The organism is Nitratiruptor sp. YY09-18 (assembly GCF_016593235.1).
Classification (GTDB): domain Bacteria; phylum Campylobacterota; class Campylobacteria; order Campylobacterales; family Nitratiruptoraceae; genus Nitratiruptor.
On record NZ_AP023065.1, the window covers coordinates 1,666,739 to 1,724,409 of the forward strand.

60 protein-coding genes, 2 tRNA genes and 3 rRNA genes (2 of these 65 running past the window's edge) are annotated in these 57,671 nt (G+C 41.5%); 14 read left to right on the plus strand and 51 right to left on the minus strand.

Features of this window, described 5'->3' with window-relative positions:
* The 10 genes from nosZ to JG734_RS08950 form a co-directional block, all read right to left on the minus strand.
* Window positions 1-1,627, minus strand: the 5' portion of a protein-coding gene (nosZ, locus tag JG734_RS08905; protein WP_201332941.1) for a Sec-dependent nitrous-oxide reductase. The gene continues 977 nt to the left of window position 1, outside the view; 1,627 of the gene's 2,604 nt are visible here — the first part of the coding sequence; the start codon lies at window positions 1,625-1,627; the stop codon falls past the left edge of the window.
* A gap of 327 nt (window positions 1,628-1,954) precedes the next feature.
* Entirely contained in the window at window positions 1,955-2,722 is a 768-nt protein-coding gene (gene cobA / locus JG734_RS08910) for a uroporphyrinogen-III C-methyltransferase (RefSeq protein WP_201332942.1), read from the minus strand.
* Between the two features lie 58 nt (window positions 2,723-2,780).
* Window positions 2,781-3,878 carry a cytochrome D1 domain-containing protein gene (locus JG734_RS08915; RefSeq protein WP_201332943.1) on the minus strand — a complete coding sequence of 366 codons (1,098 nt, stop codon included), beginning with the start codon at window positions 3,876-3,878 and terminating at the stop codon, window positions 2,781-2,783.
* Window positions 3,879-3,887: 9 nt separating this feature from the next.
* On the minus strand, window positions 3,888-4,991 hold the full coding sequence (locus JG734_RS08920) for a radical SAM/SPASM domain-containing protein (RefSeq protein WP_201332944.1): 1,104 nt from the start codon (window positions 4,989-4,991) through the stop codon (window positions 3,888-3,890).
* Entirely contained in the window at window positions 4,991-6,670 is a 1,680-nt protein-coding gene (locus JG734_RS08925; RefSeq protein WP_201332945.1) for a cytochrome D1 domain-containing protein, read from the minus strand. Before JG734_RS08925 ends, JG734_RS08920 begins: the two co-directional genes overlap by 1 nt.
* A 111-nt stretch (window positions 6,671-6,781) precedes the next feature.
* On the minus strand, window positions 6,782-8,443 hold the full coding sequence (locus tag JG734_RS08930) for a nitrite reductase (RefSeq protein ID WP_201332946.1): 1,662 nt from the start codon (window positions 8,441-8,443) through the stop codon (window positions 6,782-6,784).
* Window positions 8,444-8,483: 40 nt separating this feature from the next.
* Window positions 8,484-8,648 (minus strand): hypothetical protein, encoded by a 165-nt coding sequence (locus JG734_RS08935; RefSeq protein ID WP_201332947.1) that lies wholly within the window; start codon window positions 8,646-8,648, stop codon window positions 8,484-8,486.
* A gap of 20 nt (window positions 8,649-8,668) precedes the next feature.
* A complete protein-coding gene (locus tag JG734_RS08940; protein ID WP_236586928.1) occupies window positions 8,669-10,105 on the minus strand; it encodes a cbb3-type cytochrome c oxidase subunit I in 1,437 nt (478 codons plus the stop codon).
* Window positions 10,092-10,769 carry a cytochrome c gene (locus JG734_RS08945; RefSeq protein WP_201332949.1) on the minus strand — a complete coding sequence of 226 codons (678 nt, stop codon included), beginning with the start codon at window positions 10,767-10,769 and terminating at the stop codon, window positions 10,092-10,094. The genes JG734_RS08940 and JG734_RS08945 overlap by 14 nt, the downstream gene beginning before the upstream one ends.
* A gap of 11 nt (window positions 10,770-10,780) precedes the next feature.
* Window positions 10,781-11,113 (minus strand): hypothetical protein, encoded by a 333-nt coding sequence (locus JG734_RS08950; protein WP_201332950.1) that lies wholly within the window; start codon window positions 11,111-11,113, stop codon window positions 10,781-10,783.
* 113 nt (window positions 11,114-11,226) lie between these two features.
* Here JG734_RS08950 and JG734_RS08955 point away from each other — a divergent pair, with 113 nt between their 5' ends.
* From JG734_RS08955 to JG734_RS08965, 3 genes are read left to right on the plus strand one after another with little or no spacing between them, the layout of a single operon-like run.
* Window positions 11,227-11,892, plus strand: a complete 666-nt coding sequence (locus JG734_RS08955; protein WP_236586930.1) for a Crp/Fnr family transcriptional regulator — start codon at window positions 11,227-11,229, stop codon at window positions 11,890-11,892.
* A gap of 26 nt (window positions 11,893-11,918) precedes the next feature.
* On the plus strand, window positions 11,919-12,089 hold the full coding sequence (locus tag JG734_RS08960) for a hypothetical protein (protein WP_201332951.1): 171 nt from the start codon (window positions 11,919-11,921) through the stop codon (window positions 12,087-12,089).
* A 44-nt stretch (window positions 12,090-12,133) separates the two neighbouring features.
* Window positions 12,134-12,481, plus strand: a complete 348-nt coding sequence (locus tag JG734_RS08965; protein ID WP_236587036.1) for an outer membrane beta-barrel protein — start codon at window positions 12,134-12,136, stop codon at window positions 12,479-12,481.
* Between the two features lie 73 nt (window positions 12,482-12,554).
* Here JG734_RS08965 and JG734_RS08970 read toward each other — a convergent pair whose 3' ends face one another.
* The 9 genes from JG734_RS08970 to napA form a co-directional block, all read right to left on the minus strand.
* On the minus strand, window positions 12,555-13,811 hold the full coding sequence (locus JG734_RS08970; RefSeq protein WP_201332952.1) for a porin: 1,257 nt from the start codon (window positions 13,809-13,811) through the stop codon (window positions 12,555-12,557).
* A gap of 110 nt (window positions 13,812-13,921) precedes the next feature.
* Window positions 13,922-14,449, minus strand: a complete 528-nt coding sequence (locus JG734_RS08975) for a PAS domain-containing protein (protein ID WP_201332953.1) — start codon at window positions 14,447-14,449, stop codon at window positions 13,922-13,924.
* Between the two features lie 9 nt (window positions 14,450-14,458).
* Window positions 14,459-14,806 carry a chaperone NapD gene (locus JG734_RS08980; RefSeq protein WP_201332954.1) on the minus strand — a complete coding sequence of 116 codons (348 nt, stop codon included), beginning with the start codon at window positions 14,804-14,806 and terminating at the stop codon, window positions 14,459-14,461.
* On the minus strand, window positions 14,803-15,750 hold the full coding sequence (locus JG734_RS08985; RefSeq protein ID WP_201332955.1) for a WD40 repeat domain-containing protein: 948 nt from the start codon (window positions 15,748-15,750) through the stop codon (window positions 14,803-14,805). The genes JG734_RS08980 and JG734_RS08985 overlap by 4 nt, the downstream gene beginning before the upstream one ends.
* On the minus strand, window positions 15,747-16,223 hold the full coding sequence (locus tag JG734_RS08990) for a 4Fe-4S dicluster domain-containing protein (RefSeq protein WP_201332956.1): 477 nt from the start codon (window positions 16,221-16,223) through the stop codon (window positions 15,747-15,749). The genes JG734_RS08985 and JG734_RS08990 overlap by 4 nt, the downstream gene beginning before the upstream one ends.
* The gene (locus JG734_RS08995; RefSeq protein ID WP_201332957.1) at window positions 16,223-16,801 is read right to left on the minus strand and encodes a nitrate reductase cytochrome c-type subunit; all 579 of its coding nucleotides are present in this window, start codon (window positions 16,799-16,801) and stop codon (window positions 16,223-16,225) included. The genes JG734_RS08990 and JG734_RS08995 overlap by 1 nt, the downstream gene beginning before the upstream one ends.
* Complete coding sequence (gene napH / locus JG734_RS09000) at window positions 16,791-17,621, minus strand: quinol dehydrogenase ferredoxin subunit NapH (protein ID WP_201332958.1); 831 nt, start codon at window positions 17,619-17,621, stop codon at window positions 16,791-16,793. The genes JG734_RS08995 and napH overlap by 11 nt, the downstream gene beginning before the upstream one ends.
* On the minus strand, window positions 17,614-18,405 hold the full coding sequence (napG, locus tag JG734_RS09005) for a ferredoxin-type protein NapG (RefSeq protein ID WP_201332959.1): 792 nt from the start codon (window positions 18,403-18,405) through the stop codon (window positions 17,614-17,616). The genes napH and napG overlap by 8 nt, the downstream gene beginning before the upstream one ends.
* 20 nt (window positions 18,406-18,425) lie before the next feature.
* Complete coding sequence (gene napA, locus JG734_RS09010) at window positions 18,426-21,236, minus strand: nitrate reductase catalytic subunit NapA (RefSeq protein ID WP_201332960.1); 2,811 nt, start codon at window positions 21,234-21,236, stop codon at window positions 18,426-18,428.
* A 203-nt stretch (window positions 21,237-21,439) separates the two neighbouring features.
* Between napA and JG734_RS09015 the strand changes: the two genes are divergently transcribed.
* A complete protein-coding gene (locus tag JG734_RS09015) occupies window positions 21,440-22,042 on the plus strand; it encodes an FmdE family protein (RefSeq protein WP_201332961.1) in 603 nt (200 codons plus the stop codon).
* Here the strand turns inward: JG734_RS09015 and JG734_RS09020 are convergent.
* The 19 genes from JG734_RS09020 to JG734_RS09110 form a co-directional block, all read right to left on the minus strand.
* Window positions 22,039-22,536, minus strand: coding sequence for a DUF1858 domain-containing protein (locus JG734_RS09020; RefSeq protein ID WP_201332962.1), 498 nt, complete (start codon window positions 22,534-22,536; stop codon window positions 22,039-22,041). The genes JG734_RS09015 and JG734_RS09020 overlap by 4 nt on opposite strands.
* Window positions 22,527-22,754: a hypothetical protein gene (locus JG734_RS09025; protein ID WP_201332963.1), complete on the minus strand. Its 228-nt coding sequence runs from the start codon at window positions 22,752-22,754 to the stop codon at window positions 22,527-22,529. The genes JG734_RS09020 and JG734_RS09025 overlap by 10 nt, the downstream gene beginning before the upstream one ends.
* Window positions 22,751-23,059 carry a metal-sulfur cluster assembly factor gene (locus tag JG734_RS09030; RefSeq protein ID WP_201332964.1) on the minus strand — a complete coding sequence of 103 codons (309 nt, stop codon included), beginning with the start codon at window positions 23,057-23,059 and terminating at the stop codon, window positions 22,751-22,753. The genes JG734_RS09025 and JG734_RS09030 overlap by 4 nt, the downstream gene beginning before the upstream one ends.
* Window positions 23,052-24,299 (minus strand): hypothetical protein, encoded by a 1,248-nt coding sequence (locus JG734_RS09035; RefSeq protein WP_201332965.1) that lies wholly within the window; start codon window positions 24,297-24,299, stop codon window positions 23,052-23,054. Before JG734_RS09035 ends, JG734_RS09030 begins: the two co-directional genes overlap by 8 nt.
* Before the next feature lie 16 nt (window positions 24,300-24,315).
* Window positions 24,316-24,660, minus strand: coding sequence for a hypothetical protein (locus tag JG734_RS09040; RefSeq protein WP_201332966.1), 345 nt, complete (start codon window positions 24,658-24,660; stop codon window positions 24,316-24,318).
* On the minus strand, window positions 24,630-25,031 hold the full coding sequence (locus JG734_RS09045) for a hypothetical protein (protein ID WP_201332967.1): 402 nt from the start codon (window positions 25,029-25,031) through the stop codon (window positions 24,630-24,632). The genes JG734_RS09040 and JG734_RS09045 overlap by 31 nt, the downstream gene beginning before the upstream one ends.
* Window positions 25,031-25,831, minus strand: coding sequence for a DUF58 domain-containing protein (locus tag JG734_RS09050; protein WP_201332968.1), 801 nt, complete (start codon window positions 25,829-25,831; stop codon window positions 25,031-25,033). The genes JG734_RS09045 and JG734_RS09050 overlap by 1 nt, the downstream gene beginning before the upstream one ends.
* Entirely contained in the window at window positions 25,828-26,745 is a 918-nt protein-coding gene (locus tag JG734_RS09055) for a MoxR family ATPase (RefSeq protein WP_201332969.1), read from the minus strand. The genes JG734_RS09050 and JG734_RS09055 overlap by 4 nt, the downstream gene beginning before the upstream one ends.
* A complete protein-coding gene (locus JG734_RS09060; protein ID WP_201332970.1) occupies window positions 26,736-27,791 on the minus strand; it encodes a hypothetical protein in 1,056 nt (351 codons plus the stop codon). The genes JG734_RS09055 and JG734_RS09060 overlap by 10 nt, the downstream gene beginning before the upstream one ends.
* Window positions 27,772-29,274 (minus strand): VWA domain-containing protein, encoded by a 1,503-nt coding sequence (locus JG734_RS09065; RefSeq protein WP_201332971.1) that lies wholly within the window; start codon window positions 29,272-29,274, stop codon window positions 27,772-27,774. The genes JG734_RS09060 and JG734_RS09065 overlap by 20 nt, the downstream gene beginning before the upstream one ends.
* Window positions 29,271-30,137: a VWA domain-containing protein gene (locus JG734_RS09070; RefSeq protein ID WP_201332972.1), complete on the minus strand. Its 867-nt coding sequence runs from the start codon at window positions 30,135-30,137 to the stop codon at window positions 29,271-29,273. Before JG734_RS09070 ends, JG734_RS09065 begins: the two co-directional genes overlap by 4 nt.
* The gene (locus tag JG734_RS09075; protein WP_201332973.1) at window positions 30,137-31,168 is read right to left on the minus strand and encodes a 4Fe-4S binding protein; all 1,032 of its coding nucleotides are present in this window, start codon (window positions 31,166-31,168) and stop codon (window positions 30,137-30,139) included. Before JG734_RS09075 ends, JG734_RS09070 begins: the two co-directional genes overlap by 1 nt.
* Complete coding sequence (locus JG734_RS09080) at window positions 31,158-31,730, minus strand: molecular chaperone (protein ID WP_201332974.1); 573 nt, start codon at window positions 31,728-31,730, stop codon at window positions 31,158-31,160. Before JG734_RS09080 ends, JG734_RS09075 begins: the two co-directional genes overlap by 11 nt.
* Window positions 31,731-31,818: 88 nt before the next feature.
* The gene (locus JG734_RS09085) at window positions 31,819-32,232 is read right to left on the minus strand and encodes a hypothetical protein (RefSeq protein ID WP_201332975.1); all 414 of its coding nucleotides are present in this window, start codon (window positions 32,230-32,232) and stop codon (window positions 31,819-31,821) included.
* Entirely contained in the window at window positions 32,229-33,443 is a 1,215-nt protein-coding gene (locus tag JG734_RS09090; RefSeq protein ID WP_201332976.1) for an ethylbenzene dehydrogenase-related protein, read from the minus strand. Before JG734_RS09090 ends, JG734_RS09085 begins: the two co-directional genes overlap by 4 nt.
* Window positions 33,440-34,567 (minus strand): 4Fe-4S dicluster domain-containing protein, encoded by a 1,128-nt coding sequence (locus JG734_RS09095; protein WP_201332977.1) that lies wholly within the window; start codon window positions 34,565-34,567, stop codon window positions 33,440-33,442. The genes JG734_RS09090 and JG734_RS09095 overlap by 4 nt, the downstream gene beginning before the upstream one ends.
* 12 nt (window positions 34,568-34,579) lie before the next feature.
* The gene (locus JG734_RS09500) at window positions 34,580-36,583 is read right to left on the minus strand and encodes a molybdopterin dinucleotide binding domain-containing protein (protein WP_201332978.1); all 2,004 of its coding nucleotides are present in this window, start codon (window positions 36,581-36,583) and stop codon (window positions 34,580-34,582) included.
* A 34-nt stretch (window positions 36,584-36,617) separates the two neighbouring features.
* Window positions 36,618-37,478 carry a molybdopterin-dependent oxidoreductase gene (locus tag JG734_RS09505; RefSeq protein ID WP_201332979.1) on the minus strand — a complete coding sequence of 287 codons (861 nt, stop codon included), beginning with the start codon at window positions 37,476-37,478 and terminating at the stop codon, window positions 36,618-36,620.
* 11 nt (window positions 37,479-37,489) lie between these two features.
* On the minus strand, window positions 37,490-38,614 hold the full coding sequence (locus JG734_RS09110) for a sulfurtransferase (protein ID WP_201332980.1): 1,125 nt from the start codon (window positions 38,612-38,614) through the stop codon (window positions 37,490-37,492).
* Between the two features lie 261 nt (window positions 38,615-38,875).
* Between JG734_RS09110 and JG734_RS09115 the strand changes: the two genes are divergently transcribed.
* The 3 genes from JG734_RS09115 to JG734_RS09125 are packed head-to-tail and all read left to right on the plus strand — an operon-like array spanning window position 38,876 to window position 40,813.
* Window positions 38,876-39,442 (plus strand): hypothetical protein, encoded by a 567-nt coding sequence (locus JG734_RS09115; protein WP_201332981.1) that lies wholly within the window; start codon window positions 38,876-38,878, stop codon window positions 39,440-39,442.
* Complete coding sequence (locus tag JG734_RS09120) at window positions 39,439-39,789, plus strand: hypothetical protein (RefSeq protein WP_201332982.1); 351 nt, start codon at window positions 39,439-39,441, stop codon at window positions 39,787-39,789. Before JG734_RS09115 ends, JG734_RS09120 begins: the two co-directional genes overlap by 4 nt.
* Complete coding sequence (locus tag JG734_RS09125; protein WP_236586932.1) at window positions 39,782-40,813, plus strand: Mrp/NBP35 family ATP-binding protein; 1,032 nt, start codon at window positions 39,782-39,784, stop codon at window positions 40,811-40,813. Before JG734_RS09120 ends, JG734_RS09125 begins: the two co-directional genes overlap by 8 nt.
* Here JG734_RS09125 and JG734_RS09130 read toward each other — a convergent pair.
* The 8 genes from JG734_RS09130 to JG734_RS09165 form a co-directional block, all read right to left on the minus strand.
* On the minus strand, window positions 40,808-42,220 hold the full coding sequence (locus JG734_RS09130; protein WP_201332983.1) for a hypothetical protein: 1,413 nt from the start codon (window positions 42,218-42,220) through the stop codon (window positions 40,808-40,810). The two genes, JG734_RS09125 and JG734_RS09130, sit on opposite strands and share 6 nt — an antisense overlap.
* Before the next feature lie 57 nt (window positions 42,221-42,277).
* The gene (locus JG734_RS09135; protein WP_201332984.1) at window positions 42,278-43,801 is read right to left on the minus strand and encodes a DUF3373 family protein; all 1,524 of its coding nucleotides are present in this window, start codon (window positions 43,799-43,801) and stop codon (window positions 42,278-42,280) included.
* Between the two features lie 156 nt (window positions 43,802-43,957).
* On the minus strand, window positions 43,958-44,281 hold the full coding sequence (locus tag JG734_RS09140; RefSeq protein ID WP_201332985.1) for a cytochrome C: 324 nt from the start codon (window positions 44,279-44,281) through the stop codon (window positions 43,958-43,960).
* Window positions 44,282-44,462: 181 nt separating this feature from the next.
* A 5S ribosomal RNA gene (gene rrf, locus JG734_RS09145) occupies window positions 44,463-44,578 on the minus strand.
* Between the two features lie 138 nt (window positions 44,579-44,716).
* A 23S ribosomal RNA gene (locus JG734_RS09150) occupies window positions 44,717-47,623 on the minus strand.
* Window positions 47,624-47,974: 351 nt separating this feature from the next.
* A tRNA-Ala gene (locus tag JG734_RS09155) sits at window positions 47,975-48,050 on the minus strand.
* A 93-nt stretch (window positions 48,051-48,143) separates the two neighbouring features.
* Window positions 48,144-48,220, minus strand: a tRNA-Ile gene (locus tag JG734_RS09160).
* A gap of 179 nt (window positions 48,221-48,399) precedes the next feature.
* Window positions 48,400-49,941: ribosomal RNA gene (locus JG734_RS09165) — 16S ribosomal RNA — on the minus strand.
* The 16S, 23S and 5S rRNA genes sit together here with 2 tRNA genes alongside, the layout of an rRNA operon.
* 494 nt (window positions 49,942-50,435) lie before the next feature.
* On the opposite strand from JG734_RS09165, the gene JG734_RS09170 reads away from it, so the two are divergent.
* Window positions 50,436-51,137 (plus strand): Bax inhibitor-1/YccA family protein, encoded by a 702-nt coding sequence (locus JG734_RS09170; RefSeq protein WP_236586934.1) that lies wholly within the window; start codon window positions 50,436-50,438, stop codon window positions 51,135-51,137.
* Entirely contained in the window at window positions 51,127-51,525 is a 399-nt protein-coding gene (locus JG734_RS09175) for a thiamine-phosphate pyrophosphorylase (RefSeq protein WP_201332987.1), read from the plus strand. The genes JG734_RS09170 and JG734_RS09175 overlap by 11 nt, the downstream gene beginning before the upstream one ends.
* Here JG734_RS09175 and JG734_RS09180 read toward each other — a convergent pair.
* On the minus strand, window positions 51,508-51,852 hold the full coding sequence (locus JG734_RS09180; RefSeq protein WP_201332988.1) for a hypothetical protein: 345 nt from the start codon (window positions 51,850-51,852) through the stop codon (window positions 51,508-51,510). The two genes, JG734_RS09175 and JG734_RS09180, sit on opposite strands and share 18 nt — an antisense overlap.
* Window positions 51,834-52,523, minus strand: a complete 690-nt coding sequence (locus JG734_RS09185) for a methyltransferase domain-containing protein (protein ID WP_201332989.1) — start codon at window positions 52,521-52,523, stop codon at window positions 51,834-51,836. Before JG734_RS09185 ends, JG734_RS09180 begins: the two co-directional genes overlap by 19 nt.
* Window positions 52,524-52,579: 56 nt before the next feature.
* Between JG734_RS09185 and secG the strand changes: the two genes are divergently transcribed.
* The 5 genes from secG (at window position 52,580) to JG734_RS09210 (ending at window position 55,903) form a co-directional block, all read left to right on the plus strand.
* On the plus strand, window positions 52,580-52,915 hold the full coding sequence (gene secG / locus JG734_RS09190) for a preprotein translocase subunit SecG (protein WP_201332990.1): 336 nt from the start codon (window positions 52,580-52,582) through the stop codon (window positions 52,913-52,915).
* 14 nt (window positions 52,916-52,929) lie between these two features.
* Window positions 52,930-53,490 carry a ribosome recycling factor gene (gene frr, locus JG734_RS09195; RefSeq protein ID WP_201332991.1) on the plus strand — a complete coding sequence of 187 codons (561 nt, stop codon included), beginning with the start codon at window positions 52,930-52,932 and terminating at the stop codon, window positions 53,488-53,490.
* Window positions 53,491-53,719: 229 nt separating this feature from the next.
* Window positions 53,720-54,331 (plus strand): orotate phosphoribosyltransferase, encoded by a 612-nt coding sequence (gene pyrE, locus JG734_RS09200; RefSeq protein ID WP_201332992.1) that lies wholly within the window; start codon window positions 53,720-53,722, stop codon window positions 54,329-54,331.
* Window positions 54,331-54,813 (plus strand): RDD family protein, encoded by a 483-nt coding sequence (locus JG734_RS09205; protein WP_201332993.1) that lies wholly within the window; start codon window positions 54,331-54,333, stop codon window positions 54,811-54,813. The genes pyrE and JG734_RS09205 overlap by 1 nt, the downstream gene beginning before the upstream one ends.
* The gene (locus tag JG734_RS09210; protein WP_201332994.1) at window positions 54,800-55,903 is read left to right on the plus strand and encodes an MFS transporter; all 1,104 of its coding nucleotides are present in this window, start codon (window positions 54,800-54,802) and stop codon (window positions 55,901-55,903) included. Before JG734_RS09205 ends, JG734_RS09210 begins: the two co-directional genes overlap by 14 nt.
* On the opposite strand, the gene JG734_RS09215 is transcribed toward JG734_RS09210, so the two are convergent.
* The 3 genes in view from JG734_RS09215 to typA are tightly spaced (at most 8 nt apart) and all read right to left on the minus strand, a layout consistent with a single transcriptional unit that may run on beyond the window.
* Window positions 55,898-56,500, minus strand: coding sequence for an NAD(P)H-dependent oxidoreductase (locus tag JG734_RS09215; protein ID WP_201332995.1), 603 nt, complete (start codon window positions 56,498-56,500; stop codon window positions 55,898-55,900). The two genes, JG734_RS09210 and JG734_RS09215, sit on opposite strands and share 6 nt — an antisense overlap.
* Window positions 56,493-57,434: a hypothetical protein gene (locus JG734_RS09220; RefSeq protein ID WP_201332996.1), complete on the minus strand. Its 942-nt coding sequence runs from the start codon at window positions 57,432-57,434 to the stop codon at window positions 56,493-56,495. The genes JG734_RS09215 and JG734_RS09220 overlap by 8 nt, the downstream gene beginning before the upstream one ends.
* 8 nt (window positions 57,435-57,442) lie before the next feature.
* Window positions 57,443-57,671: the 3' portion of a translational GTPase TypA gene (typA, locus tag JG734_RS09225; RefSeq protein WP_201332997.1), read on the minus strand. Its footprint extends 1,580 nt past the window's final position; only the last 229 of its 1,809 coding nucleotides appear in the window; its start codon lies off the right edge, out of view — the gene reads right to left on this strand; the stop codon is at window positions 57,443-57,445.

Below are 57,671 nucleotides of genomic sequence, written 5' to 3' on the forward strand. Positions count from 1 at the left end.
CTTGTCCAGCAAGAGTTTTTCCTTTATGGGTTTTTCCGGTAAATGGGTTGATTCCCATTGGATAACGCACTTCTGGATGGAGCTTGCTTGCGCGAATAGCAACTGCTTGGTGTGGTTCACCAAGTGGCACCGGCATATCGTAAAGGAGTTTCATCTTTTTCCCGCTTACATCGATTAACTGGTGGTTTTGTGGATGGAGTGGTCCGATCGGGTTGAATCTATCGATTGCCAATTTGTTAAGGGCAATAATATACTCGCCTTGCGGATCTTCAGTTTTTCCTTCCATACCACAGAGGTGTCCAATGTTATAGTTTACATTTACCCTATCTTTTACTTCACAAGTGAGATAGTTCCATTTAACTACTTGTGAGTCAACATAGAGTGAAGTATAGATTTCCCCCTCTGTTTTCCATTTTGGTCCAAACTGATTGTGAAGTGGTCCAAGGCCAAGCTCTGCTTGACAATGCATAGCTTTTTTCATATCAATAATAGGAATACCATATGGATCTTTACCCGCAAAATCGTGATTTTTCACCGCATTCATAATCTTTTTGAAGTCATACACAGTTGCATGGGTATCAAGCTTACCACATACTACAATGTAGCGTCCATCTGGGCTTACATCAACACCATGTGGTGATTTTGGCTCTGGAATGAGGAAGAGACAATCATTTTTTACTGCAACCTCTATAGGAATAACTTTTATTCCATTAATAATTTTCACATTTTTAGGATCTTTTGCAAGTTCAGCAAGTTTTCTCCAATTGTACACATGCAGATAGTCAGTGTCATTACGGCTCATCCCCGCTTCAAATGGAGGAAGACCTTTTTCAATACCACCTGTATACATTTCTGAGTTGAATGAGTTAGTAAATCCCCAGCCATAACTCATCTCTTTACCCGCATCACTCAAATCTTGCATATATGGCGGCATCTCAATGACGAATGATTCATCTTTAATGATGCGACCATTTTTATGATCAAATTTCCAACATGTCACCCCACCACGATAGACATCAGCATACTCTTCCATCGGATGGTACTCATTATCAAAAGGTGCACCATATTGACACGCTTCTAGGATATATTCACTATTTGGTGTAAAGAATGCTCCACCATGATCAGATTTGAAAACAGGGTTTACAACTATTTGCTTTGTCACAAAGTCTTTGAGATCGATAATAGCAATTCTTGGGTTTGCTTTATCGTTGATTGCTAGCCATTTTCCATCATACACACCATTAGTTTCAGAAAGTGCTGGATGGTGCGTATCACCCCATGTTATCTGCTTACCTCTGTATTTCCCTTCAGCCAAAACTTTTTTTGTATCATCATCATATCCCCAACCTTGCCAAGGTTCTGGAGTAAAAACACCAATGAACTTTAATATACGCATCGATGGTACACCATAGACCATAATCTGCCCAGACTGCCCTCCGGAACTAAATACAATATATTTATCCCTTCCTCCAGATGGGGTATAGGTTTTTGCTGCCGCAAGAATATCGTCTTGCGTCAACCCACGCTCTTTCATAATTTTTTCTAACTCACCTTGTGCAAATGAAACAGTAGAAACCAGTCCCGCCGCCGCCATAAGGCTTATCAGCCTTTTCATGACTTGATACATCGTTTCCTCCTTTTATAAGCGATTAACGCTGGGTTAACATTTACCAATTATAGAAGTAATTACTTAAAAAGAATCTTAATTTTTTAAAATTTTTATAAATAAATGAAGGGATCCTTATAAATCAAACCTTCGTTTAAGCTTGGAATAGCATGTTTATAACCTTTTGAAACATCCAAGAAATGCGGTAGTAGCGCTAGCTTAAAAACAAGAATACACAGGAATATTTTAAACTTATAGTAATTTTAATAATTGATATTATATATACAGATAGTATTGATTCGCTTTTATCTCCTTCTTTTCCGCATTCCTAGGGATTTTTATTAATCTTCATAAAATTTGAAACTCTATTTCATAATCTAAATTTTTTTCAAACCAGTTAAGCGTATCGCGAAGTTCAACTACTTTTCCGACTACTATGAGTGCAGGAGTAGGAAGGTCTTTTGCTTTTTCGTAGATATCTTCTAATGTACCGACAACAGTTTTTTGCTCAGGTGTTGTTCCTTTGGAGATAACTGCAATTGGATAGTCTTTAGGTTTTCCAATTTCGATAAGCTTCTTTGCTATTTCGTCAAGATTGTGCAACCCCATCAAAAAAACGATAGTATCATCACTTTTGAAATTTTGCCATGGGATTTGGCTTACCTCTTTATTGGGAGCCTCATGACCCGTAACTACACGAAAGCCAACACTTACACCTCTATGCGTTACAGGAATTCCTGCATATGCAGGGACACTGATAGCTGAAGAAATTCCAGGAATTACCTCAAACTCAATTCCACGTTCACGCAAATATTTCCCTTCCTCACCACCTCGTCCAAAGACAAAAGGGTCACCTCCTTTAAGACGCACCACAACATCTGCTTCTAAAGCCGCTTCATAGATAACTTGATTGATTTGCTCTTGGGGAAGAATGTGTTTGCCATCCTCTTTGCCAACATAGATAAATTTACAACCATCTTTTGCCATTTTGAGGATTTGGGGATTAGCAAGCCTATCGTAGATAATTATATCTGCCTCTTTAATTACACGTGCTGCTTTAAGTGTTAAAAGCTCGATATCACCAGGTCCTGCTCCGGTGAGATAGACTTTCCCCATTACGCATCCTTTTTTCATAAATTATGATATTTTCTCCAGCAAAAAGGAATGATTCGTATCAATTTCTATAGATGAATATTCCTGAAGGCTTAGGGACTGCAATACTAAAAATTGGCTTCCACTCTTTTATATCTACTCCAATCACTTCACTATTGCCATTATTGGAGACGTACAAAAGTGGCTCTTCATTGCTCCATCGCACATGCAAAACCATCCCACCAAAATCAAATCTCTTGACTACTTGAAGTGTACTCGTATCTACAATCTGGACTATTGGAAACTTTTTACCACTAAATGTTACTGCAAGATATTTTCTATCCGGACTCAAAGAGGTAAAGACAGGATTGCCTTCTACTTCTATCGCTTTTATGAAATGGAAATCCTTATCAAAAACAAAAACTTTATTATCTCCAACTGCTGGGATGAAGAATTTGTCTTTCATGATCGACCAAAAACCAAAATGAGGCACTTTCAACACAATAGTTCTCTTTTCTAATCTCAAAGGGACACGCTTGTACTCAAAAGTATCAAGATTTAAAACTCCAACAAATGGAGAATTAAAAAAACCTACTACATAGAGATTTTTATTAATCATTGCATCAAAAGGCATCTCACCAGCATTTTTTACAATTTTGACTTTTGAAAAGAGAATTTTTTTATGGGGTATACCAAATTTATCAAAAGTGGTCTTGGTCTTTCTTTTCATTATCCATATAGCATCACTATCCATTGCTGCAAAAACAAGGTAGTCTTTGTATGTTTTGATTCCTACATTCCTTGACCCTGTTTTAATAGTTTGAAGATGGTGGAGATTTCTATCATAAATCTCTACAGTTTTATTAGCATAGTTTGCAACCGCTACAAAATCTTTTGCAAGAGTAAATCCGATAGCACTTTCGCTCGCCTTTACTTCAGCTACCTTTTTTTCACGAACTGGATCAAACTTGATCAAATACCCGTCACGTGTAATCACATAACCATCACGCTCTATAAACTTTACTACCGCATGGTTGCAATTGTGCATATTGGGTATCTCATTTTTTAATTTATGATTTTCTATTACTGCCAACGCACTATTTTCTCTCTCCACCACAAAAACTTTCTCATGCGCAAAAAGTGTACTTATCACAAATACAAAAAGCAAGACTCTCTTCATACCAATCCTTTAATCTATATAGCAGCTTGGATCTTCAGACCAAAGATCACCATGTATTGCCCAGGCTCTTGGTCGACTACCACCATTGCAGATACTTATCCACTCGCAATTTTCACACTTTCCACTGATTTTCCTCGGAAACTGCCGCAGTTTTTGCAAAAGAGGGTTTGTCTCGTCTAACCATATCTCGTCAAAATCTCTCTCAAAAATATTACCGATTGTACGTGGGAAAAATGGGTCGGGTTTTACATTGCCTTCACTATCGATATTGACAAGATTCCTCCCAGCACTATTGCCACCCCACCGTAAAAGCCTTTGCACGAGCCTCTTTGCAGCCTCTTTATCTCTTCGCTCCATCTCTTGCAAAAGCATCACACCATCCATCTCCATATTTCCCGTAACAATATCTATTTCTTTGCCCTCTTCATAGTATGCAAAGGCTTTTTGTATGATGTAAGCAACTGCATCTTTTCGCTGCTCTTTTGTAAGATCCATCTTGAGATTGTCTAAGCCTCTTCCGCTATAGACAAGGTGAGAGATGTAAATCTTATCAATTCCCTTATCTTCTGCCAAAGCAAATATATGCTCGAGTGCAGCAATAGTCTCTTTTGTGATAGTGAAGCGAATTCCCACCTTTGCTCCATGCTCATGAATAAGATCGATCGCTTTGAGACTCATTGCATAACTGCCCTCTAAACCTCTAAATCTGTCATGAATCTCCTTCGTTCCATCAATACTGATTCCAATATACGAAAAGGTATCGATAATGCGTTTGACATTGGCATGGTGTATATAGAGACCATTTGTCGAAAGATAAGTAGCAATTCCCTCTTCGCGCATTGCTTCAGCAATTTCAAAGATATCTTTTCGTGTCAGCGGCTCGCCCCCACTAAATATCACAAACTTCACACCTGCTCGTTTGAGCTGGGGAATAGTTTGGAGAATTTTTTGCGTAGTGAGGGTATCAGTAGCTTCAAGTCCAGCTTTGGAATAGCAGTGTAGACAGCTGAGATTGCATCTATTAGTAAAGTTCCAGATGGCTATTGCTCCACCAAGTCTGCGCGTTGGTAGATCTTCGATACTCGATTTTATCATTTGACTGAGACGAAACACTACTTATCCTTAAAACTTTTGATATAGTCCACGATCGATCGCAACTCTTTTGGACCAAGATCAAACGCTGGCATCGCGTTCCTTTTGTATCCAAGCTCTTTGTACGTATGCTCTGGATCTACAATCTGTGCCATTATCTGCGCATCACTTCTTTTTTTGGCAATTTGCGCAAATGGCGGTCCAAAAGCCATAGCTGTTTGATGGTGGCATCCCCAACACTTCTCTTTAAAAATAGAGTATCCAAAAAGTCTAGGATAAAACTTTCTATTTTTATTAATGAAGTTATATTTGCCCACCGGAACATTTGCTGGATAATCTTTTAATTCTCTAAATGTATCTGTCTGCCATACAAGAAGATCGCCATCTGGCTCATAAAGACTTAAATATGCAAACCTTCCGTCTCCACTAAATTCGGTATGAATATAGCGTTTGCCTTTTCTTGGGATAAGCTTTTTGATAGTATATTTATCCTTATCTACAAGCACCAATGCATCACTGCCGTTATCTACCCATAGATACCTGCTTGCTGGATGTGTTTTGACAAAAAAGCCATCTCCTCCCACATCGATTTTTTTTACAAGCTTCCAATCATACATCTGCCACACAGTGATGAAAGATTTACGAAGATGCGGGGTGGCAAAATAGAATTTGCCATCTTTATACCAATAGGTAGCACTAAAGAGATGCGGCATTCCCTCTATAGGCGCACTAAAGACCTCTTTGCGTGTTTGTATGTTATAGACTCTCAAGTCTCTACCATGTCGTGTCGTACCAATAATATACTTTTCAAAAGGATCGATGAAAAAATCCTCTATCGGTTTATCCAGATCATATGCACTAAATTGCAGATTTTTTGTATCTACTTTGTAGAGTTTCGGCTTGTTTCTTAGAGTAAAAATAGCCTCATCTTTACTATAGAGTTCATAAAGAGCACTAATTTTTCCATCGACATCATAGAGTTTAACAGGTTCAAGACTCTCTCGCTCAAGTACTACTACCCTCTCAGGCAAAAGGCATGTAGCAAAGAGATACTTCCCATCACGGCTAAGCGAAATGTTGCGTAGATTCACACATGCGCGGATTTTTGCCTCAAGCCTTCCATTCTCAAGGCTATAATGACCTATCCATCCATCTCTTGTAGGAACATAAAAATTCTTCCCATCAAGAGTATATTTGAGTCCACCATGGACATTGGCAAACGCAAATCTATCTAAAACCTTCTCATCCTCCATCACCCATACACGATTGGCTCCCCTCTCTACAACAAGTGTGACATTATCTATACTCTTTATCCCTAAATTTTTCTTAGGATTATGAAAGATCTTTTTACTTCTTTGTATATCCTCTTTACTCCATGTTATATTTTTAGCAGGAGTACGCAGATAGCCTATTATTGCATCTATCTCTTTATCACAGAGAAATGAAAATTTTGGCATGAGAGTTTGTGGGAGAGAGTTTTTAATAATATTGTGAAGTTTTTCATCATTTAGATGTTTGATAAATTGTGGGAGAAGCGGAGGGGCTGAAATTCCTTCTCTCTGTTTCCCATGGCACATCGCGCAATATTTTTGATAGCTATCATAGCCACTATTTTGTATACCTGTTGCTTCCAGTTCATGCACCAAAGGAGTGGCAAAGAGTGAAGTGAGAAAAAAAATAGATACTATTACCTGCTTCATTGTTTTACTCCTCTATGAGGAGCAAGAACTACCAAGCATCTTGGCACTTCTTACTCTTCAATTATTGTACTAGAATTTACTTAAACTGGGGCAAAACCCCAGTTTGAGATCTTAATAGATATCGTATTTGGTGTTGAATACGTTGAATTTACCAGTTGGTGTACGTACCCAGTCTCCTGTAATAGCTTTTTTGAGTTTGAGTGAGTTTGCATCATAGACCAAGATTGCACTTGGTTCAAGTTTATTACCCCACACACTTACCCAAAATTCATCACCGTCTTTATTGAATTCAATATGCACTGGACCGCGAGGTTTAACTTTGATTTTTTTGCCATTGACCGTGACAGTTCTCTCTTTTGTATATTTACTAGGAATTGGGAGAGTTTTAACCACTTTGAGTTTGTTCTTATCAATCACATAGAGTTGTGTTTGTAGCTTTCTATCTGGGTTAACCGGTCTATCAGCAATGATATATTTACATGCTGGGTGTGTTTTGACAAAGAGGTTACCACCACCATCTCCAGGAAGTTTAATATCAGCAACTACTCTCCATGCATATTGTGGATGGTACGTTGGATCTGTTCCTATACAGACAACATCATTACTACCAATGTGTCCTGTACACCAAATTGGACCATATTTTGGATGGTTAATATTAGCACCACGTCCTGGGTGAGGTTTGACTCCTCCTGTCGGAATAATTGCAGCAACTTCACCTTCTTTCGTATCAACTGCTACGACTTTATTTCTTGCGTTTGCAGCTACGAGGAAGTAGCGTTTTGTCAAATCCCAACCACCATCATGGAGATATCTCTCAGCCATAAGCATATGGATATCTGGGTTTCTAGGGTCAGAGTAGTTATAGAGCCATACCTGTCCTGTCTCTTTAACGTTAATAACCCATTCAGGTTTATGGTGGTTAGCAACGATTGAAGCAACACGAGCCTCTCTTGTAAATTCACCTGTATCGTAGGTATAACTTGCGGTTGATACGATTTGAATTGGCTCTAATGTATCACCTTTGAGTGTTACAATTGAAGGAGGCCAGTAACATCCTACTACCGCATACTCATCCTCATACCCTTTTGCTTTTGAGGTATCGATACTTCTTGCGTCATTACATACACGAATCTCCGCAACGTTTTGCGGTTTTTTCATCCATAGGTCAATAACGCTCGCTTTCCCATCACGACCTATCGCATACATATAGCGGCCAGATTTACTAGTCCTCAAGATATGTGTTGCAAATCCAGATGGTACGATACTCACAAGCTCTTTTGTATCGCCATCTATAATCGCAACTTTACCCACATCTCTAAGTACTACACCAAAGTAGTTTTCCCAGTTTCTCTTTGTTTCTGGTTTTGTAGGTCTCTTTTCAGGTGGCACAAGAACTTTCCAGCTCTTTCTCATGTCTGCCATGCTTTTTTCTGGAGGAGACACAGGTGGAAGCTGGATAAATTTTGCCATAAGCTTTGTCTCTTCTTTTGTAAGCTCACCAGAAGCACCCCAGTCTGGCATACCGCCTGGAGTACCGTTATAGATAATATACTCTAGCGTTTTTGTTCCTAATTGCTTAGTTTTTTTCGGGAGGAGGTTCGGTCCTAGGGCACCTTTTCTAAGCATCCCATGACATCCAGCACATCTATCAAAATAGATCTGCGTAGCTTTTTTCATCTCTTCAGGACTGAGTTTAACATCATCAGCCATAGCTGTAGAAGAGGCAAAAAGCCCAAGAGCAACCATAGTGCTCATTACAATTTTTCCAGTCATTTGTTTCTCCTTTTTTTTGATTTCCCCCTCCCCTATAGCTTCACTCGTTAGGGATATCTCCCTGCTCCATTTTTCTCTTCTCATCAAAATATATCCAGATCATCGGCAAGATGATCAGGGTATGAAGTGTAATTGTAAGCGTCATTGGCCCTTGGTTGAGAATTGACCAAAAGCTACATACAACATCTGTGCATGGTTCTATCATAACTTCTCCTTTTGTATTGTTTATGCAGTAGCTGCAGCTGTTTCTACTTGAGAAACTTCTACTGGCTGTTTTTTGGTACATGTCAAGAGATCATACACCAAGAAAACATAGCCGACAATTACCATGATCCCGGTAGCAAGTCTCCACCCCAAACCTTGGACAAACCACTGATTAGCCTGCGCTACAAAGTAACCTTCCCATGTAGCACCATACATACCGCGTTCAACCATAGTTTGCACATAAGCTGAAAGTGTAAGAGCTACTGTCATGAAAAGCACACCAACAGTAATGAGTGCTATAGCCCACCAGCCAGCTTTTGTCATTTTAAGCTCTTTCAGACCTGCTTTTCCTTGGACTGCAAGGTAGATTGCTGCAATCATAATAGCTACATATGCACCAAAGAATGCCAAGTGTCCGTGCGCTGCTGGCCATTGTGTTCCGTGAGTATAGAGATTGATTTGAGGCAAAGTATGCATAAATCCCCAAACACCAGCACCAAGGAAGTTTCCAAAAGTCTCAACAGTTAGCCATGCAAATGCTGGAACATTTTTGATGGTATTGCCTTTACCTCGCTCTTTACCCCAGTCATAAAGAACATGCACAAATAGACCTACAAGTGGAACTGGCTCAAGTGCACTAAAGAGCGCACCAATTTCCCACCAGTACTCTGGTGTACCAATCCAGAAATAGTGGTGACCAAGACCCAAAATTCCTGATCCAAACATCATGGCTACTTCGATCCAGAGCCACATCTCAACTACTTTTCTGTTTGCATTGAGTGTTTTGATGAGGATATAGCCACCAACTGCCGCTACATAAACCTCCCATGTAGCTTCAACCCAGAGGTGAACAACCCACCACCACCAATATTGATCTACTGCGATATTATCGGTGTAAAACATACCAGCAAGATAGAGGCCAGCAAGAGCTACCAAATCAGCCATCAATACAGTCAAAATTCCTGATCGTTTTCCTGTAAGTGCAGTTGCATAGACATTGTAGAGGAATATAAGTACAACTACAACGATACCTATATCTGCCCAACGTGGAGCTTCAATATATTCACGTCCTTCAGTAATAAGCCATGTAGTCATCTCGGTACCAGGACCAACTTGAATAAAAAGATATACAAGCACTACCACAGCGACTGCTGCTGTGAGCACATAAAATGCTAGATTGCCTAGCTTCACTCCTACAACTTCTTTGCCTGCTTCATCTGGCAAGAGCCAGTAGACTGCACCAATCATTGCATACAAAAGCCATACAACAAGTGCATTAATATGCACCATTCTTGCGATTGAAAAATCAAGTGTATTGAATAGAAAGTCTGGGTACAAAAATTGAATCGCTGCTATTAACCCAAATAGAAGCTGGGCACCAAAAAGAACAATCGCCACCGTAAAATATTTAAGCGCTAACTTTTGCCCTTCATAGAGCTGTACACTATTTCCTTGCATTGACTGCTCCTTTGATTTTTCCAAAGTTTCTCGGGAAACCGTTCGTATCAATTGCTGACATAAATTTCAAGTATGCAACCACCGCTTTTGCTTCATCTTTGGTGATTCCAAGATTTGGCATTTTTCTCTCATGCATAGCCATTGCAGGAGGATTTTGTAAAAATGCAGCCATCGCATACTCTTTACCACCATAACCCTGACCAATTACATTCCAAGCTGGATCAAGCCATGCTTTTGTAAGATCTGGCGCATAGTATGCCCCATTTCCTAGCAGTGTATGGCAATCCATGCAGTTTTTAGCTTGAATGGTGAGCTTTCCTTTATGTATAAGGGCACGAGCTTCCTCTTCTGTATAGTCATCTCTACCGAAGAACTTCTCTTTCTCCTCATATTTGCTCTTTCCATTGGCATCCATACCGCCAATAATTGGTACTTCATGCCCTCTTTTTGGTGAGAGCTGGTAGTCTATTTTGTAATTGATGACTAGCGGAGATGGGATACGTTTATCTACTTTGTTTTGTATATCTTTGGCTGTTCCCATCTGCATCTGTGACATACTATCTACTGTTAACAATATCAGCAGTACCGCTGACACACCTGTTACCCATGTTGCCGACCTTCGCCAGAACCTGTTACTGGTCCATACTGATGGCTTGTTTTCCATTGTGCCTCCTTTTAACTAATAACCTCTTGATGCTCAAATCGTCTATGCACCTTTTCAAGCAAAAAGTAGACGATATGAGGAAAGACCAAGTAGCCTACCATTGCACCTATGAGCACCTTTTGCGTATAGGGCTCAACCCGCAGTAACTCACCCAAGTAGTACATGCTCACTACCAGTGCTATCCAGGAGAGATATGCAAATATCATGAAATACTTCTTGACCAATCGCAGCTTCACTAACGTAAAGAAACCCGCATACATCATCCCTAAGAAGATGATGGCTGCAGATACTACGAAGATTGGCAAGAAGTCGTGACTTGGAATATCTTGCATATAATATTCCATCTTCTCTCCTTTATTTTTGTATTTACATTTCAAATTTTAGTTTTTTTGGAAATGAAAAGCTTTGATATATGTCAAAAAAATTTTTATTCCTATTTAATAAGGATAAATCTATAATGTGTAAAAAATTTGTGAGAATAGCAATGGAAGCAATTGAAAAATTTTATCTCTTTGATTATTTACCAGAAGGCAAGAAAAAGCGGCTGAGAGAAATCTCTACTATCAAAGAGTTTGCAAAAGGAGAAATAGCTTTTTTTGAGGGTGAACGCACTGATAAGCTCATGCTACTTACTGATGGAATCATGCAAATTTATAAGAGTGATCAAAAGGGTAACAAAATAGTCTTACATATCTTCTACCCTTATACTCTCATTGCAGAAATCGTCAATTTTAATAATATGCCCTATCCTGCTACGGGAGAGTTTCTCACCGATGGCAAGGTCATACTCATTGACTATCCAGCTTTTGAGCAAGAGTTTCTCAAAGATCCAGAAATTGCTTTTACCATCATAAAGTCTCTCACCGATAAAGTTCGCTATCTTGAGCATGTTATCACCAATGATATAGTTCTCACCTCTACCGCAAGGGTTGCAAAATTTATCTATGAGCATGAAGATGAGTTCTTACATATGAAAAAAAACGAAATAGCAACACTTCTCAATATCACTCCTGAAACGCTTTCACGTATCATTACAAAATTTAAAAATCTCGGACTTCTTAAAAAAGAGCACTCTTCTTACAAGATAATCGATAAAGAGAAGTTGAAAAATTTCTTTGAATAATTCATCTTAAACCATAAAGGAGTAATATGAGATTAACTTCTATCATTGTCAGTAGTTTGCTACTCTCTTCAACTCTATTAGCACATGAGAGTGAGGCAGTGCAAGAGCATGAAAAGCCATATTACATAGTGCTCAAAGGTATCCATAATTTTGGTGATACATATAGAGATGAAAAAGGTGATCATGTAATGGAGTAGGTGTCGATCTTGGATATAGACTTGGAAACGGTTTTGCGATAGAGATTGATGGGAGCTATGAAAAGACACATGTCACTGTAAAAGAAGAGGCTGAAGGTGAAGAGCCAGAGTTTTTACGAGAGTCGATCAAATATTGGACCTCATCACTCGATTTGGCATATACATATGAAGTTACAGAAGAGCTAGGGATTCTCTTCAAAGTTGGATATGAGTATGAGTATGAGAAGAGTGATTCAGAAAAGAGCCATGATACAGGTTTCGTGTATGCAGCAGGATTTGAGTATGCTATCGATCCAGCATGGAAAATCATCGGAGAATATGAAAAGTCTACTATTAATGGGCCAAAAGGGGATATGATTACTCTTGGAATAATGTATAACTTTGATTTATAAGAGGCGAAGGAGTGAATGAAACTGGCAAAACTTATCCTCTCCTTCGCTTCTATCCCCCAAATGGGGGAGGAGATTAAAGGCTGGCACTAAATTTGTAGTCGAGTTGGATCCAATATTTTGTAGTATCAGGTTTGTTAAAACTATCATCACCGCTGCTATAATTTGCATATTTGAGGAGCAATCCTAAGTTTTTATTGATTTTATATTTGTAAGCTATATCGATCTCGTTGCCAAGATCATCATCACCTGCACTGTTATCGGTATCTGCATTGAAACTATGATAAATACCGATGATTTTTCCATATTCACCGAAGTTATAGCCAAGCTTGATAGTAAAGTCCTCGAGCCCTTCAGGCGGAGTTTTCAAAAACATATCTGCCCAACCGTTCATAGCATGGAGTGTAGCAAGAGGTGTCCAGAATGCAAAATCACCTGAACCTTTGTCACCAAGATGCTCAAATCCTAGCCCTCCAATAAATCCACTATATGTTGCGTTCACTGCTACATTATAGTACTCAGTATCTTGCTTACGATTTGGACTGTAGAGAGGATCATCTTCGTCATCTAGGCTTGGATCGTTTTGTACAGCATACTCTGCGGTATAGCCAACTTTTACACCATTGAGATCCACTTTGCCTGTAAGTCTTATACCAATATGATCAGCAAAGTTTTCTACCATATAGTCATATGCAGTAATAGTAAGCTCAGGCGCTACTTTGTATGCACCATGTAAGAGCACAGAACCTGTTTTCATATGTTTATTGAGGGGTCCGTTGCCATCAGTAGCAAAGATTCTATTGACATTCCAGACATACGCTCCCAAGAGGCTGAGATTTTCCACTCCATTATAGATAAGTGCAGCCAAATCATAGGTTTGTGGCATTTGTCTCCAGCCAACATTACCAATAAAGCGTGCATTGTCAAGTACGACCATCTTTCTACCCACAATAACTGCAAATCCGTTGGTACTATAGCTCACATTTGCTTGTGTTACACGCGTTTGCGACTCATCTGCCACAACTGGATATCTACCCGACTTATCTTCTGGAGCATAATCATTTGTTAGATTTGCAACATTGATCACTTGCAACTGTGCACCAAGCCCATCAACGTCAAAAAGATTTGCATTCAAGCCCAATGCTGTTCTTACAGTAAGTGCACTTGCTTCATCTGGCTTGTTATCTTGATCAACATACTCATATCTTGGGCGAATTTCAAGACTCACTTTAGGATTAGAGATGATATTTTCTAATGCATTTGCACTCGCCATGCTACTCATGCCAGCTACTAAAAGTGTTGCAGCTGTAAGGCTTAATCCTACTTTTCTCATCGTTGCTCCTTTTTGGTATTAAATCTTCTTAAAGAAGATTTTTATTCTTTATATTAATTCATAATATACAAATTATAGCAATAGCTAATAATCACTTTCCTTGATTTAAATCAATTAATTAATAATTTTTCTAAGAATTTTTCTATAGAGAGATTCTCCTCTTTTGCTCTTTGCTCAAGTACATCGTAGAGTTTTCTTGGCAGATAGCTTACACCTCTTACCTTCTCTTCTGCTTCAAAGCGCATCTGATCATAGATGCGTTGCATCTGAATGCGTTTCTCTTTGGGCACCCAACTGCGCATAGACTTATATTCGACGAGTTTGCCATCTTTATAGACACCACTCACCTCAGCATAGACCCAGTAATATCCTTTGTCTTTTCGCAGATTCTTTACATAGCCACTCCAGATTTTTCCTGCCTCTATAGTCTCCCAAAGCTCTTTAAAGACTCTCTTTGGCATATCTGGATGGCGCAAGATATTGTGAGGCTTACCTATAAGTTCCTCTGGTTTATACCCACTGATATACGCAAAAGTCTCATTTGCATAAGTAATTATACCTCTTAGATCAGTGCGAGATATAATCAGTTCATCTTTTGGTACTTCGGTCTCCACAAACATATCCCATGTGATATCCATACCTTGCCTTTAAATATATTTCTTTTTCAAATCTCCATGATAGACGATTTGCTCTGCTGGAACATCTTTCTCCAAGATCTCAGGGACTTCTGCTTGCATATCAAGATCTTCCCGTAAAGCCTCTAACTCCTCTTCACTATATGAGTAGATTAAATCTGCAGAGAGAACTCCATCTAAAAACTGCAAAGTTTTGAGTTTTTTTATCTCTTCAGCTGTATCTTTTCCTTCGATAGTAACTACTATATATCCACTCTCATCAACAATATGGATATCACATACATTTGCTTCTTCTACGCCTTTTTTGACTCTCTCCAAATCTTTTGGATTACAGCGAATCACACAACTACTTAATGTCATGGCAACCTCCATATTTTGATTTCTCCTGTCTCACTCGCACTAAGCACCCTCTTCTCATCCAAAAACCGCACGACATTGACAATATTTTTATGTCCTATAAGCCGATATTGTATATCCAAAGATTCTACGCTGGCAACTTTGAGAATATATTTCTCATTATCACCAAAAACTACATAATGATTCATTGGTGAAAGAGTAGTTACATATATAAAAAAGTCGGGATTTTTATAAACCTTTGGCTTACCACCTCGGAGATTGTATATTGCCAGTGTCTTATCTGCTCTACTTCCTGCTGCGATCAAAGGATTGTTGATTGCAATGGAGAGTATTTTATCTTTATTGACATCTTTAAAGAGCTTGATATGTTCGAGGTTTTGAGGATTTAAGACAACAACCTCTCCTCCCTCATCACCAATTGCAACCATTTTACGCGATGGATCCATAGCCATCGCAGCATAGAAATACTCACCAGCTTTAGCACGCTTAACTATTTTTCGAGCAACCAAATCATAGAGAACCACCTCATCACTCATAAGAGCTAATATTGCATGCTGCTTATCCACAAATTTGGCAGCTTTGGCATAAAGATGCAATGATTTATCGAGCACTTTTGAAGCATTCCCATCTCTATAAAGATAGAGTTCAGCATATCCATCTTCAGCCTGTGCGAGGTACAGAATCTGATCATCTAAAACATCTACACTATAAATATCTGCATCATGAAGTGTTCCCATGAAGTCTTTGATCTTGCGTACTCTCAAACTCTTTTGTACACTCAAATTTTCATCCATTATTACAACTTTGCCTGCATCTGTTGCTAGATATATTTTATGATTGGCAAATACTGCATCAAGAACAGCAGCTTTAATATTTACACTTGACGCAGGAGATAAATCTGCTCCATAGAGCAAAACTCCAAGGAGCAATACTATAAATATTTTCATCCCTCTTCCCCTATTACTATAGCTTGTGTTGGGCAGACTCCTATGCAAAATCCACATCCTGTACACTTCTCATTGACTTGTGGAGTAAAAAACCCTGCAAATTCTATCGCATTATCGAGACAAACATCCTTACACATACTGCATACTGTTTTGTTCCAAGCAAGACAGAGAATCTCTTTGATACGCACTTGCGGCAAAAGTCTCTTATAATCAATGTTTAAAACATCCTCATTACACGCATATGCACATGCATCACAGAAGGTGCAGCCTGATTTTCGAAAATCTAAAGAGGGTGCACCGTTTTTGATAACTATTATCTCCTCTTCACAAGCTTTAACACATGTTTTATCGGCACACTCTTCACATTTTCCAAAATCTTGCACACTTTTAAAATATGGAGGGTAGAGAGGAGACTCCTCTCTTTGTACTTGGATCGGCTTAATAAGTGATCTAAAAAATTCCCTCCTTTGCACTATTTTACTCCCTCCATCAAATTTTTATACAGAGTTGAATGTTTTTTGTTTTCAACATTTCTAAAGTCTGGTTTGAAGGTATTGCTTACCAGTGGATGAGCATTTGCTTGCGGTGCGTGGCACTGCACACAGTTGTATCGCTGTGGTGCGATATCCTTTTTTTTGGCCATGAGTGCAAGTCTCTTTTCATACGCTTTTTTATCCTCATACAATTTTTGCTTGATAAGTTTTTTCTTTGTTGCAAAGAAAAAGTCTTTAAAGTGTGTTGGAGGAAGTGGTGTAGCACCCATACTCTTTGCTACACTTGGCATATGACATCCAAGGCATGCATTATGATCAAGGGTAATCGGAAGCAATCCATCAATACTATGTGGGATCATTGGCGGTGCATTCTCATAACTTCTTTGAAAACGTTTTGAAGTACCTGGAGCTGCCTTTGAGTATTCAACTTTTGGTGGAGTTCCTTTACTTCCATAACTCAATTGATCTTCAGTCACCACTTTTGAACCTGCAAAAGCAAATGTAGCAGCAAAAAGTGCTGTTGCAGCTGCCATTGCAATCAATCCTTTAACTTTCATGACTATCTCCTTTTTTTGCAAAATCACGAATACTAAAATAGAGTGCATCATCATCACATACTTCGACACACCGTCCACACAGTGTACACTCTCCCATATCTACCATCTGGCTCTTTTTGCCTATCATATAGAGTACCTCTTTTTCTGGACACACCTCTTTACACTTCATACAGAGTGTACAGTTTGGCTGGTTATGATGGACGCGAAAGAGGTTGTATCTGCCAATGATAGAGTAAAATCCACCAAGAGGACAGATATGTCCACACCAGCCATTTTTTAAGACAAATAGATCAAAAAGAAATATTGCCACAATTGCCGCCCAGCCAAATCCCATACCAAAGACAATACCTCTATGCATCATCGAAATAGGACTTACCATCTCAAAAGCAGCAGTCCCTAGCAAAAATGAGAGGATAAAGCTCAGTCCCAAAACCCAGTAGCGGATATTGCGACTTGCCCACCACTTTTTCTCAAACTTATCAAGATTCCACTTGCGTCTGAGATAGTTTGCTAGATCAGTGACCATATTAATAGGACAAACATAACTACAGAAGGCTCGTCCACCAACAAGTGCATAAAATATGGCAACAATAACAGCACCTATAATGACATCTGCAGCAGCAATAGCGCCTGTCGCAAATATCTGCAATAGCGCATAAGGATCAGCCAAAGGGATTTTTTGAAATAGGAGCGATGAGCTAAGATTTCCTTGCAAGATCTTCCAGCCCCATGCATTGGCTCCAAAATAGAGCACCAAAACACTAAGCTGTACTAAGCGTCTTGCAAGTAAGAATCTATATTTATCCCATAACTTACTCAAAATCTATCCCCTCATTCAAAGATTCCACTGCACTCTTTTTGCTTCTTGGAGTCACAGTAGTACCAATCCCTTTGCTACCTTTCAAGCGCTCTTCATCTTTTTTCTGCCACCCTTTGACATAGTGCTCACCAACTTTCCCGAGCGCTACATCTCTTGGGAATACTTTTATTGCTGCGATCTCAGTTACACATGCGTGTTCACAAAGCCCACACCCTGTACAGTAATCTGGATCTACCACCGGCAAAAGCTTCGCGTGCTTTCCTGTCCTCTCATTGCGTCTTAGCTCCATATATATAGCTTTATCCAAAAGTGGACAGGCACGATAGCAAGCATCACATTGTATCCCCCAGTAAGCGATACAATCTTTAATATCTACTATCGCTACACCCATACGCATCATTGTAATGTCAAAGACCTTTTTGCCACCTTCCTCTCTTGTGACACTCTCAATATCGAGCGCACCAGTCGGACATGGTGGCACACAAGGGATATCCTCGCACATATAGCACGGAATATCCCTTGGTATATAGTATGGCGTACCAAGAGGCTTGTAATCTCCCGGTTTTGCCAACATCAACGTATCATAGGGGCATGCCTCTACACAAAGCCCACATTTGATACAAAGTTTTATAAACTCATCCTCTTTTCTAGCACCTGGTGGTCGCAGCAAAAGCTGGGAGGCTTTTGCCTCATCGACAAAAGCGCTCCAAACAATTGCTCCTGTAGCAGCTATTGCTACATTTTGCGCCATCGATACAAGGAAGGCGCGTCGATTTTTATCCATTATCCCCTCCCAGCCGTCTTTCAAGCCTTATAGATTTTGACTGCGCACTTTTTATAGTCAGTCTGTTTAGAGATCGGACATGTTGCATCAAGTGTTACAAGGTTGATATAGACACGCTCATCAAACCAAGGCACAAATACGAGTCCGCGTGGCGGTCGGTTACGGCCCCTTGTCTCAACACGTGCTTTACACTTACCGCGGCGGCTCTCGATCACTACCAAGTCACCCCGTTTTACACCACGTTTTTTCGCATCTTCTGGATGCATGTAGCAAAGCGCTTCTGGAACTGCTCTATAGAGCTCAGGCACTCTCATTGTCATTGTTCCACTGTGCCAATGTTCAAGCACGCGTCCTGTACAGAGCCATGTGTCATATTCATTATCTGGAACTTCAGGTGGCTCCATGTAAGGTCTTGCAAAGATTTTGGCTTTGTTTGGCAAGTGAATTTTTGGTTTATGACTATCTGGTCCATGGAGATTTCCTTGTGGAATCACCTTAAGTGCGTGTCCATAGAATGCAAACTCACCTTTTACATGGCCAAGCTCTTTTTCTCGTTTTGCATATGGATCGTAATTGACATTAAATCGCCATGGAGTATCTTTGCCATTAACAACTGGCCATCTGAGACCTCGCACTTTGTGGTATACATCAAATGGCGCATAGTCATGTCCTCGTCCTGCACCAAATTTACGATACTCTTCCCAGCATGCTTTTTCAAGGAAGAAACCATATCCCTTCCATGGTTTGCCATCAGTACCGATAACGTTACGTTTATCACCTTCTGCTGTAGTGTTTCCATGACCTTCAGCAATCGGATCAGGCCACTTGAAGCTTCTGTAGTAATCGTTTGCAAAGAGTACATCAAAGAGTGTATCATCTGGACTGTATCCCATTTTCTTCGCTTCATCGAGTACATTTGGCAAAACTGTTCCATCAGGAAGTTTCCACTCTTTCCATACCTCTTTGAGTTTAAATCGTTTTGCAAATTCAGTGTATTGCCAGATATCAGGCATCGCATCCCCTACTGGAGTTACTTGCTGTCTCCAGTGCTGTGTTCGACGCTCAGCGTTACCATATGCTCCCCATTTTTCATAGATCATCGCACTTGGCAAGATAAGATCGGCAACTTTTGCACTGATTCCTGGATACCCATCACTTACTACGATAAAGTTATCCATTGTGCGTGCTGCTTTTATCCAGTGGTTGGCATTTGCAGTATCTTGCCATGGGTTACATACATGTACCCAAGCAAATTTTATTTTGCCATCTTCAAGATCGCGCATAATTTTTACGATATGGCTTCCAACTTTTGGATTGAGCGTTCCTTTTGGAAGACGCCAAATCTTCTCAGAGATCTCTCTATGTTTTGGATTGAAAACCACCATATCTGCTGGGAGTCTGTGTGCAAATGTACCAACTTCACGTGCTGTACCACACGCACTTGGCTGTCCAGTAAGCGAGAATGCTCCACTTCCAGGAAGTGCTTGTTTACCAAGCAAGAAGTGTACTACGTAGCTAAGTTCATTATCCCAAGTGCCTCTGGTGTGCTGGTTCATACCCATTGTCCAGAAGCTCACAACCTTACGCCCTTTTTCTACATAGAGATCTTTGAGTCTTTTGAGTTTTGCTTTGAAGCTCTCAAGGCTCTCATCAGGATCACCTTTGGCCACTTTTGCCACATAATCAAGTGTATACGGTTCAAGTGATTTTTTAAACTCTTCAAAGCTGATAGCCCAGTGTTTTCCTGCAGCTTTTGCATGCCTCATCTTCATTACACTAGCTTTACCATATCCAAATGGAGCAAGAGCTTTCTTCTCATCTTCTGAGAGTTTTTTATGGTCTTGATGCCAAACTGTCTCCATCTCTTTTTTGCTATATCCAAGTTTTTCGGCATGTTTAGGATTGCGCATACCATAACCGATATCTGGATATCCTGTAGTAAAGACGCAGTACTCTTTGACAAACTTCCAATCGATTGCATCTGGATGATCATAAACGATACTTCTTGCAATATAGTTCCAGATAGCAAGGTCTGTGTTTGGTTTGAAGATAATCACATCATCTGCAAGATCACAGCTTCTATGGGTATATGTTGAGAGAACAACTACTTTGACTTTATCTGGGTTTGAGAGCTTTCTATCTGTACAGCGTGCCCAAAGAATCGGGTGCATCTCTGCCATATTTGAACCCCAGAGCACTATCGTATCGGTAAGCTCGATATCATCATAACATCCCGCTGGCTCATCGATACCAAATGTCTGGATAAATCCAGCAACCGCACTTGCCATACAGTGGCGTGCATTTGGATCGATGTTGTTACTTCTAAATCCAGCTTTCATAAGTTTTGCAGCCGCATATCCTTCCTGGACAGTGTACTGACCAGAACCAAAAAATGCAACACCTGTTGGCCCAAGTTCATTGTACGCTTTTTTAAACTGCTCCTCCATTACATCGAAAGCTTTTTTCCAACTCACTGGGCGAAATTTTCCATGTTTATCAAACTCGCCCTTATCATTCATACGAAGCAGTGGTGTCTTGAGCCTATCAGCACCATACATGATCTTAGCCGTAAAGTATCCCTTGATACAGTTAAGACCGCGGTTAACCGGTGCAAGCGGGTCACCTTTGACCGCAACGATTCTATCATCTTTGGTTGCAATCATAATGCCACAACCAGTTCCGCAGAAGCGACAGACTGCCTTATCCCATCGCCATCCTTTTTCAGCCTCTTTTGATGCTGCTTCCATCTCTTTTGGTACACTCAGTCCTACGGCACTTGCAGCAGTGGCTGCAGCAGCGCTCTTGAGGAAATCCCTTCTATCCATAGCCATTGAAGCCTCCTCTTTTTTGATTCCATGTCCCCATGGTTTTACACAAAATCTATTTTACAAATATAATGATATTTGAACATTGATATAAATCAAATTTAATTTTGTTTAGAAAGAGATAATTAAGATAAAAATTCTCCTATTTTGACTATGGTCAAGGAATTTTTTGCAGCTCTTGGATAGAATCTAGTCAAAAAGGAATCCCTATGCACTATCCAGCATTTTTTGATGCAGTCGAAAAGATAACTCTCTTTGATCCATTGGGAGCATTTTTGGGTGCTTTTGATAATGGCATAGTCGAATTTAGCTATCTTGATGCAGTAAAATTTGCAGGCCACTCATGTCCAACAGTTGCTGGAGCATTTTTGATGGCAAAAATAGGACTTGCAAATCTTTTCAAAGATGAACTCCCAAAACGGGGTGAAATAGCAGTTGCCCTGCAGGGTGCAAAGAGTGAGGGTGTTAATGGCGTTATAGGCAATACTATAGCCTATATATGCGGAGTAAGTGATGAGGCTGGCTTCAAAGGTATAGGAGGGCATTTTGATCGCAGCAATAACCTCACCTACAATGCACCAATAAAAGGTCAAGTGAGTCTCACAGATCTAGCAACAAACAACACAGTAACGCTGAGCTATGATCCGTCTATCATTCCACCAGATCCACAGATGAAACCACTCATGCAAAAAATTATGAGTGGGCAGGCAAGCGAGGAAGAGAAGCAACTCTTTCGCTCCCTTTGGCAAGAGAGAGTCAAAAAGATTCTTCTCTCCAAAGAGCTGTGGCCACAGATAATAAAAGTGAGCTAAACTTTGATATACGTTAAATAGTGCTCCTCATCGATTGGCTTTGCATATACTTCATGCCCTCTTTTTTTAAACTCTTCTATGAGGGGCTCTGGCAAGAAGTCGGATTTGAGTACAATCATGGAGCCTTGCGGCAGCTCTTTGAGCTTTTTTGAAATTACAGCTAGTGGATTTTGCCCACTATCTAAAAGCTCGTTCGCATCAAAAACTGCTTGCGGCTCTTGCATTATCCATTGGGGTGCTATTTGCTCTTTTTTTTCTTCATTTATAACTATTGGCTCTTGCCCAACAAATTTGCGCAATGTATTTACAAGCTCTTGCACATCCATCCCACCAACCGCAGCAACCTGACGCAAAGTGGCAACTCTTGCTATAGTCTTGCGCAGTATCGGATTTTTGAGCTTTTTATATTTTGGATTGAGAGCAATGAGCTTCTCTTCAAGCTCAGGATATGTCTGCAAAAGATCATGCACTTTTGTTTTATCAGTTATCTCCATATCTTTTCTCCTCTTTTATACCGCAAAAACATAACAACAAAATCTTTGATAATAAGTATCACACAATAAAGCCACAGCAGATCCATAAAAATATTACGTGGATAGTGCAGATAGAGATAGAGTACCGGCACACCTATTGCAACTGGCCATTTGAGATAGTAGAAAAAAAGAATACCAGCTCCATAGAGGTGGCGCAAAAAGGCTTTGATCTCTTTCATCCAGCGCCCAAAGCTTTCTTGACAACATCACTTGCCATTGAGATATTCCACGGTGGATCCCATACGATCTCTACCGTTACATCTTTGACACCGGGTATGCGCTCAACCGCCTCTTTTACCCACTGCTGCATCATCTGATGCAAAGGACACCCTCTTGTAGAGAGGGTCATCTTCACATGAACATTATTCTCCTCATCAATATCCACATCATAGATAAGACCCAAGTCCACAAGATTGAATCCAACTTCAGGATCAATGACAGTACGAATCGCGTCATAGATCTGCTCTTTTGTTACTTTAGCCATTTTCACTCCTAAACTTGATCATCCAAAATAGGCTTGAGAGTAAAAAGAGAGCTCCAACTACCAAAAAGCTCCCACCAGCTTTGAAAATCTGCCCACTTTGCACAAGAAGACCTAATCCTACAAGTAAAGAACCAATTGCAGTAAACCAAAACTCAAAAGAAGCCTGCTTTTTGGGATACATCTCGTGGAGCATCGGTACCTTTTGTTTGCCAACAAGCTCACTGAAGCGATGAAACCATACTAAAAATGGAACTATCTTATACAGATGCCCATTGATCAAAAACATAAAAAAGACAAACAAAAACCATACTCCACTATATAAGAATCTCTCACTCTCCATGCCACTAAGCAGATAGAGCACTCCTAGCAAAAACGCAAATGCAAAACTTCCATACCCAAAGAGCATCGACATATACCAGATCTCTCGCTCTTTACGCACCCGCGTTTTATATATAAGATAGACTTGATAAAAATAGAGAGCTACCGAAACAAACCCTAAAAGATATCCTACTACTTGCAAAAAGTGCCATGCAAAGAGCACTCCAAAAAAGAGTGTTACAACAGCCGCTACCATACTCCACATCGCATAGCGCACCGGCTTCTCATCAAAACCATGCGCCAATCCAAACATTGGAAGCAAAACAAGGGAAATCCCATAAATAGTGAGCAGTACATAACCACCCAACACTGCAAAGACATGGAATTTGAGCACAGACTCTACTCTAACACCCATAAAGCCACTCAGCGTCAAAGCCATGAGAAATCCGCTCAAAATTCCAACAAGCAAGAAGATATTGGAGTATTTGACGGCCTGCATTGTAAATGTATTGATGGTACTCTTTTTGACTGTGAGCATTACCTCAACAGCAAAGATGATCATAGCTACAAGCACCAAAAGCCCCCCAAAGCTCAGCAGCAATGGTGAGAGCCAAAAGCCACTCACAAGCCCCAAAACTCCAACAAGCAAAATAGGAAAAAGGAGATAGTACCAATCTACACTAAAATGTCCTGTTTCCAAAACTACAGGAACAAGCTGCGCCATAGCACCAAAAATGATCATCATCACATAGCCCACCAAAAAGAGGTGCACCCAACCTGCAACTTTAAGCTCAAGATATGAAAAGTGCGGAGTGTAGAAGAGCAGTGCAATAGCGCTTGCTACAAAGAAGAGTACACCGGCTATAAAAAATGGAACAATGAGAGAAAAAGGCGGCGCGAAATCCTTTGAAATATTAAACATCCCTCCCCCTTTTTGTTTAGCCAGAGCAGCTGCTATCGCTCAAGTTTGCCTCTTCTGTAACTCCAGGCTTGTAGCTAAAGAGCAGCTGCACACGTCCATCTGGCAACTCCTCTTTTTCTATATCATAATTTTGCTCTATTTTATTGAGCAGTCCCATTGGCATTTTATGATTTATCATAATAAGTTTTGTATTGGGGTCTTTGACGAGTTTGAGTCCTGCCATTGCATTGACCATTGGTTCTGGCGGTCCGCAGCGAGAAGTATCAAAAGCGTAGTAAGTCACTCCATCCTTTTGGAATTTATAAAAATCTACCGTCGCTCCAGGAACCTCTACCTTTTGAGCATCTTGAGGAATTTCCATAGCAAATCCTTTCGGTTTTTTTTGGCTACATTGTAAATCTTTTGCCTTGCTCTTTCCTTGATTTGTATCAATTTTTCCTCCCTTTTACACTCATCTACTGCCTTTTCGACTCTCCTTCGCAGCTCTCTTGGCAAAGGAGGAGTAGCGGGAGCATATTTATAAGGATTGAGTTCTTGCAACAGTGCATCAAATTTGTGGCAGCTTGAGAGAATACGTGAGGCTTCATAGAGATCTTCGCGGGAGTGGATTTTGAAACTTTTGTACCTTTTTGGCAATAGCCGCACCCCAATCCATACTGCAATGATTAAAAAAATTAAGGCACACAGAGCCAAAAGCTCATGGTGAAAATCTGGCAATGCTATAAGTTCCATCACCGCCCTATAAAGAAGTTTTGCAGTTTTTCGTAGATATTATCGATATCGTAGATCTCCACCCAATCAATGCCATTTTGGACAAAGTGAGCATAGTTATTATCAAGGTGCTTTTGGATATTTTCTCCATACTTTCTGAGCTGACTCTTGCCAAGAAAGTAGTTTTTTGATTGGAGGGTTATCGTATCTACAGCTTCAACAGATTGTCCAAGATCTTTTCCCTTCTCTATACTATCGCGCGCCACTATTGCAACTACTTCATGCTTTTGTGCCAAAAGTGTGAGCTGGGTTGGATCTAAAAAATCTCCAAAGAGCAGTATCAAAGATCGCTCAGGCAAGCGATAGAAGAGATCTTTCTCATCAAATGTTGCCTTTTTACCTAATAGATCATAACTACTTATCTCTTTTGCAAACTGCTCTAGCGTGTAGATATTTGTTATAAATCTATGGTTATGAGCAAATCCTTGGAGATTTTCATTGAGATGCAGTGCACTATAGCCAACCAGCAAAAATGCTTCTAAAAGTGTCTCGATTTTGAGTCTTTTGGAGCCAAAATAGAGTGAGCCACTAAGCACGAAGACTCCTACAATATTGCGCAATAGCTCCTCTTGATAGATACGTATATAGGGCTTTTGATACTTTGCACTTGCAATCCAGTCTATACGTTTGGCATCTTCACCATAGTTGTATTCTCTTAGTTCCAAAAAGTCATATCCCTCACCGCCACTACGTGCGCTAAAGAGTCCGCTACTTTTACTAAAAACCTCTTTTTTGGTTTTGATAATGAGTGCATCGATCATGGAATAGGCACTTTTGTCAAAATCTCTTCAAGTAAATCGTCGCTTCTAAGACCTTTCGCTTTTGCTTCATAGCTAAGGATTATGCGGTGGCGAAGTACCGGTTTTGCTACTTCTAAAATCTCTTGGGGCGTCACATGAGAAGCTCCCTTCATATAGGCCTTGGCTTTTGCTGCACGCATCAAATCAATGCTTCCTCTTGGACTGCTCCCATGCATTATTTTTGGGTGTTCTCTCGTTGCAAAGACCATATCAAGAATGTAGCGCTTGAGGGCATCATCTATAAAAACCTTCATCGCCGCCTCTTTAGCCTGAAGAATCTCTTCTTTGCTTGCAACTCTCTCAAGACTCTTTGCAAACCCCTCTTCTGCACGCTGCAAGATAACAAACTCCTCATCTTTTGTATTGTAGCCAAGGAGCACCTTCATCATAAAACGATCTAGCTGTGCTTCTGGAAGATTGTATGTACCCTCTTGCTCTATTGGGTTTTGCGTCGCCATAACAACAAAAGGCTCATCTACTTTGTAGCTCTCCTCATCGATTGTCACTTGACGCTCCTGCATCACTTCCAAAAGCGCTGATTGCACCTTTGCAGGGGCTCTGTTGATCTCATCAGCCAAAAGCAAATTTGTAAAAACTGGTCCCTTTTTAATATGAAACTGCGCTTGTGCAGAATTATATATTTTGGCTCCGATAATATCGCTTGGCAAAAGATCTGGAGTAAACTGCACCCGTGAAAACTCAAGACCTACAACCTGTGCTAAAACCTTGATGGTTGTAGTCTTTGCAAGCCCTGGCATACCCTCAAGGAGCAGATGCCCTCCACTCAAAAGCGCAATAATCACACTATCGACCATCTCCTCTTGTCCAACGACAACCTTTTCTATTTCTCTTTTTATCTTTTCGACTATCTGCATTGTTTCAACCCTTTGAGAACTCTTTTTTTAATCTTTGCTACACTCTCACCACTTTGCAAGGCTCTCTTTTCATCTTCAAAACACTCCGGATACTTGACCACCAAGATTGCTAGGAGCTCTTTTGCGTCTTTTGCATTTTTGATCTCCTCTTTTTGACTATCGCGAAAATAGCGCATGATTATCCATGCACTCAAAAATCCTGCTATAAAGATTGCGATATACCCTAAAGCTGCAACTACTTTTTTATAAAAAGGCTCGATTGGTTTGGGGTAGGTCTCTTTGTCTACAAGATTTTTCGGTGGAGTCACAACTATTTTTTGTGTAGGCAAATTGATCGTATAAAAACTTTTATAATCATACCCCTTCAAATGTAAGCTGTTAATAGTAAATGGATGGTTCGCAATGATTGCGTAGCTGTAGCGATAATTTACATGGGCTCCATCTAGCTTGTAAACTATCTTTTCTTGCGGCTTATCAGTTAGAATTTTGACTCCCTCTATATCTACAAGCTTTGCAAACTTGGGAGGATACCCTTTGCCTTTGATGATAAAATTCACATAGACTGGCTCATAGGCTTTGACTGCTTTAGGATCAATACTGCGCTCAATTATAAACTTTCCAAATAGATTTGCCTTCACATCCTTGACATGCAAAAGAGTCGGATTGATTGCTATATCGTATACTTTTCCCTCGATCGGATTTGTCTGCTCATAGCCAGTGCCTAGGATATCTTTATGGATCTCCTCTACACTTGCTTTTTTGACTCTTAATGAGTAGCGCACCTGCACTTCACCTGGCTTGAGTGGAAAGAGCAGATAGTAAAATCTATAGACTCCCTCTTTGCTATCTTTTTTTAAAAAGTGCGTCTCATAAGCTGGTGAAGCAAGGGGCTTGAATTTGACCCATGTGATCTTTTGAAACTCCCTATCTTCATAAGCAAACTCTATGATTACCGGCTCTTTGATCGATGGCGTTGTAGTGCTTACATGAAGCGTGTGTGCACATGCAGCAATGATGATAAAGAGACTACCAAGGACGCTTCTCATCTATATATCCTCTATTGATCAACTCATATACCTTGGAACTCATTGGCATAGTCTCACCTCTCTTACTCAAAGCTCCTCCCTTTTGTTTCTTGCCACCCTTTGCCGCGCCACTTTGTACAGCGATATTCACATTGGCACTCCCAGCACTCTTACCACCATTCTTACTATTATTACCCCTTTTTGCCACCTGCTTTTGCTTACTAAAGGGGAGCAAGAGCTTCTTTTGGTTTTTTTTAAACACAAGCTGCTCTATTTTTTGCATAGTTTTTGGCTCTTGGCGCAACTGATATGCATGTATGTAGCTTTGAAGAGCATCTTCAAATTTACGCATCTTTTCATAGCAATATCCAAGATTGTAGTATATTTTGGCTTTTATATTCGTATCTGTTGTGTGGAGATGGCGAAAAATCTCAATAGCTCTTCTAATCTTACCTAATTTACACAATGCCACCCCTTGCAAGAAGCGACTCTCAAATGTTTTACTCTTTTGCAGATACTCTAGCGCTCTTTTATAATGCCCCATCTCAAGCTCTTTGTATCCTTTTTGCAAGGCAAACTCCTCTACAACTCCTGCATGCAGCGTGACAGCTAACAAAACAAAAAATGGCAATTTCTTGATTGTATCAAAGAGTGTCGTAGCAAACCAGATATAGAGCAAGAAGGCAACAAAGAGTGGAACAAAATAGAGCTCTACCTGCTTTTTGGTAGTCGTTTTTTGTAGTCTGCTCTCTATGAGATCGAATACCTTCTCTGCTTCATCTGGCTCTAAGTAGGTTCCAAGCTTTGTAAATGCTGGGTTGAGTCTTGAGATAACGAGCTTTCCTTCATATTTTAGATAGCCATTTTTTGTAGGAATGAGTGCACCCTCTTTTGTAGCAACTCCTATGCTAAATATGGTAATGTTATGCTGCTTTGCATATTCTTGCAGCACTTGCGGATCGCTAAACTCTCCCCCGTCACTCAATATAACAAGATTTTTCTTGCCTGCAAACTTGCCTATAAACTCCAAAAGTTTACCAAAGTCTGTCCCTTTGGTGAGTATTCCCTTCTCATCAATACTTTGCAATATCTGCAGCAGTGCCTCTTTGTCAGTTGTAGGAGGAGCTATGATGAGAGGATTGGAGGTAAAGATGAGGATTGACGTTGGAGATGGTGAGCGCTCAATAAGCTTGCTTGCTATATCTTTAGCTTTTTGGAGTCTATTTGGCTTGATATCTTGTGCTTGCATAGAGGCTGAAAAATCTAGTGCTATAAAGAGTGGTGTAGCACTTTTACTTGCAGCAAGCGGCTTGTTGATAACAGGTCTAGCTAAAGCGATAATTACAAGAACCAAAATCAAGGGAAGCCAAGAAGGATTCATACTCTTTGCTTCTATAATTATCTTTGGATTGAAGATTTGCGCAAATTTTGGCTCTTTGCTAAGTAGTAGCAGCAACAATGCTGGAACAATGAGCCACAAAACCCAGGGATAGAGAAAACTCATAGATATCTCTTTATTTGATAGAGTAGCATCAGAGCCAAAAATGCTATCACCCCTAGAAAAAGGGGCTGCATATCAATGTAGTTCTTGCTGCGCAGCTTGCTAGCCTCTAATTTGTCTATATCGGATAAAACCTCCTTGAGCGCATCAGGATCTTTAGCACTAAAACTCTTTCCTCCGCTCTCCTTGGCAATGCGCTCTAAGAGCTTTGCATCATACTCATCGCCTATGCCAACTGTATAGATCTTCGCACCTATCTTTTTGGCTGCAGCTACAGCTTGCTTGATGGAGACTCTTCCGCTATTTTGCATCCCATCAGTAAAGAGCAGTATCGCCTTTTTTTTGGCATGGCTTTTTTTGAGCATCTTTACTGCTTGCATAATAGCATCTCCGATAGCTGTGTTATTGCCAGCAAGTGAAAGATCAAGATAATTGAGTACAAATTGCAAAGCGCGCAAATCAAATGTAATAGGAGCTGCTGGATAGGCAAATGTCCCAAAGGCTACTATACCAACATTATCATCATAGCGGTGTGTTAAAAATGCTCTTACCATCTTTTTGAGAGTATCAAATTTGCTCTCTTTACCAAAATCTCCACCCATCGACCCGCTTGCATCTATTGCGATGACGAGATCTCTTCCTTTGTGATCACTCACACCCATGCTGCTATAGCCAATTGGTCCAGCTAGTGCTAATACAAATAAAAATGCAATAAACAGAGGCAAAAGATCTCTGCGTATAAATGAAGGAGGAAGAAGATCGGTGCGGGCGAAGTATATGCGCAGCTGCTCCCTTTTGCAGCGCACAAAACAGACAAGAAGCACCAATAGCACAAAGGCTGGAGGATACAAGAAGGCTACATGCATTACTCCATATCGCTCGCTAGCTTGAAGATATCGCCAAACTCATCCACAAAGCTCTTGCATCTATCACATATCATCTCACCACCTTTATAGGCAAAAGGCGTTTTACACTCCTGGCATATCTCAATGGTATGATGGATGAGCTCTTCTCCCCTATCAAACACATAGGTAACTAGATCGATCTGCTCTTTGTCGCTGATAGATTTTGGCTTGCAGATGTCGTTGCAGATATCGCAGTTGATACACTTTCCAGCTACAAACCAAATCCCTGCTCCATCGCCAGAGAAAAAGAGGGCATTTGTCGGACAAAACTGCACACAATCTCCACAGTTTGTGCAGCTCTCATCAATTGCTTTGTCTGCTAAAAATGAATAACGAGTACTTACAATCTTTTGTGGAATTTCCGTGATTTTGGATTTGAGTGCGTTTTTGAGTAGCATGCTCTTCATTGGAACGCGTTCAACTGCACTTTGCACATCAGCCACACTCTCTTCATTTACTACCTCTTTAGCTGCACCAAAAACTGCCTTGAAAAACCTCCTTCTATCTTCGCTAAAAGGCTGCTCTTCTATTGTTATTTCTACACCACATTCATCAAGAAAATCTTGCACTTCTTGCAAGCGAGCATTGATAGATTCGAGAGTTTTGTTCTCTGGATTGAGCACACATCCCTCACAGTGGGATCTATCAACTGCAAGTTTGCCATTGCGCAAAGCAATAGCAATGAAGTGTTCACTATCAAATGCACTCAGACACGGGATATCTTTTTTGCACGAAAGATGTGGCTGGTTTTTGAGCACGTAGTCATTTGGATTGAAAAAATCTAGGCTCAGTGCCTCTGTAGGGCAAACACCGATACAGACTGAGCAGTTGGTGCACTTATCAAAATCGACACTCAGTTTAACTCGATCAAAAAAGAATGCATCATGAGGGCAGATCTCCAAGCACTCCCTACAGTCACTATGAAAGTAATCTGTACGCAAACACTTGAGTACATCGTATGAAAAGAGTTCACCCTGCTGCTTATACTGCATCGCTTACTTCCTCTTTGAGCATCTCATAATCACTCAAAAGATAGTCAATTGTAAAATCACAGATATCTTTATAAAAAGGGGTCTGTGCAACATCTTGTATTGCTACAAGATATGGCGGCACCCAAGCGAGGATGTGCTGCTGCAAAAACTTCTTAGCAATTTTGTCTTCATTGCGATATGCAAGATTTTGCATGAATCCAAACTCGATAGCCAGATGATCTGGTGCCAAAATTTCAGTCTGGTTCATATCTATCTCATAGCCATTCTCAAAGTAGAAAAACATCACAGGATTTTGCAAACCCACGAGGATTTCACCAGTAGAATCGACCACTAGAGATTCAACAGGCTGGGAGTTTACAAGAAAAAGAGAACTATAGTCGATATTGAGTTCATCTTGAATTGTTTGGGTATCACTATTTTGAAAATAGTCAAGAGTATCGTTGCCTATTGTTACTAAAAGTTCGGGATTGTTTTTGAGATCTTCTATCTCTTTTTTGCCAAGTTCTTTGCTAAAGACGCGGGACAAAAATGCATAGACGAAAGCGCGTGCTTTATTATCCAATGTTACTCCTCTATGAGATATATGATTTGTGTATTGTAGCAGATAAAATCACATATCACATACAGTTACCGCCAAGAGGCGGTAAAGATTAGAGACAGCCTTTGAAGAAAGACTTTTTCGGTGGTGGTGGTGCTTTGAACTCAATAGCTTCAATTGTTTTGCCATCTCCTTCAAGTTTCCCAATGATAGTCACTTCATTACGGTTTGCTGCTTTTTCCAAAAGCTCGCTTACATGCACACCACTTGGCTTGATGTAGTAGATCTTCCCTTCATCGTGAACATAGAGAACCATTTTCATCTTCTCTGGCTCACCTGGTACCCAGTTGCGGTAGCAGCCTTCACTTCCGCAGTGATATGACTCAAGGCGGCAATCAGCGAAGAGGTCGTTTTTGGCACACCATTCAGTGGTCAAAAACCCCTTCTTTTCAAATTCACCTTTCTCTCCAGTACTAGCAAGCAGCATGCTAGCAGCCACAAGGGCTAAAAGCGCTATTTTTTTCATTTTGCAACCTCCGCTTTTTGTGTCTGCAGATATGCCACGATATCTTCTACAACTTTTTTATCAAGATAGTTGAATGGTGGCATAGTTGAAGTTCTGTTACCTTTATCATCCACTGTATACCATGCAAAGTTTGGATGAGCATTTCTATTATACCCAGGAACAATCACTGCATTTGGTTCAAGGATTGATTCTCTAATATATGCAGCTGTTGTTTGTCCGCCAATATTCTCTAAGCCTGGTGCCATGTAAAGAGGAGCATTTTGGAAGTTTCTGTCACGGTGACAGCTTGCACAATTAGTCTCAAACTCTTTCTTTCCATTAGCAACATCGCCTTTGGCTTTTTCTGTTACAACCTCTTCAAGAGTGCTGTTTTTTGCACCTGGAAGCTTCACAGCTATCCAACTTGAGAGCCTCTTGAGGCCATCTCTTTGCAACTCTTTACCATCCCAGACAGCAATTGCAACAGCAAGCTCATTTTTAGTAGGTTGAGAATAAGCATCTTTGACAGGTTTTACAACCATACCGCCCCACATAGATCTTTTCCCTACGTAGTGCATGTCAGTGCGCACTTTTGCAGAGCCATCTTTGATCTCTGTCATAGAGCGGAAACCTTCGCTTATAAATACTTTTTGGTATGGTCTCACGCCAAGTTTTTTGACCTCTTTTTCATACTTTTTAAGGTCTTTTCCAAAAGCATTCACATTGTGTTCATTGACTTGATGTGCTACATCGCCCTTGCCGTTTGGCTCATATACACCTTGGCCATACGCTTTACGAAGCACGATTTCAACTGGGCGACCATCACTTCCCATACCAATATATGGAAGTTTTTGTGGATCTTTCGCATTTGCTGCAAACTGCACAGCAAATCCATCTGGATAGATATCACTTTTATATCCTTTGAAGATATCTTTACTCTTATCTGGCCATCGCATAATGATTGCTACATCTTTCCCATCGGTAAATGCAGCAACTTGCACGATTTTCGCTTTTGCATCTTTATTGAGCTCAAGTGCCTTTTTATCGTTTAGCTTGATAGTTGACTGTGGATAGACAGCAACTGGAACAAATTTTGCATACTTGCGAATGAGCTTACTTCCGCATTTTACATTTTTGAGACTCTTAACTTTTACAGCCTTTACGATGTTATCTGCCATTGCCATGGAGGCAGCTAGGCTGAGAGCTGCCGCTACTGTTACTACTCTTCTCATGCGTGCACCTTAAAGTGAGATATTGAAGATGGTTTTGTATGCTTTCCAGCCACATATCTTTCATCAACTAATGGAAGAGGCTTCATACCTTTTTGTTTTGCCACTTCAACATAGTAGTTGTGATCGAGTCTGAACATATCTTGATGCTGATATGCAATCAAGATATCCATGAGTTCAGATTTTCCGGTTTTTTTACGCTTTTCACGCTCAGCTTTGATTGTTTTGATAGCTTCATGCACCGCTGGACCAAAAAGTTTTTCAAGCTCTTCCATAGGTACTCTCTCGCTACCTTCGATGATTTTGCCCTCTGCATCAAATTTTGGTGGCGAATCTACTGGCGGAACATAGTATACATTTGGCTGTGTTCCATAATCTGGTCTCAGTGGTAGCGCTACTTTATATTTGTGCACAAGTTTATATACTTGACTCTCCTCATCATCCAAAAATCCTACGAAGCGGATACGACCAACACAGCTTTGTGCACAAGCTGGTGGAAGACCTTGCTCAATTCTTGGGAAACAGAGGATACATTTTTCACTCTTAGAAATCTTTGGATTGAAATAGATCTTTTTATAAGGACATCCTGCAATACAGTAGCGGTATCCTTGACATCTATCAAGGTCAACGAGGACTACACCATCCTCTTCACGCTTGAATATCGCATCTCTTGGGCAAGCGCTCAAACATCCAGGATTTGAACAGTGGTTACAAATCCTTGGAAGATAGAAGAAGTAGTTGTCTCTTGGGAACTCACCAGCACCCTCATCTTCGTCCCAGTTTGGTCCCCATGTAGGGCTTTGATCTGGCCTAAAAGCAGGTTCTGGATTGTCGCTGAGGAGGTTTTGCTCAGCGAGTGAGTCATAATTGTAATCCCAAGGCACCCCGTAGTCAGCTTCAATATTTGGAATAATACCTGGCTGGAGATCTCCAGCCGCATCAAATCCACCCCCAAGCTCCATCCAGTTCTTTGGATAGCCAGCGCCGGGGTAGGTTTCTACGTTGTTCCAATACATATATTCGCGACCATTTCTGTTGGTCCATTGTGTTTTACATGCAACTGTACATGTTTGGCATCCGATACATTTGTTCAGATCCATTACCATTGCTAATTGTCTTTTAGACATGCCTCTCTCCTATTAATATGTAAACTTCGTAGATTTTTCTATATCAACTGCGCCATCATAGGCATACTGGTTACCATCCCAAAGACCGCCAAATTTCAAGTGTCCCCAACCATCGGCTAGCTCAAGAAGGTTGAGTGACATTGGAACTACTTCATTGTGCCCTTTATTGAAGAGATACTGATACGGCTCCCATCCATGCTCCATTACCAGTGTATCTGGTGCAACAGATGAGCTTACTTTTGCCATAGCGTAGAACTCTCCAAGCTCGTTGAAGATTCTGATGGTATCACCATCCTTGATACCCTTCATCTCAGCTATTTTTCTATTAACATGCACGTAAGGAACACCTCTTTGGAGTCTTTGCAGCGTTCTACTGTTTTTCCAGTTAGAATGGATTGACCATCGTGCGTGTGGTGTCATAAGCATGAAAGGATTCTTTTTGTTTTGTGGCGCTAGAGGTTTGAGCGCATAGTTTGTACCGTTTGTAAGCTTGAGATATGTAGGATGATCTACATAGAATGTTTGACGACCAGTGAGAGTCTCAAATCTTTCAAATTTGAAGAGTGTAAATTCTCCTGAATTGTATGGTCTATCTGCATAGAGTGGTGAGAGTTTTGCTGCTTTTTCATTAAGCTGCAAGAAACCACCCGCTGCATACATCTTTTCCATTGTCCAAGGCTTATACTGTTCACACTTCTCAAGAGCTGCTTCTACTGCGAGTTTATCAGTTCCAAGATATGGTTCCATTGCAGCTTCAGACTCTTCGTCAGTATTTGTGTACTCTTTGTAGAAGTTTGCTAGATCGCGATATCCAGTTCTAGCATATTTTTTACTATCAGGAACTTTTGCTTTCTCTTTATTGCCTGGTTTGTTTGCAATCTCTTCAAGTTTTTTCGCGATAAATGCAAACATACTCCACTCATCTTTTGCCTCACCAACAGGCTTCATATTGGCAATAGGCTGAGCAAGGTTTGTAAATCTATGATACCCGGGGCTTGTACGAATATCATATACTTCATAGTGGGATTTTGCTGGAAGCAAGATATCAGCAAACATTGCTGCTTCACTCATTTTATAGTCAACATATGCAAAGAATTTAGTTTTCTTGAGGAATGCTTTTCTGTACTCACTTCCTTTGTTACGTCTAAATTTAGAGTCTGCAACTATGATAGCAACTTCAGGTGTCCACCAAGGTTTATAGTAGAGCTCTTCCTCTGTTCTATCTTTTCCGTCTTCGCCAGCTTTGAGTGCTTCTTCAACTATTTTTATATACTCATCTTTACTGATTTTACCGCCGGTAGCTCGTTTAACATCTTCATTGCTGAAGTATTCTTTAAATGTTTTCATACCATCACCAAATACAAACTCACCCACAAATCCAGATCCAAAGCGTGGTTTGTACTTACCACCGAAGCCTGAGAGTGCACCAAGACCACTCAAGCTAAATTCGTTCTCAGTGTTAAGACCACCGTATGGCCCAAGGCGACCTGTAAGACCACAGATTGAAGCGATATTCCAGATGTTGAGAATACCGTTGTAGTATTTGTTGAGTGAGAAACCTGTTGTGATCTCTACAACTTTTGGTAGTGCGATATCTTTTGCAAGCTGGCGAACAGTATCAGGGTGAACGCCTGTGATATCTTTTGTCTTTTCTGGAGCAAACTGCTCTACATTTTTTTTCAGTTTTTCAAAAACTGTAGTAACTTTTACTTTTGATCCATCTTTGAGAGTTACCTCCCACTCTCCTTCAAGCTCTGGATCGATTCCAAACTCTCTAATATCAAGAGTCTTCTCTTTGCTTCCTTCACATCCTGGCATGAGGGCAATTTTGCCAGTTTTCTTGTTCATTGTATAGAACTCTTCTTCAAACGCCTCTTTTTCCTCTTCGTTTTTAGGCTCTTCTATATCGCTTCTGCGAAGAAGTTTGCCATTGTCTTCACGAACTAAGAATGGAAGGTCAGTGTAGATTTTCATAAAGCCTGGTTTGTACATTTTGTTTTTAATGATTTCATACATTACACTCATTGCCAAGAACTGGTCAGTACCAGGCTTAATTAGGGATCCAAAGATCTGCTGATTTAGCTGAACCGTTGAATTCTGGAGTAATAACGATTACTTTTGCACCGTTATATTTACCTTCCCATACAAAGTGTGCATCTGGAATTCTTGATACGCTTGGGTTCCCACCCCAAAATACTGCAGTATCTACTTGATACATGAAGTCATATGTACATCCAACGTTTCCTTCACCATATGCAACTGCAGCACCACTAAACATATCGCCAAGATATGAAGCTGGATAGATTCTGTATGCACCAAGTTGAGTAGAGAAGCGAAGAGGCGCACCACGTCTACCTTCAGTCAAAAGCCCGGTACCTGCATGCACCATAATGCGTCCCGGACCCTTTTTCGGATCTGTCATAGTATCAAAAATCTTTTGAGCAACAATTTGGGCTGCTTCATCCCAGCTAATTCTCTTCCATTTACCCTCACCTCTTTTACCTACTCTTTTCATAGGATAAAGGATGCGATCTTTTTCATACATTACTTGAGAGTGTTGGATACCTTTGTTACATCCACGTGGGTTAAAATCTGGAACTTTCGGATTGATGCGTGGATAGCGTGCACTCTGGTTCTCACGAGTAACAACACCGTTGTTTCCCCATACTTCCCAAGCACAGTTACCTTGACAGTTTACGCAGTGATATGCGTAGCCATGCTCCTCTTTGTTTCCATACGTAAACCCAAATTCATTACGATACATCTGCTCGGTGTAAGTAGTATTTGGGTAGTTGTTTTTACCATTTTCTACTTTTATTACATCTGTTTTTGCAAAAAGGCTTCCGCTGCTTGCAACAAGCGCTGCAGTAGCACCAGAAATCTTGAGAAAATCTCTTCTTTGCGTATTCATTCGCCCTCTCCTTATCGTCTAATAGGTAGATTCATATCGTTGCCCCACTCATCCCAGCTACCGCTATATACTTTTGCATTTGGATATCCAAGCAATTTAAGAGCTGTGATGATGTCAGATCCGCGTCCTGTACCGACTTGACAGTAAGCATAGATGGTTTTGTCTTTTGTAACACCATATTTTTTGAAAAGCTTTTCAAGCTCCTCTTTTGTTCTAAAGCTTTTGTGTCTTTTGAAATCTGTGATATTTTTCCACTCGATAAACTTAGCAGTCGGAACGTGTCCACCGCGTGCAACATTGTCCATTTTTCTCTCACCGATGATTTCGATCATGCTTCTTGTATCGATGATGACATATTTACTCTTATCACCATTTTTGAGGCGATCTTGTACTGCATGATATACCTCATCTTTGCCAGCTACCCAGCTAAGATCGATATGTTTTGGATCGATTTTATAGTGTTTGGGAGTGATTTTTGCTTCACTCTCAGGTGGCAAATATGCAAAGTGTCCGTTGCCAAGATCAACTTTTTTGATACCTCTTTGCACGATGAGTTTTGGCTCGAGTGCTTTCATCTGTGCTTTGAGCTCTTTATATTTTGCTTTGAGCTCTTTATATTTCGCCATATCACCAGCTTTTTTAGCTTTTTTGTAAGCTTTTTTGATCTTTCTTGACTCCTCTTTGAGCTGGTTATATTTTTGCTGATTTGGATCGAGTGCTTTTATCGCATCAACTCCACCATCGAGAACATATACTTTTTTGTGTCCGTAACTTTTGAAAAATGCCAAGACTCCAGTTGCGTTTGGCCCTCTCCAGTTATCGTATGCGATTATTGTAGTATCATTGTCGATACCGTGAGCACCTATATAGTGTTCAGCATCTTTTGGACACTGAAAGAGTGGTGCACAATGCATACGCCCCATAATATCTGAATGGTGCAAATGGTGTGCATACATATTGACTGAGCCTCTGATATGCCCGTTCTCAAAAGCAGTCTCACTATCCCCACTTACAAACATGACACCTGGCTTACCGATGAGCTTATACGCATCTTTTGCACTAATAGTTAATTTGTCTGCAAAAGAAGCGCCAGCCATCAACGCAAGCACCATAAGGGCTTGGATCAACCTCTTCATTAGGACTCCTTATAGAAAAGTTAATATGCATTTATACCCGAATTTACGGGTATTATGCAATCCTCTTCATTATAAAGATTTTACGATTAACCAAAACTTAATTCTCTATTCCTGCAAAATCTTCTGTGTTTATTTAAGTAAATCTCGATAATATTTTTTTGTTTCTCCGCCACAAATTTGCTATACATCAAAACAATTTATGTAATGTTCAAAAAAAAATGATATATAATTTTTGCTACCATAAATCAAAAAAGGATACCGATGCATCGTGATGAGGCTCTAGAAAAATTGGAAGATAAGAACTTGCCACTTGAAGAGGTCAAAGAGATCTTTGAAACCTTCCAAAACGATATGGAAGTAGTTGGAATGGTCGCGATGAACTTGAGTCTTCGCACAAGTGTATATGATAGAGAAAAAGGCAAAAGCCCTATTATGACTGAACTGCTTGTAGCTCTCAGTGAAGTTCCCGATATGGGTAGTAGATGGGCAGTTGCTAAAAATCCGCATACTCCTGCGCAAATTTTGCAAAAACTTGCTCGTGATGAAGTCAATCTTGTACGAGCTCTTGTAGCAACCAATCCAAATACTCCTACAGAGTGCCTCTACGATTTTTATGAGGATGAAAAGATTGTACGTGATGGGATAAGTGGTAACCCCAACGCTCCAGCTGAACTGCTAGAAAAGTTAGCAGCTGATAGTGATAAGTTAGTACGCCTGAGAGTTGCAGAAAATCCAGCAACACCAAAAGAGGTTTTGCAAAAGCTTGCTGAAGATGTAGATAAGGATGTAAGCAAAGCAGCACAAATTCGCCTAGAGGAGGAAGCATGAGTACAGGAATCTCTTTGCTAGAAAAGCAGATCTTAGCTCTACACTATAATGGTACATATATCACAAATTTCGACTTTAAAAAAGCGGGCGAAGAGATTGGTATAGAGGTGGATTTGGCTGATAGGGAGAAGATGCTCAAATACCTCCTCAAAAATGCAAATGAAGCTGGAAAAATGCCACAACTTGCTCAAGCTCTGGCAACTCTTATGCAAAAGCGCATAGCTACATATAATAAACTTCTAGAAAACTATCCCAACGCAAAAGATATAATCGTTCAATATATTCAAAAGACACGCAGTACTATCATGCTCTTACAACAACGCGCAAGGATGAATCCATATGAATAAGAAGCTCTTAGAAAAACTTCGTGCTGTCAAATACCCAGGACTAGATAAAAATATCGTAGAACTTCACACCATTGATAGCATCCAAGAAGATGGGAAGAATCTCACAATCACTCTCAATATCGCCAATCAAGAGGCTTTTCCTGTAATAGAAGGAGCTATTAAAGACCTACTTAGAGAGTATAATGTAGAGGTCAAGCTCAAAGCCCAACCAAAAAAGAGCATCAATTTCGGCTCAACAGCCAACCCAAACAATCGCGCACCTTATGCGAAAAATGTAATAGCAGTAACAAGTGGTAAAGGGGGTGTAGGCAAAAGTACAGTAAGCACCAACCTCTCTATCGCATTAGCACAAAAAGGGTACAAAGTAGGTCTCTTGGACGCAGATGTCTATGGTCCGGATATTCCCCGCATGGTAGGAGTGGAGCATGAGAAGCTTCGCTGGGGAGACAACGATAAAATCATCCCTAGTGAGAATTTTGGTATCAAAATTATGAGCGTAGGGCTTACTACACCAAGTCCTGATACACCACTTGTATGGCGAAGTAGCGTAGCAGTAAGTGCGCTCATTCAATTTTTGGAAGATGTAGATTGGGGAGAACTAGACTTTTTAGTCATAGATATGCCTCCAGGTACAGGTGATATCCAACTGACCATGGCACAAGAACTTCCAATCACAGCTGGAGTACTTGTCACTACTCCACAAATGGTAGCAGCTGATGATGTGAGTCGAGCAATCATGATGTTCAAAGATATTGGTGTGCATATCGGCGGACTTATAGAGAATATGAGCTATTTCGTTGCTCCAGATACTGGTAAACGCTACGATATCTTTGGCAAAGATGGGGGCAAAGCGCTAGCTATGCGCTACGATGTTCCATTTTTGGGGCAGATTCCTCTTGAGATGGATATCAGAGAGCTTAGCGACGAAGGAAAGCCTCCTGTAGCTCTTGGAAAAGAGAGACACAAAAGCTATTATCAACAAATTATTGACAATCTTTTTGCCTCTACAAATTTTAATCTATAGTATATAACTAATCTCAAAACGCAACTCATCAAAAGATGGATCGGGCTTGATCTGGCCTGTGATATCTTTGGTATCACTCTCGCCTACAGTATGTCCCAGGCGAAGTTTCACATAAAGTCCAGGATAGGCTGCAAATCGTTTGAGAAAATCGATTTCGAACGTATTGGCATCTGCCTGCACACCTCTCTTTTTATCATCAAAATCTTGTAAACTCACTCTTATCATGGTTTGTAGTTTTGGAACTATTGCCTGCAAATCATATTTTGCCTGGAGCATCCATGTAGAGGTATTTGCATACCAGTTATACTGTGCCATAGCCCTTGTGTAGCCGCCTGTTGGAAAACCACGCCAAGGATCGATAATATCAGCTTTATCAAGAGCATGTGAATATGCTAGCTGCATACTCCAAGCATCCTTTGTTGCTCCAACTTTTGCCATATAGAGTCCACCATCAACGTTATATGGATCTTTATATCCATCTCCTTCGCCTTTGAGATTTGCTACTGCAATCCCAAGCTTGCCAATATCCTTTGCGCCTAAATCTCTTTGTAACACAACTCTTGCTGAGGCAAATACTCTCCACTGCCCATATTTTTTGGTATATTTTGGCTCAACTGCGAAGAGGCCAAAGAGGTCAGGAACTACAGTAGTATTTATAACAAGAACGAGAGGATCGCATTTTGTAGTATACTCAGCAACTATGATCTTGTTATCTGTATCTTTGTGTGCTTTTTTGAGATTAACCCAACTAAGTGCGTGGTTTGATCCTGCATCATCATTTTCACGCCACTTTTCATAACCGCTTATTTGCCCATCACTATCTAGATCTTTTCCAAAAGTTATCACATCATGGAAAAAGGTCTTATCGCGAAGTTTTTGCTTTGTTAAATATCCAAACTTTAATCTACTTTTCTCATCTTTCCACTCATAGCTTATACCCTCAAAAGCATTGGGAATCATCTTTGAATCATTGGGCTTAATAAATATGCTATCAAAAAGAAAACGCCCAATTTGTACATCACTATTTTTGGTTTTATATCCAATGTAAGCTTCTGCAAGCACATCTATATTAAAACCCTCTCCTTTGGCCACCTTATAGCGGCAGAACATATCCTTACCAGATTTGACAAATGCGATTTTGCTTCTCTTCATATGCCAAGGATTGCGAGAAAAGTAATATCCTATGTGCGTATAAAAATTATTCCAAGATGGGGATTGGTATTGTAAACTTCCACCAAAACCCATTGCCCAGTTATCGACTCTTTTCGCTGTCTCTTTTTTCCAATCCCAGTGAATATAGTGAGAGCGGAGCCGTAGCGATAAGGAACCATATTTTTGATCAATGAGATTTGTTGAAGCTTGAAGGAGGGAAAAAGTAATAGTTGCGAGAAAAAAGAGTTTTTGCATTATGCCTCTTTTTTGCTCGCTATTATAGCGAATAAGCCGCTAAATGCGGCTTAATTTTTAGTATCTGTAGCGGAGATATACACGAATGTCTTGTGCTTTTTGCATTGCATTCATAGCTCTACCAAGTTGAGAGTCTACATCAACTGGTGCACTACCTGCTCCAAAAAATCCATTGCTTCCAGTATAATCATAATCCATATAAGTATAGCGAACCTGTGCAGTGAGTGCTTTACCTATTAAGTCTTTATTGATCCATACATCATATGCATTACCACGCGTAGCCATTTTGCTACCTGCAAGTGTATCTTCAGCATATGTCATACTTCTCCAATATTTGCTACCGTGATTGTATTCAAGACCCATTCTTGTACCACTAATAAGTGCATCAAGTGGGAAGTTAACGCCCGCATAGATAGAGTTACCAGTTTTATTTTCTCCTGGTGCTGCTCCAATATATCCCATTTGTGGATGATAAAAGCCTTGCATTTGGTTATTACCTTTAGGATCAGTCTTACTCCATGCAAAGCTCACGAATGCATTTGTATCATCGAGAAAATCATTGATTCCATCGCCAATTCCTTGAGCAAGAAGGCTAATAGCCGCTCCGTAATAATCACCAACTTGTGCAAAATATGGAGTTTGCGCCATTACCATACCTGGCATATTCCATGCTTTGAATGCTGTTGTATGGACTGAGTATTGGCCATCATCATATGGAACGAAGATAAAACCAAAAAGATCTGTATGGTTCCAACCATTTGCTTTTCTATAGTTGCCAGGAGCTTGGTTCGCTATCATGATATCATCAGTATTGTATCCTGGAACAAGATTATAGTATCTTGTATGAGCGTTTGTCATACCGCGACCCATACAGAGTTTGAAATACATTCCAGGTACTCCAACAGCATCTCCGAGTTTGAACTTGAAGCTTGCACCATCAAACTCTGTATTGATAATATGTCCAAGAGGAGATTTGGGATCTTGATCTTCACGGTAGTTTATGAGCAGACCATCTGTTGCAGGTCTACGACCAAGGCTTGCTGTCCAAGGAATGCCGCTTCCCAAGAAGCTATCACCAAGATAGAGCCAATATGCTTCTTTTACACGAAGCTCTCCTGCTGGATTTGGTGTCTCATTGACAATCCAGTCAAAATAGTTAAATCCTTGATTAACTCTTGCAAGCTGTCCATACATTTTATAGTAGCTCAAAAGTCCTTTGAAGACAAGATTACTTGTAGGAGCAAAACCCATTCCAAGCCAGAGTCTATTGGTGAAGATTTGATTCCAGTTGTTTGTGTTACAATCAGGACATGCATTTTTATAGCCTATTACATCGTATGCAGTTCTAAAATCTACATTCCATTTGATATTATCGCCAGCATCATGCGCTTTTACTTCACGAATCTGCTTTTTAAGTGCAGCAATATTGATTTTTGATTGTGCCTCTTTAAGTTCAGCGATTTGTGCTTTAAGTTGCTCAAGTTCTGCTCTTAAATCATCACTTGAAGTAGCTGGCCCACCACTTGCAAAACTAACTGTTGCCATTGCAGCTACTGCTGATAGTGCAATAAACTTTTTCATGTATACTCCTTGATTTTGCTTAAAATTTAGCATCATGTCATTATAATGGAAACAAAGTTAAAGTAGTCTTAAGATTTTGAATGTTGAATTAATGGTTTTTATAATAGGAGATTATAGAAGAATAAAGCGGACAGACATAAAGTTGCCCGCTATATATTAACAGCTTGGAACTTCACCGCTGTCGCTAGCATATTTGTATGCAAAGTCATAAACATGGTTGAGTTGAGAAGCGTTGAGATACCCTTTTTTATATTTAGGGCAGAGTTTTTGAATCTCATCTTCAAACTTACCTTCCTCTTTGAGCTCTTCCCACTCATCCTGTGTATGCTTTGCAGCAAATTTTGCACCATTGAATCCACACACTTTTTTGAGTTTCTTTTGGTAGATTCTTTGACCCTTGCTTGCATCTGCAAATGCTGCAGTGCTTATGAAACTTGCACCAAGAATTGCTGCGAAGATTAGACTCGCGATTCTTTTCATCGAATACTCCTTATTGATTTATTGAAGCAATATTATAGCGAGAAATTACTAATTTAAGTTTAAACATTATATTACATTTTATTATATGTGTTATTAGATTAGATGTTCTAAGTTGGTTAGATTGAGGAGATAATATTTGAAGTCAAGAATTCATGATTTAAAAAGAAGAGTATAACCCTTGGCCTGGCGCCGACCTACTTTTCCACACCCGAGGGGTGCAGTATCATCAGCGATGCGGAGCTTAGCTTCTAGGTTCGAAATGGAGCTAGGCGTTTCCTCCGCTCTATAGGCACCAGGACAAGAGAAGTAAATCTTTTTTTAAAGACTTACTTCTCTTGTCTCTTCCTCTTACTTTTAAAGACCACCAACTCATTGTTCATAGATAAAGCGAGTAGCTCAGTAAGGCGGCGGTGCGTCTTTTTTTTGATTAATTAATCTTGTAAGCCAATCGGACTATTAGTACTGGTCAGCTAAACGCATTGCTGCGCTTACACACCCAGCCTATCAAGGTGGTAGTCTTCCACCGTCCTTCAGGGAAGGCTCATCTTGGAGTCGGCTTCCCGCTTAGATGCCTTCAGCGGTTATCCGTTCCGTGCATAGCTACCCAGCGGTGCCCTTGGCAGGACAACTGGTACACCAGTGGCACGTCCAACCCGGTCCTCTCGTACTAGGGTCAGCTCTCCTCAGCCTTCCTACGCCCACGGAAGATAGGGACCGAACTGTCTCACGACGTTCTGAACCCAGCTCGCGTACCGCTTTAAATGGCGAACAGCCATACCCTTGGGACCTGCTCCAGCCCCAGGATGCGATGAGCCGACATCGAGGTGCCAAACCTCCCCGTCGATGTGAGCTCTTGGGGGAGATCAGCCTGTTATCCCCGGGGTACCTTTTATCCTTTGAGCGATGGCCCTTCCACTCAGAACCACCGGATCACTAAGACCGACTTTCGTCTCTGCTCGAGTTGTCTCTCTCACAGTCAGGCTGGCTTATGCCTTTATACTCTCCAAGCGATTTCCAACCGCTTTGAGCCAACCTTTGTAAGCCTCCGTTACTCTTTAGGAGGCGACCGCCCCAGTCAAACTACCCGCCAGGCATTGTCCTCCTGGTGGTTAACACCAGCGAGTTAGCCATCAGAATGAGGAAGGGTGGTATCTCAAGGACGGCTCCACCCGAGCTGGCGCCCGGGCTTCGCAGCCTCCCACCTATCCTGCACATCCTCATCCCGATGGCAGTACCAAGCTGTAGTAAAGGTCCACGGGGTCTTTCCGTCTTTCCGCGGGTAGGAGGAATTTTCACCTCCACTACAATTTCACCGGATCCCTGGTCGAGACAGCCCCCATCTCGTTACGCCATTCATGCAGGTCGGTATTTAACCGACAAGGAATTTCGCTACCTTAGGACCGTTATAGTTACGGCCGCCGTTTACCGGGGCTTCGGTTCACGCCTTCGCCCTTACGGGCTAAGCGATCCCCTTAACCTTCCGGCACCGGGCAGGCGTCACACCATATACATCCTCTTACGAGTTAGCATAGTGCTGTGTTTTTGGTAAACAGTCGGATGGAGCGCTTCGCTGCGACCCGCCTCGGCTCCGGCCGCGAGGGCCTTCACCTACTACGGGCACACCTTATACCGAAGATACGGTGCCAGTTTGCAGAGTTCCTTGACCAGGGTTCTTCCGCGCGCCTTAGAATACTCATCTCACCCACCTGTGTCGGTTTACGGTACGGGCTACTTACTACTCAAACGGCTTAGAAGCTTTTCTCGGCTCGACGGCATCACCGGTTCCCCCGCCGCCCCGAAGGGCTTTGGGGGCCTGTCGGGTCTCGGCCTCGCGCTGGGCGGATTTGCCTACCCAGCAGCCTACACCCTTCGAGCCCGTATTCCATCACGGACCCCGGCTAGCCCTAAGCGTCCCTCCATCGCCTTGTAGTAAGTAGGTATCGGAATATTAACCGATTTCCCATCGCCTACCCCTCTCGGACTCGGCTTAGGACCCGACTAACCCTACGTTGACGAGCATCGCGTAGGAAACCTTGGGTTTTCGGCGAAGTGGATTCTCACCACTTTTATCGCTACTCATGCCTGCATGCTCACTTCCAGCCGCTCCACTGCTCCTTACCGGTACAGCTTCAACGCCGACTGGAACGCTCTGCTACCGCGCATACTCCAGTATGCACCTGCGACTTCGGTGTGTGACTTAGCCCCGTTATATTTTCCGCGCAGGGCCGCTAGACCAGTGAGCTGTTACGCTTTCTTTAAAGGATGGCTGCTTCTAAGCCAACCTCCTGGTTGTCTATGCAGCCCCACATCGTTTTCCACTTAGTCACAACTTGGGGACCTTAGTCGGCAGTCTGGGTTGTTCCCCTCTCGACATAGGATTTTATCACCCTACGCCTGACTCCCAGGATACCACACGAGGTATTCGGAGTTTGACAGGGTTTGGTACCCCTGTGTGGGGCCCTAGCCCTATCAGTGCTCTACCCCCTCGTGCTACTTCCTGAGGCTATACCTAAATATATTTCGCAGAGAACCAGCTATCACCGAGTTTGTTTGGCCTTTCACCCCTATCCACAGCTCATCCAAGGAGTTTTCAACCTCCACTGGTTCGGCCCTCCATGGGGTCTTACCCCCACTTCAGCCTGGCCATGGATAGATCACCCGGCTTCGGGTCTGCAGCCAGTGACTTATTCGCCCTCTTCAGACTCGCTTTCGCTACGGCTTCGCGTGCGCTTAACCTCGCCACTGACCACAACTCGCAGGCTCATTATGCAAAAGGCAGTCCGTCACCCTGTTCCGAAGAACATAGGGCTCCGAATGATTGTAGGCATACGGTTTCAGGTTCTATTTCACTCCCCTCACTGGGGTTCTTTTCACCTTTCCCTCACGGTACTTGTGCACTATCGGTGTGATGGTAGTATTTAGCCTTGGAGGGTGGTCCCCCCATCTTCAGTCAGGATAACACGTGTCCCGACCTACTCGCTAGGCCTCTGCCTAGTCCCACCTATACCATTTCGCCTACAGGACTATCACCCTCTATGGTGTGCCTTTCCAGACACTTCGGCTATAGTATAGGCTACACAGAGGCGGGCTACTCCCCGTTCGCTCGCCGCTACTAGGGGAATCTCGGTTGATTTCTTCTCCTCCGGGTACTGAGATGTTTCACTTCCCCGGGTTCGCCCCGGCTTACGCCGGTGACTGGCATCTCTGCCAGCCGGGTTGCCCCATTCGGAAATCCCCGGATCAACGCTTCTTGGCAGCTCCCCGAGGCTTTTCGCAGCCTAGCACGTCCTTCATCGCCTCCATCACCCTAGGCATCCACCGTACGCCCTTTGTAGCTTACACCTACTCTAAGACGCACCGCCGCCTTACTCAACTACTCTTGAGTAAGACAGCCTTACTTGTGCTTTATCTATGAACAATGAGTTGTCAAATATCCCTTAGACCTAAAGTCTAAAATAAACCCTAAATCCCTTTAGAGCTTATTTTAAACTTCGTCCTGGTGGAGTCTACCGAGGACCCTTCCGGTGACCTCCCACTGGCGTATACTATGCACTCGCTTCGCTCGCGCATATACGCATCGCCGTGCGGAGCTACAAACGACAAGCAGTTGTCGTTTGCTTTACGCTCCTCCCGTGCAAGGCACGCAGTCGGCAATGTAATCTCTCTTACACTCCCAACTACGTGCTTTTATCCTGGTGGAGTCTACCGGGATCGAACCGGTGACCTCCTGCGTGCAAGGCAGGCGCTCTCCCAGCTGAGCTAAGACCCCATTTCCTGGTTGAGTAGTGAATTGTGCAAACTCTTTTGCGTAGCGTACCTTGTAGTACGTGAGCGAAAGAGTTTGTGCAAGACTCTCTCAATATGGTGGGCCTGAGAGGACTTGAACCTCTGACCTCACCCTTATCAGGGGTGCGCTCTAACCACCTGAGCTACAGGCCCATTTAAAGCTCGCCCCTGATAAGGGCTCCTCTTAGCTCTTCTTAACTCCACTTTATCTTTTCAAAGAACCTCTTTGATCTCTCACAACTAGACAGAGCGAGCTCCCCAGGCTTAGAGAGTCGTGATACTCCCTAAACCCCTTTTATCCAAAGAACCTAATCTTTGGATCATCACTCTAGAAAGGAGGTGATCCAACCGCAGGTTCTCCTACGGTTACCTTGTTACGACTTCACCCCAGTCGCTGAGCCCACCGTCGACGGGGGTCCTCCCTTAACGGGTCGGTCCCCCGGCTTCGGGTGAGCTCAACTCCCATGGTGTGACGGGCGGTGAGTACAAGACCCGGGAACGTATTCACCGCGGCATGGCTGATCCGCGATTACTAGCGATTCCGACTTCATGCAGTCGAGTTGCAGACTGCAATCCGAACTGGGACGCGCTTTAGAGATTTGCTCCACCTCGCGGTATCGCCTCTCTCTGTACGCGCCATTGTAGCACGTGTGTCGCCCTGGGCATAAGGGCCATGATGACTTGACGTCATCCTCACCTTCCTCCCGGTTACCCGGGCAGTCTCCTTAGAGTGCCCACCCGAAGTGCTGGCAACTAAGGACGAGGGTTGCGCTCGTTGCGGGACTTAACCCAACATCTCACGACACGAGCTGACGACAGCCGTGCAGCACCTGTCACCCGGCTCCCCCATAAGGGGGCACCCCTCCATCTCTGGAGGGTTCCGGGGATGTCAAGCCCAGGTAAGGTTCTTCGCGTATCTTCGAATTAAACCACATGCTCCACCGCTTGTGCGGGTCCCCGTCTATTCCTTTGAGTTTTAGCCTTGCGGCCGTACTCCCCAGGCGGGATGCTTATTGCGTTAGCTGCATCACTGGGGTGACTAGCACCCCAACGACTAGCATCCATCGTTTAGGGCGTGGACTACCAGGGTATCTAATCCTGTTTGCTCCCCACGCTTTCGCGCCTCAGCGTCAGTACCGTTCCAGCAGATCGCCTTCGCAATAGGTATTCCTGGTGATCTCTACGGATTTTACCCCTACACCACCAATTCCATCTGCCTCTCCCGGACTCTAGCCTAGCAGTTTTGGACGCAGTTCCACAGTTGAGCTGTGGGCTTTCACATCCAACTTACTAAGCCGCCTACGCGCCCTTTACGCCCAGTGATTCCGAGTAACGCTTGCACCCTCCGTATTACCGCGGCTGCTGGCACGGAGTTAGCCGGTGCTTATTCGCAGGGTACCGTCATCTTCTTCCCCTGCAAAAGGAGTTTACACCCCGAAGGGCGTCATCCTCCACGCGGCGTTGCTGCGTCAGGGTTTCCCCCATTGCGCAATATTCCCCACTGCTGCCTCCCGTAGGAGTCTGGACCGTGTCTCAGTTCCAGTGTGGCTGATCATCCTCTCAGACCAGCTACCCGTCATTGCCTTGGTAGGCCGTTACCCCACCAACTAGCTGATAGGCCGCAGCCCCATCCCATAGCGCTCAATCGCTTTCCACAACTGCACTTATGTGCAGAAGGTGTATAGGGTATTAGCAGCCCTTTCGGGCTGTTATCCCCCGCTATGGGGCAGGTTAGCTACGTGTTACTCACCCGTGCGCCGCTTAGCTGACACTCAATTCACCCCGAAGGGATCATTGAGCCGTTCTCGCTCGACTTGCATGTGTTAGGCACGCCGCCAGCGTTCACTCTGAGCCAGGATCAAACTCTCCATAAATACTTTTTACTGTATTAAGGAGTCAAATCCTATTTCACTTTTACTCAAAGGAGCTCGACTCTGTCTAGTTGTCAAAGATCAATTTCTTATAAAGAACTCTCTCACTCATCTTCACTCAAGATAAGTGATTTGAACTCTTTTTTCGAGGACTGAAATTATGCCAAATTCATCACTCTTTGTCAAGAGCTCCTCTTGCCCTCTTCTTTTTTTAAAGGCGAGAATTCTATCTCATTTCTCTTTACTTGTCAAGAGGTCTTTTAGTAGATCTCTTTTTAACTCTCATTCCCTAAAAAGATCGCAAAGCCCAAACAGCCTCTCTCCCAAATGAGGATCGTGATTATGCCAAAGTTTGGATGCGTTGTCAAGGGTATGTGTAATTTCGTAACTAGTCGTACAAATTTAACGATTAAAATATTGTATAATGTCACCGAACATACTTGACATATTTTATCTTAATATATTATAGTATTCCAAATTTTAAAATGGAGGGGGAAATGGAAGCGTTCAACAAAGATATTGCTCAAATAAAGGAGCGTGTAGCAGCACAGAAGAGCAAAGCAAAAAAATATGATATTGCGACATTTATCAAAATGACATATCAACTCTTTGCTGCTAGCCTCATTGCAGCTACTGCAGGAGCTTATATTGGCATGCAATTGGCACCAACCATCGCTAGTTGGTACTGGGGATTGGTGATTTTGGAGTTTGCAGCTCTTTTTGGAATCTACCTTACCAAAAATAAACCGGGAATCAATCTTTTGATGCTTTTTGTCTTTACATTTATGACTGGCCTCACTCTTACGCCACTTCTTAGTGCAATACTTGCTTTACCCGCTGGAGCTTCGATCCTAACAAATGCATTGCTACTCACAGCAGTTGCTTTTGGTGGGATAAGTCTTTTCGCAATCAATACAAAAACAGATTTCTCATTCCTTGGTAAGTTTCTTTTTATTTCATTGATTATCCTCATAGTAGCAGGAATAATCAATATATTTTTGGGTAGCCCTCTTTTGCAAGTAGGAATTGCTACTATTGGAGCTATCCTTTTTAGTGCTTTTATCCTCTTTGATACACAAAATATCATCAGAGGTAACTTCGATAGCCCAGTTGAAGCAGCAATCGCACTCTATCTTGATGTATTAAACCTCTTTATCTCTCTTTTGCAACTACTAGGAATCTTTGGCAATGAAGAGTGAGTCAAGTGCAAAACTCTATAGGCTTATCGATGCAAACCTTAATAGACTGCGCGAAGGAATTCGCGTGGTCGAAGATATAACCCGCTATATTTATGATAATAAAGAGCTAGCCCAAAGGCTCAAAGATCTGCGCCATCAAGCCCGCTATGAAGATCCTCAACTTTTAAAGTTTCGCGATATTCAAGCAGATGTGCTCAAGCAAAGCAGCAGCAGTGAGATGGAGCGTAAAGGTATCGAGTCTATCATGCTAGCAAACATCAAAAGAACTCAAGAAGCTGCACGGGTACTCGAAGAGAGCCTCAAGCTCATTGATACAAAAGTTGCACAAAACTTCAAAACAATTCGCTACGAACTCTATGATATTGAGAAGCTACTCTTCGAAAAATGAATCATCACTACAATTAATATCAAAAGTGGTTGCAGCACTCTTATTGGTATCTAACTCTTTGACTACCACTTTCCATTTTCCAGGTTCTCTACCAGGCAAAAAGCGATAATCGTAAACAGATCCATAAAATGGTGGAACACGAAATATTTTGATACGGTCATCTTTGCCACTAGGGGATATCCAGTGAAACTCTACCCGCAATCCATTTGTATTGTCTGAACGATCAATGTAGTAGGTACAAGTGATGCGCTGTTCACTTTTTTGGCATTTTACATCTGCAAAAAGTAGCATGAGTACACTCATACCAATCAAGAGGATTTTGACCATATAAAAACCACCTCAAATTCTAAATAGTTATAGGGATATTCTCTCATAAGCCTGCGCAAAGCACCAATTTTTGCTCTTTTATATCCAGAGCTTACCCCGCTTTTTTTTATATACCTGAATATATCTTCTGTTTTGCTAAAAAAAAGTTTGTATTGGCGGACTTCGTAGTTGAATTTAAAGTATTTACGTGCAATATTAAGTAGAGTTTGCGCATCCCTAATAGGTGAAGAAATTCCCAACATTGCATGCATTGTTGCAAAAGTTTTGGAAGTAAAGAGTGCCAGATTTATATGAGGAGTAATAGTTTTAAGTTGCCAAAAGAGCTGATCCAAATCTTTGCTCCACTGCAAAGATGATGAAGCAAAAATCTCATCAATATGTAATTTTGCAATTTTTTCCCAGCACTCTCCCTCATCAAAATCACACAAAATCGTCTCAACATTTTTTCTTGGGTGATGCTGAAGCATATTAGATGAAAGATCCAGGGCATAGAATCGCTCATACTCCCAATCGATGTTGTGATATACCTCTCCACTTCCTGCACCAATATCGAGAATAAATCTCCCTTTATAGGGGGAATTATCCACAAGATGCTTGGCAACTTTTGATTGAATAATTTTATATTTTTGGTAGTCTTGAGCGAAACGATCAAACTCTTTGATATGTTTCAATATATATTTACCTCAATTTCGATATAATTGGCTTAAAATTTTGCAAAGGGATATGGATGCTCAAAATACTTTTCATCCTCCAGATAGTATTGGCAATTGTGCTTACTATTGTAATTTTACTACAAAAAAGCTCATCAATTGGACTTGGTGCATATAGCGGAAGCAACGAATCTGTTTTTGGAGCAAAGGGACCGCAAGGATTTTTGGCAAGAATTACATTCTTCCTCGCGACTGTTTTTGTGCTTAATACGATTCTTTTAGGATATATCTACAATAAAGAGTACAATAAATCGGTCGTTGAAAAAATCCAACCACAAAAGAGTTCACCAGTACCTAATGTACCAATCCCAACAACCGAGCCATCAGCACCAGAAACACCAAAGACAAAATAGCAAAAGGAGCAAAAATGCAACTGCAAGAGGTTTATGATTATGCACGCGATCACATGCAAAAAAGCCTTGAAGTACTTAAAAAAGATTTCAATACCTTGCGCACAGGACGTGTCACTACTGCAGTAGTAGAGAATATTAAAGTCGATTATTATGGTGCACCAACACCTCTCAATCAAGCAGCAAGTGTCGTGGCAGCAGATGCGACTACCATCGTAATCTCTCCATGGGATAAGACTATCTTAGATGAGATTGAAAGAGCTATTCAAGAAGCAAATATCGGAGTCAACCCAAACAATGATGGTGAACAGATCAAACTCTTTTTTCCTCCTATGACAGTAGAGCAAAGGGAAGCTGAAGCAAAAAAAGCGAAGCAGTTCGGTGAAAAAGCAAAAATTGCCATCCGTAATGTGCGACGGGATGCAAACGATAAGATCAAAAAGCTCTTCAAAGATAAAGAGATTACTGAGGATGAAGAGAAAAAAGGCCTCGAAGAGGTACAGAAAATCACTGATGAGTTTGTAAAAAAAGTCGATGATCTTGTCAAACAAAAAGAGCAAGAGATTATGAAGGTATAGCTAAGACCAGCCCCATGCTGAGCAAGCAAACTGCTTTGCTTACATGTCTTAGTAAAAAGCTGTGAATATATGCGAGTCCTAAAATCAAGGATTTTAGTGACGAACATTCGAACAGCTAGGTTACCTTAAAGAAAACGAAGCTGAATAAAGCGAAGTGAGTTTTCGGTTATTTACTAAAAGCTGAGAAGTAAACTGCTTCGCTAGCAAACTCCTCATAGTAAGGATAAAAATGTTAGATATTGAAAAAATCTACAAAGATGTGGGAGCTCTTTTGGAAGGACATTTCCTGCTCTCTTCTGGCAAGCACAGTCCAAACTATCTCCAGAGTGCTAAAGTTTTAGAAAATCCAAAAACTGCTGAACTTCTTGCGCAAGAGCTTGCAAAAAAGATAAAAGAGTCTGGAATACAGATAGACACAGTCTGCTCACCGGCAATTGGTGGGCTGCTCGCTGGCTATGAGCTTGCTAGAGCACTAGGTGTGAGGTTTATCTTTACAGAGCGAAAAGATGGGCAGATGACTTTGCGCCGAGGCTTTAATGTAAAACCTGGTGAAAGAGTGCTTATCTGTGAAGATATTATCACCACTGGTGGCTCAGCTATGGAAGCCGCAAGAGAGATAGAACAAAGAGGTGGCAAGGTGGTAGGGTTCGCTGCACTTGCCAATAGAGGTGTGTGCAAACGAGAAGGAGGTTTGCAAGATTCAAAGCCAGAGTGTAAACTCCCTAGTAATAAACCACTCTTTGCTCTAGCTGATTTTACATTTCCAATATATGAACAGCATGAGTGCCCGCTCTGTGCACAAGGAAGCGAACCTATTAAACCTGGTAGCAGAGGTAATTAGTGGCAAGATGGCGCGATATAAAACAGGGAAGAGTAAAACAGCCTAGCTCTTCTTCTCAAACGCCACTTTTCATCCCCGCATCCATTCCAGATCGACTCAAAGCATTTTTAACAGATACTTTTATGATCACTATGCCTATTTTATATATTGTTATCTACCTAGTTATGGGGAGTCGCGAAGCATTCAAAGAACATATGGGAGAGGGGTGGCTCATTATTATAAGTGTGCACTATCTCATCACTATCGCTTTTTGGCTCAAAAGTGGTCAAACTCCTGGACTCAAAGCCTATGGACTCAAACTTGTAAAATGGCATAATCCTGAAGAAAAGGTCACCTTTTTTCGAGCAACTGTTCGCTACTTTGCTATGCCAATCTCAATTATTTCAATTATTGGTCTTTTTATTGCCTTCTTTCACAAAGACCGAGCCACTTTTCATGATCTTGTATCATTGAGCAGGATTGTAAAAATTGAGGATATTTAGTCTCATCAGCACTTTTTACTTCTTCTTCTTTGCCATTATTGGCGTCTATGTGATATATCTTCCTAAAGTTCTCGATATTCTAGGATATAGCTCTTTGCAAATTGGCATCATCTTTTCCATTTCACCCCTCATGCGCTTTTTGACACCCTTTTTATTTCTTAAAAGATGGCAACTTACACCCACAATCTATAAATATGCTCTCTTCCTTGCACTCATAGCAGGGATTCTTTTCTTTTTAACGATAAAAAATTTCTATCTCTTTATCATTCCAAATATTTTACTTGGTATCTCTTTTGCTCTTACTCTTCCCTTTGTTGAGACAATAGCTCTTGCCCATATTGGTAAGGAGCGCTATGGCAAAAGCCGCCTTTTTGGTTCACTCGGATTTATTTTTGTAGCACTTGTGCTTGCAAAATTTATGCATGAACCTCACTATGCGCTCTGGTTTATGTTTGGAGCGATATTCTTCACAACACTCTTTGGCTATCCACTTGCAAAAGAGAGTAGTACAAAAGAGAGAATGTCCAATGAGGAAAATAACGGTTTTTCTCTTCTTTCACACTGGCCTCTTTGGGCAAATCTTTTTTTGATGCAGGTGAGTTTCGGACCATTTTATAACTTCTTTACAATCTATGAAAAAGAGCATGGACTTGACTATACAACGATAAGTTATTTGTGGACTTTTGGGGTGCTTGCAGAGATATTTATGCTCTATTTTCAAGGACCTCTGCTAAGAGGCAATCTCTTAAAGATTTTACAGCTGTGTACGCTCATTACTGCAGGACGCTGGCTTTTACTTCACTTTTTTCCTACAAACCTTCCAATTCTTTACTTTGCCCAATCTCTTCACGCTTTTAGTTTTGCTCTATACTATACTGCAGCAATTAGCCACCTCTATCATCTATACACGAACAAAACCCTTGCCCAGCAATTCTTTGGCGGTATAAGCTTTGGACTTGGTGGGATGGTGGGGAGCTTTTTGGCTGGCCTCTTCTATGGCAAATATCTCTTTTTATACGCTGCAGCTGTGGCTTTCATAGCATGGGCGGTGCTGCTTATAAAAAATCCAAAGAGAAGTTCTCTCTCATAACTTTTGTACAAGCTCCTCTAATGGCAGGCGATGATGTGCTGGTTGCGGATTGAGTCTAAAACCAAATGTGACAATAACCGCAACTCGCTCTTTGGCTGTATCAAGCCCTAAAAACCTCTCTACTTTTTCTCGCTCAAACCCCTCAATCGGGCAGCTATCAATATGTCTAAAAGCAACAGCTAGCATCATTGACTCCATTGCGATATAGCACTGCTTTGCAGTCCATACATCGATATCAAGAGGTTTGATAAACGATTTGTAACGCTCGATATATTGTGCGGTTGCTTCTTGTGAGAGTCCTCGTCTTGCAAACATTTTGGCAATATACTCTTCATCTTGCACGAGAGCAATCTGGTTTTTGATAATGAGTAGATGACTGCATGTAGATATCTGCTTCTGATTCCAACAAAGGGGCTGGAGCTGCTCTTTGATCTTTTGCGATTTTACAACCAAAAAGCGCCATGGCTCCATACCAAAAGAGCTTGGTGACATACGCCCAGCTTCTAAAATATAGTGCCAATCCTCATCAACTATTTTTTTGCCATTAAAGACTTTACATGCATGACGAAAGATTTGTGCTTCTTGACACTTATCCATAGATTTTTACCTTAATCGAATTTATTAAAGCTTTTGCATCATCGATAGCACTTCTTACACTCTGAGCAATTATGAAATCCTGAGCGTAGAGCTGTAGTTTGGCCAGGTTTTGTGCTTTAGCAGCAATGTTTTGTAAAGTACTCACCTCACCTTGAGCAACTGTTGGAAGCGTGGTAAAATCACTTCCATCAAAAAAGCGTGCCCGTTTCACTCTTGCACTAAACTCTTCGCCAAAGAGTTTGACACCTTGAAGCGCAAAGAGCACATCATTTAAAAATTTAGTAACTTCTTGAATTTTTTGCAAAAACTCTCTACGCTCATGGCTCCACTCCCTCGCTTGCTCTAAGATATTTTGTGCCTGAGCTATGTTGTATCTCGCTGCTTTGCTTGCAAGAATCCAGTAGACCCCATACCCTAAAGCCAAAGATACTATGAGTATAAGCACTGTTCCAAATGCTGGACCTGCATGCGGGGATTGCACTAAAAGAGAACTAAAAAAGCTTGCACTCTGACTCAGGGTATTTTCCAAATTGCTTTGCAGAGCTGCAAAAGATATATGACGCATAAATATTCCTATTCCCAACAACACAACTAATGTGAGTAAAAATGTCACAAAACCCCAAAACTTAGCTTGCAACAAACCCGCACGCGGCTCTTGAATTTCAAAAGGCTCTGGAGCTTGTAAAGGCTCAAGAATCTCCATACTCTCCTCTATAACCTCTGGCTCATAGAGGAGTTCTGGAGCATTTTGCAAATTGCTAAGACTCGATTCTATCTGGCTTAATGTATGGCTAGCCAAAGACTCTTGCAAAACTTTTATCTCTTCAAGTTTGGTATTGTAGCTTGCAACAGCTTCACTCACATCAGCAGTAGTTTCTTCTACAATACTCTTAGCTTCATCGATAAGCTCTTTGATTTGTGCTAGTTTGCCCATAACTCTTCCTATTTCTTTTGTTTTGCCATTCTTTTGCGTACATGTGGATCGAGATAGCGTTTTCTCAGTCGAATGGACTTTGGCGTCACCTCTACAAGCTCATCCTCTTCTATCCACTCTAACGCCCGCTCTAATGTCATCTTGCGAGGTGGAGTGAGCTTGATTGCCTCATCACTTCCTGCTGCACGCACATTGGTGAGGTTTTTCCCTTTGATGGGATTTACTTCTAGATCATTG

Coding starts and splice junctions, on each gene's coding strand:
- JG734_RS09215 (WP_201332995.1), bottom strand. CDS start 56,500: ATGGATAAGTGTCAAGAAGCACAAATCTTTCGTCATGCATGTAAAGTC.
- JG734_RS09115 (WP_201332981.1), top strand. CDS start 38,876: ATGCATCGTGATGAGGCTCTAGAAAAATTGGAAGATAAGAACTTGCCA.
- JG734_RS09095 (WP_201332977.1), bottom strand. CDS start 34,567: ATGTCTAAAAGACAATTAGCAATGGTAATGGATCTGAACAAATGTATC.
- JG734_RS09130 (WP_201332983.1), bottom strand. CDS start 42,220: ATGCAAAAACTCTTTTTTCTCGCAACTATTACTTTTTCCCTCCTTCAA.
- JG734_RS08940 (WP_236586928.1), bottom strand. CDS start 10,105: ATGCAAGGAAATAGTGTACAGCTCTATGAAGGGCAAAAGTTAGCGCTT.
- JG734_RS08925 (WP_201332945.1), bottom strand. CDS start 6,670: ATGAAGCAGGTAATAGTATCTATTTTTTTTCTCACTTCACTCTTTGCC.
- JG734_RS09500 (WP_201332978.1), bottom strand. CDS start 36,583: ATGTATGAAATCATTAAAAACAAAATGTACAAACCAGGCTTTATGAAA.
- cobA (WP_201332942.1), bottom strand. CDS start 2,722: ATGGGGAAAGTCTATCTCACCGGAGCAGGACCTGGTGATATCGAGCTT.
- JG734_RS09050 (WP_201332968.1), bottom strand. CDS start 25,831: ATGATCGATGCACTCATTATCAAAACCAAAAAAGAGGTTTTTAGTAAA.
- JG734_RS09120 (WP_201332982.1), top strand. CDS start 39,439: ATGAGTACAGGAATCTCTTTGCTAGAAAAGCAGATCTTAGCTCTACAC.
- JG734_RS09180 (WP_201332988.1), bottom strand. CDS start 51,852: ATGGTCAAAATCCTCTTGATTGGTATGAGTGTACTCATGCTACTTTTT.
- JG734_RS09035 (WP_201332965.1), bottom strand. CDS start 24,299: ATGTTTAATATTTCAAAGGATTTCGCGCCGCCTTTTTCTCTCATTGTT.
- JG734_RS08955 (WP_236586930.1), top strand. CDS start 11,227: ATGTGTAAAAAATTTGTGAGAATAGCAATGGAAGCAATTGAAAAATTT.
- JG734_RS09030 (WP_201332964.1), bottom strand. CDS start 23,059: ATGGCTAAAGTAACAAAAGAGCAGATCTATGACGCGATTCGTACTGTC.
- JG734_RS08945 (WP_201332949.1), bottom strand. CDS start 10,769: ATGGAAAACAAGCCATCAGTATGGACCAGTAACAGGTTCTGGCGAAGG.
- JG734_RS09025 (WP_201332963.1), bottom strand. CDS start 22,754: ATGAAAGAGATCAAAGCCTTTTTGCGCCACCTCTATGGAGCTGGTATT.
- napG (WP_201332959.1), bottom strand. CDS start 18,405: ATGGATAAAAATCGACGCGCCTTCCTTGTATCGATGGCGCAAAATGTA.
- JG734_RS09015 (WP_201332961.1), top strand. CDS start 21,440: ATGCACTATCCAGCATTTTTTGATGCAGTCGAAAAGATAACTCTCTTT.
- JG734_RS08975 (WP_201332953.1), bottom strand. CDS start 14,449: ATGGATATCACATGGGATATGTTTGTGGAGACCGAAGTACCAAAAGAT.
- JG734_RS09065 (WP_201332971.1), bottom strand. CDS start 29,274: ATGAGTTTTCTCTATCCCTGGGTTTTGTGGCTCATTGTTCCAGCATTG.
- JG734_RS08950 (WP_201332950.1), bottom strand. CDS start 11,113: ATGGAATATTATATGCAAGATATTCCAAGTCACGACTTCTTGCCAATC.
- JG734_RS08985 (WP_201332955.1), bottom strand. CDS start 15,750: ATGAAAATATTTATAGTATTGCTCCTTGGAGTTTTGCTCTATGGAGCA.
- JG734_RS09110 (WP_201332980.1), bottom strand. CDS start 38,614: ATGAAGAGGTTGATCCAAGCCCTTATGGTGCTTGCGTTGATGGCTGGC.
- JG734_RS09045 (WP_201332967.1), bottom strand. CDS start 25,031: ATGGAACTTATAGCATTGCCAGATTTTCACCATGAGCTTTTGGCTCTG.
- JG734_RS08970 (WP_201332952.1), bottom strand. CDS start 13,811: ATGAGAAAAGTAGGATTAAGCCTTACAGCTGCAACACTTTTAGTAGCT.
- pyrE (WP_201332992.1), top strand. CDS start 53,720: ATGTTAGATATTGAAAAAATCTACAAAGATGTGGGAGCTCTTTTGGAA.
- secG (WP_201332990.1), top strand. CDS start 52,580: ATGCTCAAAATACTTTTCATCCTCCAGATAGTATTGGCAATTGTGCTT.
- JG734_RS09090 (WP_201332976.1), bottom strand. CDS start 33,443: ATGAGAAGAGTAGTAACAGTAGCGGCAGCTCTCAGCCTAGCTGCCTCC.
- JG734_RS08930 (WP_201332946.1), bottom strand. CDS start 8,443: ATGACTGGAAAAATTGTAATGAGCACTATGGTTGCTCTTGGGCTTTTT.
- JG734_RS09085 (WP_201332975.1), bottom strand. CDS start 32,232: ATGAAAAAAATAGCGCTTTTAGCCCTTGTGGCTGCTAGCATGCTGCTT.
- JG734_RS09170 (WP_236586934.1), top strand. CDS start 50,436: ATGGAAGCGTTCAACAAAGATATTGCTCAAATAAAGGAGCGTGTAGCA.
- JG734_RS09060 (WP_201332970.1), bottom strand. CDS start 27,791: ATGAGAAGCGTCCTTGGTAGTCTCTTTATCATCATTGCTGCATGTGCA.
- JG734_RS09505 (WP_201332979.1), bottom strand. CDS start 37,478: ATGAATACGCAAAGAAGAGATTTTCTCAAGATTTCTGGTGCTACTGCA.
- JG734_RS09125 (WP_236586932.1), top strand. CDS start 39,782: ATGAATAAGAAGCTCTTAGAAAAACTTCGTGCTGTCAAATACCCAGGA.
- JG734_RS09140 (WP_201332985.1), bottom strand. CDS start 44,281: ATGAAAAGAATCGCGAGTCTAATCTTCGCAGCAATTCTTGGTGCAAGT.
- JG734_RS09075 (WP_201332973.1), bottom strand. CDS start 31,168: ATGCAGTATAAGCAGCAGGGTGAACTCTTTTCATACGATGTACTCAAG.
- JG734_RS09020 (WP_201332962.1), bottom strand. CDS start 22,536: ATGGAGATAACTGATAAAACAAAAGTGCATGATCTTTTGCAGACATAT.
- napA (WP_201332960.1), bottom strand. CDS start 21,236: ATGGCTATGGATAGAAGGGATTTCCTCAAGAGCGCTGCTGCAGCCACT.
- JG734_RS08980 (WP_201332954.1), bottom strand. CDS start 14,806: ATGACATTAAGTAGTTGTGTGATTCGCTGTAATCCAAAAGATTTGGAG.
- frr (WP_201332991.1), top strand. CDS start 52,930: ATGCAACTGCAAGAGGTTTATGATTATGCACGCGATCACATGCAAAAA.
- JG734_RS09040 (WP_201332966.1), bottom strand. CDS start 24,660: ATGGAAATTCCTCAAGATGCTCAAAAGGTAGAGGTTCCTGGAGCGACG.
- JG734_RS08935 (WP_201332947.1), bottom strand. CDS start 8,648: ATGATAGAACCATGCACAGATGTTGTATGTAGCTTTTGGTCAATTCTC.
- JG734_RS09135 (WP_201332984.1), bottom strand. CDS start 43,801: ATGAAAAAGTTTATTGCACTATCAGCAGTAGCTGCAATGGCAACAGTT.
- JG734_RS08960 (WP_201332951.1), top strand. CDS start 11,919: ATGAGATTAACTTCTATCATTGTCAGTAGTTTGCTACTCTCTTCAACT.
- JG734_RS09070 (WP_201332972.1), bottom strand. CDS start 30,137: ATGCATGTAGCCTTCTTGTATCCTCCAGCCTTTGTGCTATTGGTGCTT.
- JG734_RS09055 (WP_201332969.1), bottom strand. CDS start 26,745: ATGCAGATAGTCGAAAAGATAAAAAGAGAAATAGAAAAGGTTGTCGTT.
- JG734_RS08915 (WP_201332943.1), bottom strand. CDS start 3,878: ATGAAGAGAGTCTTGCTTTTTGTATTTGTGATAAGTACACTTTTTGCG.
- JG734_RS08995 (WP_201332957.1), bottom strand. CDS start 16,801: ATGAAAGTTAAAGGATTGATTGCAATGGCAGCTGCAACAGCACTTTTT.
- JG734_RS09220 (WP_201332996.1), bottom strand. CDS start 57,434: ATGGGCAAACTAGCACAAATCAAAGAGCTTATCGATGAAGCTAAGAGT.
- JG734_RS09175 (WP_201332987.1), top strand. CDS start 51,127: ATGAAGAGTGAGTCAAGTGCAAAACTCTATAGGCTTATCGATGCAAAC.